Raw genomic sequence first — 45,452 nt, forward strand, 5'->3', positions numbered from 1 at the left:
TCGGCCTGCTACCGCTGTTTGCGACCTGCGACCGTTGGGACATCGGCGGGGTGTCCACCGCTTCGCACGCTGACACCGGGGAGGCGACGGTGTTCGTGCACGATGGGCATCCGGGGGGAGCCGGCTTTGCCGATCGCGGCCATGCCGCGATTGTCCCTTGGCTAGCAGCTACGCGGGAGGCGATCGTTTCCTGCGAGTGCCCGGCGGGGTGCCCGTCCTGCGTTCAGTCGCCAAAGTGCGGGAATGGCAACGAACCGCTGGACAAGGCGGGAGCGGTCGCCGTGCTCGATGCGGTACTCGCCGTCGTGGGGTCGAGTCGCGTCGAACGGGCGGACCGATCCCTTTAGCGCTCCGCGGTAACCAGCCGCGCAGCGTTGTCGACGACGTCGGAGCGCAGAGCCAGGGACAGAGCGTCCTGAACGATCTCCGAGCTCGGCAGGTTCCAGCCGCAGAGCTGCGGCTTGACCCGCCAGTGCGCGACGCCGTGCTGGAAAGGCGAGGGCGGGAGCGGGATGTAGCTGTCCTTGCCGTGCAGGACGATCCCCTCCTGCTGGGCCAGCTCCTCGCGGAGCGGGGCGCCGGTGTCNNATGGGGACGATGACACCGGCGGCGCGCAGCTCGATGGCGGCGCGGCGACCGAGCTCCGCGTCCACCTCGATCGCGTCGAGAACGGTGCCGGTGGCGACGAGCAGCGAGTAGGGGCGGCCGCTCCACCAGGTGGCGACCTGGTCGGGCTGGGTGCCGACGCGGTCGGCCCAGTCCTGGTGCACGGGAACGGGACCGTCGGTCTGGATGCCGTCCCGGCCCGCCCAGCCGGCGGCGGTCGGGTAGGTGCCCGGCAGGACCGGCCAGCCGCGCCAGGCGAGACCGATGGCCTCAGCGCGCAGCTCGATCCGGAATGCTCCGCGCCAGCTGTCCGACCAATCCATTTTCTGCCTCCAACAGTGCTTCTCGCTTCCAGTAAAACCAAACGGCACAACAGCCACCTTGCGTAACCCCCCGTCGACAACCGGTAGCTACGGCACGGCGAATGAGACGTGGATCGCAGGCGGAACGAACTCCCGGGACCATTCGACTGCGACGGCCGACACCCTCTCTCCGGGGGTAATGCCGATCACAGTCGATCTCTCTGCCGCTCGCCGTCGCTCACCGACCGCTCATCGCAGTCGCCACTCGTCGTTCACTCAGCCGGACCGGCCCTGGCCCGTGCGACGACCGGTACGACGAACGGCAGGGGACCGTTCGGCACCGCTCGAACCTCGACGAGGGCGTCCCATCCGTCGAGTCGACAGGAGGTCACCACGACCGCCATCCGCGCAGCGACCCGCGCCGCGGCGCCGCACGAGGCGGTGGTCCCGGCGAGCGTCTGCCCGGCCGCCGCGAGAGCCGCGAGGTCGGCCGCCGCCTCGGCCCGGTGCCGCTGGACCTGGGCCGAGCCGAGCCCGATCAGCAACACCAACACGGAGAGCAGCCCAGCGATCGCCGTTGCCGCCACGACGGTCACAGAACCGCGATCCGCACTGTCTGCGCTGCTCAGGGGCCTGGAGCTGAGTCGCCGACACCGGGTTCGAGCAAGGCGAACGCGCTCCCGCGCAGCCGCAGTCCGGGAAGCAGGTGCCCGAGTGCGGCCACCGTCACCTCGACGGAGACGCTGTCGCCCTCCCGCCGAACGGTCAGCGCGGCACCGCTCGGAGCGATCTTGCTGAACGCTTCCGCCGAGCCGCCGAGATCGCCACGGGCGAGCAGCCGGGCGACCTCGCGGGCCGCGTCGACGCACCGGATCTGGTCGGCGGCCGCCCGCAGTCCGGTCAGCGCGAGGCCGAGCACGAGCACCAGCGCGGCGACCGCGACGGCGGCCTCCACGGTCGCCGCGCCGCGGTCGCCCGGCACTAGAAAGCGACGTCGAGCGCACGCCGGACCAACCCCTCCAGTGCCGCCGTCACCGGCTCCCCGGTGACCACCGCGTAGAGGATGCCCGCCAATGCGGCGGCGGCAATGGTGACGATCGCGTATTCCGAGCTGGCCATCCCGGCGTCGGAGTCGACGAGTCCGACAAGACGGGACCTCGATGACGAAAAGCTTTTCCCTTGCACGTTCAACCGACCTCTTCCGGGGCTTCGACGAGTTCTCCATGTATTTCCTGTCCACTTCGGACATTTCGCATATCGGCGTTACCAGGTGGTCAGCAGCCCGTTCGCCAGTCCCACCACCACCGGCGCGACGCCCAAGCAGAGGAAGGCGGGCAGGAAGCACGCACCCAACGGCGCGGAGATCAGGACCGCCGCCCGCTGCGCGAGCGATTCGGCCCGTTCGGCGGCCGTGGCACGTAGCGCAACGGCCAGCTCGTGGACGAGCTGGGCGAGCGCGGCGCCCGACCGGGCCGTCCCCCGCGCTGCCCTGGCTAATCGCTTGGTCTCGGGAATCTCCGACGCCGATCGCCACGCGGCGGTGGGATCTGCGCCCAGTGCGAGCAGGTCCGCGGCCTCCACCAACGCGGCCCGCGCTCGCCCGGAAAGCCGTTCTGCGGCAACGCGCACGGATGAGGGCACCGGCATCCCCGACTTCAGGCAGGCGGCGAGCATGTCCCACGCCGCGGCCAGCACCAACGGATCGGCTTCGGGCGGCTTCGCCGGCCTGCCGAGCCACCAGCGCGCGCCGTACCAAGCCGCGACCGCCACAACAGGACTCAACAGTGCGGAGCTCGGTGCGAACGCGATGACGCAGCCACCGACGCTGAGGCCGACGACAACGGCCAACCACCGCTGACGAAGAGCAGCGTCGTGTTCCACGCGTGGCTGTCCCCTCAGGGCACGAAGCCTCGCACGGGCGCTAGGAGAACTGGGCGCGACGACCAACGCCGTCGCCAACGCGAGTGCCGCAAGAGCTTGTGCCGTCATGCGGTCACCACCCGCGAAACCAACCGCGCGCTCCACGCCACGCCCGCGCACATCAACGCGGAACCAACCACCAGCAGCACTTGGCCGAACCCGGTCCGCACGAGCACGGCGAGCGGCGCCGCCCCCATGGCCTCGCCGAGAAGCAGGCCCACCACCGGCAAGCACGCCAGCACCCCAGCCGTGGCGCGCGGGCCAGCCATGCGCGCCTCGACCTGGTGCGCGAAGCGGACCCGTTGGCTCAAGTCCCGGTGCACCGCCTCCAGCAACTCCGCCAGGGGCACGCCGTGGTTCTCCGCAGTGCTCCAGGCCTCGCCGAACTGCTTCAGGACCGGACCGCGCAGGGGGTCCTCCAGCGCGAAGTGGTCGACGGCCGCGCGCACATCACCACCGAGCCGAGCAGTGGAAGCTATGGCCTGCAAGGCTTTCTGGGCCTCAGGGTCCGCATCCGCGGCAACGTTGGCCACCGCGCTCGCGGGATGTGCGCCCGAACGCAGCTCTCCGACGATGAGTTCGAGCGCTTCCGCCAGACCGCACGCAGCGCTCCGCTGGCGGCGCTCGAACCGGTGTCGCCGCAGTTGCCGGACACCGGTCCACGCCAAGGCGGCGAACGCGATCCCCCCACCCACTCCGGCGAGCAGAACCCCGAACGCGCCAACGACCGGGACGAGAAGCGTGGCGTTCGGCCGGAACCTCGACCATCGGGAACGCGGTGGCGCCCCGAACAGCGCGGCGAGTCTGGGTCGCGCAGAAGGGTTGGGCCACAACGAGATCCCTAGCGCGAGGAGGAGAGCGGCAGCGACCACGGCGGGTTCACCTCCCTCGCCCTCAGCAGGTCGGCGAGCAGGGACTGGCCGGAGGACCACCCGCTGCCGCACTGCCAGGCGGGCACGAACCTGGCCCGCTCGTCGATGCGGGTGAGGGTGCCGATAGCCGCCAAACGACGCCGTCCGTCGGGTTCGCGCTTCATGTGCAGCACCACCTGGATCGCCGCGCTGAGCTGGCTGTGCAGGGCGTCTCGGGACAGTCCGCCGAGAGCGGCGAGTGCTTCCATGCGCGCCGGGACATCCGCCGGAGAGTTCGCGTGCACGGTGCCCGCACCGCCGTCATGGCCGGTGTTCAGCGCCGCGAGCAGCTCGCACACCTCCGCGCCGCGCACCTCTCCCACCACCAGGCGGTCGGGGCGCATGCGCAGGGCCTGCCGGACGAGCTGGCGCAGTGCGATCTCACCTGCGCCCTCGACATTGGGCGGGCGGGCCACGAGCCGCACCACGTGCGGGTGTCCCGGCCGCAGCTCCGCGGCTTCCTCGACGCTGACGATCCGCTCGTCGGCAGGAACGCAGCCGAGCATCGCGGCCAGCAGGGTCGTCTTGCCGGAACCGGTGTTGCCGACCACGAGGAAGGCCAACCGTGCCGCGACCAACGCCTTGAGCACCGCCGTCATCTCGCGGTCGAAGGTCTTGAGGCGGCGCAGGGCGTCCAGGTCGTGCGTTGCCGGGCGCAGCACGCGAAGCGACACACAGGTGCCGTCGGCGGCGATCGGTGCGAGCACGGCGTGCAACCGGACGTTGCCCCCGGCACCGCACTCGGGGAGCCAACCGTCCACATAGGGCTGCGCGTCGTCGAGCCTCCGCCCGGCCGCGAGCGCGAGCCGTTGTGCCAGTCGCCGCACGGATTCCTCGTCCGGCAGGTCGACCCGGGCCTCGCGCAGCCCTCGCCCCTGGTCCACCCAGACCTTGCCCGGTCCGGCCACCAGGACGTCCGTGGTCGCGGGGTCGCGCAGCAGTGGTTCGAGCGGCCCCGCACCAACGAATTCCTGATGCAGCAAGCGAATCGTGTGCAGCAGCGTGGCGTCGCCGATGACTCCCCCGGCCTCGGCGCGGACCGCGTCAGCGACCGCCCCCGCTGTCACCGGCCCGGTGGTGGCCGCGATCCGGTGCCGGACGCGGTCGGCCAGGTCCTCGCTCATCGCGATCCGCCCCCGCGCAACACGTCGAGCACCTGCCCCGCTGCCTCGGCGAGCGGCCCCTTGGCCTGCGCCGGGGCATGGCCGTTGTCGAGCTCGCGGTCGATGCCCGGCTCCGGGCGCATCGTCGTGAGCAGGGGCAGGGCGAGGGAGCGCCCCACGTCTTCGGCCTGCAGCCCGCCCGGAGCCGGGCCCCGGACCACGACCTGCAGCGCCGTCCCTCGGCTCAGCGCCCGCTCCGCGACACGGGAGGCCGCCGCGCAGGCGCGGACCTCGGCGGGTACGACGAGCACCGCCAGGTCGGCCAGGTCGAGCGCGGTGAGCGCGGCGTCGGGCAGGTGCCGGGGCAGGTCGCACACCACGACCCCGCCGCCACGGCGGCCCGCCGACACCACCGCCTCCACCGCTGCCGGTTCCGGACCGGTGCCGTCCCGATCGCAGGACAGCACGGTGAGGCCACCTCCCCGCACATCGGCGGTGGGCAACGCGGATCGCAGCGAGGACGGCGACATCCGGCCGCGCGTCGGGGTCAGCCCGGGCCAGCGCAGACCCTCCGTGTGCTCGGCGCCGAGCATCAGGTCCAGGCCGCCGCCGAACGGATCGCAGTCCACCAGCAGCACCTGCTCGCCCCTGCGGAGCGCGACCACCGAGACCGCGCAGGCCAGCACCGACGCCCCCGCGCCGCCTCTGCCGCCGATCACCGCGAGCACGCGGCCCGCATCCGATGCCGAGCCTTCCGCGACGTCGGCGAGCGTCGCGGTCAGCCACTCCTCGGCCTCCGGGAGGGAGAGGACCTTGTGCACTCCCAGTTCGACCGCCTGCCGCCACATCACCGGGTCGGGTTCGGTCGTCGTCAGCACCACGATGTCGGCCCGGCGCGGCAGATCCGCGGCGGCGCAGCTCCGCAGGCCGGAGTCGTCGAGCAGCACCAGCGGGGCGGTCGCCCAGTGCCGCCGCGCCGCGGCGGGATCGGGCACCCGGTGCACGTCGCAGCCCGCGGCCGCGGCCAGCCGCAGTGCCTCGTCGAGGAGTTCGGTGTCCTCCATCAACACCAGAGGTCGTGCCGTTTCCACTGTCTCCCCCTGCCGTTCGCGTCCCGCCGGTGCGGGTTCCGGTGGTCGTTCCACCGTCGCTCGGGGCCGGGTCGGGTGCCATGGGGTCTCGGCGATCTGTGGACAACGGGCGCGTTGTGGACAACTCGGCCGCACCTGGTGGTCTTCGCGGCGGAAATGTCGGTGCCGCAGGGAAGAATTGAAAGTGGGGGGCTCCCCCACGCGCGCGCGATTGACCGCGCCGAGGCGTGGAGGAGGCCGTGGATCGGGCGGTGGTGGAGCTGAGCGGATGTGCGGCGGTGGCCTGAACCGGCCAGCGGTTCGGCATCGGCGCTCGCGGTGTGAACCCCGGGTGAAACCGTTCTGCGGCACCGAGCTTCGGCTTCGGCGGTGCACGCGGCGACGCGAGCCGGTCACGCACAACGTTGGCGTAGAACGTTTCAAGGACGTGAGAAGCGTTCTGAAGACCGGTCGAAAACGGGTCCGGACATGGGACGACCCCCGCCAGGGGGGAGGGACGGGGGTCGTCATAGGTTCAGTCCCGGGGGGTCGGACTGAACCCGTCCGGCACAGCCGGACGTGACTACTGTATCCCCCCGCAACCAGAAGTTGCCTCTCGTCCGTTCGAGCGACAGGTGACGATTCGGCACCGGTGCCGCAACGAGACCTATGCTGAGCCCGTGATCGTTCCTGGTGAGAGCGTGCGAAAGACGGAAAAGACCCGGGTCGCGGCGTTCTTCGACCTCGACAAGACCGTCATCGCCAAATCGAGCACGCTGGCCTTCAGCAGGCCCTTCTTCCAGGAGGGGTTGATCAACCGGCGCGCGGTGCTGAAGAGCGCCTACGCCCAGTTCATGTTCATGCTCGCCGGGGCGGACGCGGACCAGACCGAGCGCATGCGCGAGCACCTGACCTCGCTCTGCACCGGTTGGGACGTCGAACAGGTGCGCGCGATCGTGGACGAGACGCTGCACGACATCGTCAACCCACTGGTCTACTCCGAGGCCGCCGAGCTCATCGCCGACCACAAGACCGAGGGCCACGATGTGATCGTCGTCTCTGCCTCCGGCGCGGAGATCGTCCAGCCGATCGCGGAGATGGTCGGCGCCACCCGCAGCGTCGGCACCCGGATGGTCTCGGCCGAGGGCCGCTACACCGGCGAGGTCGACTTCTACTGCTACGGCGAGAACAAGGTCGTCGCGGCGCGGGAGCTGGCCGAGGCGGGCGGCTACGACCTGGCCGACTGCTACGCCTACTCCGACTCCATCACCGACCTGCCGCTGCTGGAGGCGGTCGGCCACCCCACGGCGGTGAACCCGGACCGGTCGCTGCGCAAGGTCGCCTCGCAGCGGGGGTGGCCGGTGCTCACCTTCTCCGACCCGGTCTCGCTCCGCTCGCGCATCCCGAGCCCTTCCGGCACGGCGGTCGCGGCGGCAGCGGTGGGACTCGGTGTCATGGCGGCGGCGGGAGTCGCTTTCTACGGCCTCCGCCGACACCAGCGACGGGCCAAAGGGCAAGAGGAACAGGGCGACTGAACCTGTTAGGGCTAGCGGGTTCCAGCCGAAGGCGCAGCCCTACTGACGGGTTGCCCCGGGGCGTGTCGACCTTGCTGAAACGGTGCACCCGTCCGTGCCCTTGCTGTGACGCCAATCACGGACTACAAAGGGAAGTGCGGACCGGCAGAGGCCAGGGGCGATACGAAGAGAAGTACCGCTCACCCCCTGTCGCTCCGTGCGAGGAGATTGGGAACCCACGCGCAGCACGCCGCGGGAGGCATGTCGTCGAAGGACTGCGTATCAGGACGCTGGACGCCGAGTCCTCACCAGGTACGACACGAGATGCACGCTTGGTACCCCGATCCTCCTCGCTGATGGGGCGGCGCCCTCGACGAAAGTCGACGGGCGCCGTCCCCTTTTTCCGTGCCACCCTTCGGCCCCTGCCACACAGGGTGGGCACCCCGATACCGTTCGTGAAAGCCTGCAGCCACTGCGCCAGATGAACCAGTGCTGGGATCGGATTGTTCGGCAAGCGGGTGACCAGGGCACATGAGTTCGTTGCAGCCCCGTCACGCGCGTTGACCCCCACCATTCCCGTGGGTAACTTGCCGTGCTTACCGGGTATCCAGTTGAGAATTGCCCGCCAGCGACGTCGGGAGGCTCCGTTGCGTCACGTCAAGTCCATCCCCCGCAGGCAGGTCGCGGTGCTGCTGTCAGCAGCCATCGCCGCCGCCGCGGTGGGCGCCCCTGCGGCCACGGCCCAGGACGCTCCCGCGCAGAACGCGGAGGCGGCGACCATGAACGCGGCGGCGAGCACGCTCCGCGGCATGACGCTGGAGCAAAAGGTCGGCCAGCTCTTCGTGGCCAACGTCTACGGCAAGACGGCCGACACCCCGCACCCGAAGAACCGCGAGGAGTTCGGCGTCGACACGGCCGCCGAGGTCGTCAAGCGCTACCACCTCGGCGGCGTCATCTACTTCGCGTGGACCGACAGCTTCCACAACGCCCGCCAGGTCGCCGAGCTCTCCAACGGCCTGCAGCGCGCGGCGGTGAGCTCCGGGAACCTGCCGCTGCTGGTCAGCACCGACCAGGAGCAGGGCGTGGTGACGCGGTTCGGTCCGCCCGCCACCCAGTTCCCCGGCAGCATGGCGCTCGGCGCGTCGCGGTCCACCGAGGACGCCAGGAAGGCCGCCGAGATCACCGGCCAGGAGCTGCGCGCGGTCGGCATCAACCAGGACTTCGCGCCGGACGCGGACGTGAACGTGAACCCGGCGAACCCGGTGATCGGCGTGCGGTCGTTCTCCTCCGACCCCAAGCTCGTCTCCGACATGGTCGCCGCGCAGGTCAGGGGCTACCAGGGCGGCCTGCCGACGCAGGGCGTCTCCGCCAACGTCAAGCACTTCCCCGGCCACGGCGACACCGACGTGGACAGCCACTACGGCCTCCCGGTCATCAACCACACCCCCGAGCAGTGGGCGCAGTTGGACGCGCCGCCGTTCCGCGCGGCCATCGCCAAGGGCGTGGACTCGATCATGACCGCGCACATCGTGGTACCGAAGCTGGACGACTCCGGCGAGCCGTCGACGTTGTCCCCCAAGGTGATCACCGGGATGCTGCGCGGCGAGCTCGGCTTCCGCGGCGTGGTCTACACCGACTCGCTGCGGATGGAGGGCGCGCGCAAGAAGCACCCGGACGCCCGGCTGCCGGTGCTGGCGCTGAAGGCGGGCGTCGACGTCCTGCTGATGCCGCAGTACCTGGAGCTGGCGATCAACAGCGTGATCGACGCGGTGCGCACCGGTGAGCTGACCGAGCGGCGCATCGACGAGAGCGTGCTGCGCGTCCTGATGATGAAGCTCAAGCGCGGCATCCTCACCAAGCCGTTCGTCGACCCGGCCGCCGCGGAGAAGCTCGTCGGCAACAAGCGCAACCAGGCCGTGGCGCAGAAGGTCACCGACAACACCGTGACCGCGATCCGCAACGACGACAAGGTGCTGCCGATGCGCGCCAAGCCCGGCAAGGTCCTCGTGACCGGCTGGAGCGACGCCGCTGCCACGTGGGGCACCCCGAGCACGCAGACGCTCGCGAAGCAGTTCAACGCACGCGGTGTCGCGACGACCGCGTTGACCACGGGACTCAGGCCGACGCCGCAGGCGATCGAGTCGGCCGTGGCCGCCGCCGGGCAGAACGACGCCGTGGTCGTGCTGACCAACCGCGCGTCGAAGGAGCCCTTGCAGCGCCAGCTGCTGGAGAAGCTCGCGGCCACCGGCAAGCCGGTCATCGCCGTCGCGGTGCGCGATCCGTACGACGCCGCGCACGTGGACGCCGTGAAGACGTGGCTGAACACCTACTCCTTCAGCGCGGGCTCGATGGAGTCCGTCGCCAAGGTCGTGCTGGGCGAGCTGTCCCCCAAGGGCAAGCTCCCGGTGAGCGTGCCCAGCGCGAGCGACCCGACCGTTGTCCGGTTCCCGTTCGGCCACGGCCTGACCTGGTAAGCGGAGGAATGTCCACAATGGATGGTCTGAACAGGCGGAGGTTCCTCGCCGCCGGTGCTCTTGCCGCGCCCGCGATCGGCCTCGGCGCCGGTACCGCGGCGGCCCAGCCGGAAGCGGAGGCCTTCGGGCGCCGCGTGCTCACCGGTGCCGACGTGCTCGCCGCGAGCGGCTGGAAGGCGTTGGCGGGCAAGAAGGTCGGCATCGTCACCAACCCGACCGGCATGCTCTCGGACATGCGGCACGTCGTCGACGCCATGGCCGACAGCAAGAAGGTCAACGTCGTCGGCATCTACGGCCCGGAGCACGGTTTCCGCGGCACCGCGCAGGCCGGTGGCTCCGAGGGCGAGTTCGACGACCCGCGCACCGGGCTGCGGGTGTACGACGCCTACGGCATCAACGCGACGAAGCTCGCCGAGCTGTACAAGAAGGCCGGCGTGGACACCGTGGTGTTCGACATCGGCGACGCGGGTGTGCGGTTCTACACCTACATCTGGATGCTCTACACGGCCATGCACGCCGCGGTGCTCGCAGGCAACCTGCCGGTCATCGTGCTCGACAGGCCCAATCCCATCGGTGGGCAGGCGTTCGGGCCGCAGTTGGACCCGAAGCACGCCTCGGGTGTCGGTCGCAAGCCGATCGCACTGCGGCACGGCATGACCATGGGCGAGCTGGCGCGGCTGTACAACGACACGTTCCTGCCGCAGGAGACCGGCTCCAAGCTCGCCAAGCTCGACGTGATCGAGGTGCGCGGCTGGCGCAGGGACACGCAGTTCGCCGACACGGGACTGCTGTGGGTCCCGCCGAGCCCCAACGTGCCGACGCCGGACACCGTGCTCGCCTACCCCGGCACCTGCCTGTTCGAGGGCACGCTGTGGTCGGAGGGCCGGGGCACCACGCGGCCGTTCGAGATCATCGGTGCGCCCAAGGTGGACTGGAAGTGGGCCGAGGCGCTCAACGGCTACCGCATGCCGGGCGTGCTCTTCCGCGAGACGTACTTCCAGCCGACCTTCAACAAGCACGTCGGCGTGAACTGCGGCGGCGTGCAGCTGATGATCACCGATCGGCACCGCTTCGAGCCGATCCGGGCCGGGGTGGCGATGCTGGTGGAGGCCAAGCGCCTCTACCCGACGCTGTTCGCGTGGCGCACCGACAACTTCATCGCGAAGCTGTGGGGCACCGACCGGCTCAAGGACATGGTGGAGCGCGGCGCGGGCGTCGACGAGATCGTCGGCTCCTACCGGGCCGAGGAAGCCGAGTTCCGCAAGCACCGCGCCAAGTACCTGATCTACCGGTGATGAGGTGACATGCGTTCCCCTGCACTGACTTGTGCGGCACTGCTGACGGGTCTCGCCGTGCTCGGCGGGACCGCGTCGGCGGCGCCGGAGACATCGGCCTTCGGCGGAGCCGGGCGGTTCGACCGCCCGCACTCCGACTTCGCGCCGCAGTGGACGAAACTGCGCGACGGCAGCCCGGAGCAGGTCGGCCTCGACCGCGCTCCGATCGACGCCGCGTGGAACCAACTGCGGTCGTGGACGGAGAAGCAGGGCACGACGAACCCGCTCTACGCGGGCGCGGTCGGCGTGCTGGTGCACGACGGCGTCGTCGTCAGCAAGGGCTCCCTGGGCCACGCGCTGCGCTACGCCGACGACAAGGGCACCGAGCTGCCGAAGGACGAGTGGGTGCCGATGGGCGCCGACACGATCTTCGACATGGCCTCGATCTCCAAGCTGTTCACCACGGTCGCGGTGATGCAGCAGGTGGAACGCGGCAAGATCGACCTCGACCGCACGGTCGCCAGCTACCTGCCCGCCTACGCCGCCAACGGCAAGGAGGGCATCAAGGTCCGGCAGCTGCTCACCCACACCACGGGCATGCAGCCGTTCATCCCGCTGTGGCGGGACTGGCCGGACAAGGCCTCGCGGATCAGGGCGACGCTGGAGTCCAAGCTCCAGCAGCCGCCGAACACCGCCTACATCTACTCGGACCTCAACCTGATCACCCTCGCGGTGCTGGCCGAGCAGGTGGCGGGCGCGCCGCTGGACACCTTGGTGCGCAAGGGCGTCACCGATCCGCTCGGCATGGTCGACACCGGCTACAACCCGCCGAAGGAGAAGCTGCACCGCGTGGCGGCCACGGAGTTCGCCGTGACTCCCCCGCGCGGCATGGTCCGCGGTGAGGTGCACGACGAGAACGCGTGGTCGCTCGGCGGCGTCGCCGGGCACGCGGGCGTCTTCTCCACCGCCAAGGACATGGCCGTGTTCGGGCAGATGGTGCTCAACGGCGGCAGCTACGGCGGCAAGCGCGTCCTGAAGTCGAACACGCTGCGCGAGATGATGGTCAACTACATCCCGCAGTTCGCGCCGAACCAGCGCGGGCTGGGCTTCGAGATGAACCAGCACTGGTACATGGACGGGCTCTCAGGGCAGCGCACGGTGGGGCACACCGGGTTCACCGGCACCTCACTGGTGATCGACCCGACCTCGCGCTCGGTCGCGGTGCTCCTGACCAACCGCGTGCACCCGACGCGCAACTGGGGCTCGAACAACCCGGCGCGGCGGGCGTTCGCCAGGGGGCTCGCGCAGGCGATGTCCGTGCGGCCTGCGCAGGGCCAGGACGCCTGGTACTCCGGGGCTCCTGACGCGCGCAACGCCACGCTGACCACGCCCGCGCTGTCCGGGGCGAAGGTCGCCACGTTCGACGCGTTCGTGGACACCGAGCCGAAGCTGGACCAGCTGACCGTCGAGGCCAGCTCGGACGGCGGCGCCACGTGGAAGGCCGTGCCGCTGCGGGTCAGCGGTCGCGGCGCTCCGGACGGGGCGCAGGAGTCGCTCAGCGGCAGCGGGCACCGCTCGTGGTGGAGCGTCCGGGCGGAGCTGCCGGAGGCGAAGGACCTCGCGCTGCGGTGGCGCTACAGCACGGACGCACAGGCGTCCGGGCGCGGCGTGCACCTCGACGGCATCCGCGTCTGGGGCTCCGGCGGGCTCGTGCTCGACGGCGAGCGGCAGCCGCAGCGCCTGACCGCCGACGGGTGGCAGCCCAGGCGCTAGATCACCCATGTGACCACGAAGCCCCACCTCCACCAGCGCGGGAGGTGGGGCTTCGCCGTGTTTGTCCGGTGTTCGGTGACGCCTTCGTCACATCCGTCCGGAGGTCGCTCCGGACGCGGTGTAACGATTCGGCCTCGCGCACAGCGCGGACAGATGAACGTTCTACGGATTCTCGGAGTGCTGAACCGATCGGGAACAAACGTTGTCAGCAGCGAATCCGGCCATGAGAGGGCTCTCATCCGCCGCCGCGCGCACCGCCCCTACCAGCCGGTTACCTGGCCGCCAGGAAGTTGAACGTGCTACAACCTGTCGTCCGAATGAACGACATCGGAAAGCACTTTGCGTATCCAGATCGGGGCAAGTTCTTCATCAACAGCCCCGCTCAGCTGAGTTATGGTGACGAAGCAGCCTCCAAGACAAGCACGTCGCCTGGGGTTGATCCGCAACCTACTTGTTAGTAAGTTTCCGACATGGCCTCAGAGAACGGCGTAGCTATGGACACCGGCGAAGCAAGCCCCCTCGTTCGGATCCGTTCACTGTTCCCGGGTCTCGCCCGTGCGGAGCAGCGGGTCGCCCAGGTCGTGCTCGCGGACCCGGCCACGGTGGCGCACCGGAGCATCACCGAGGTGGCGGAGCAGGCAGGTACCAGTGAAACGACGGTCACCCGCTTCTGCAAGGCAATCGGCGTAGGCGGTTACCCAGATCTCCGCATCGCGCTCGCCGCCGACACCGCCAGGACCGCCGCGCGCGCCGAACGCGACGTGGGCAGCGACATCGGCCCCGGCGACGACCTGCGCGCCGTGGTGAACAAGGTCGCCTTCTCCGACGCCCGCGCGGTCGAGGAGACGGCCGACCAGATCGACGTCACCGAGCTGGAGCGCGTCGTCGAGGCGATGGCCATCGCTCGCCGGGTCGACGTCTACGGCGTCGGCGCGAGCGCCTTCGTCGCCATGGACCTCCAGCAGAAGCTGCACCGCATCGGCCGCACCTCCTTCGCGTGGAGCGACACGCACATCGCGCTGACCTCAGCCGCCGTGCTCACCGAGGGCGACGTCGCGGTCGGCATCACCCACAGCGGCGCCACCGCGGACACCGTCGAGGCGCTGCGGGTCGCGCGCAGCCGCGGCGCGATCACCGTGGCGCTGACCAACTTCCCGCGCTCGCCGGTCACCGAGGTCGCCGACTACGTGCTGACCACCGCCGCGCGCGAGACCACGTTCCGCTCCGGCGCCACCGCGAGCCGGATCGCCCAGTTGACCGTGATCGACTGCCTGTTCGTCGGTATCGCCCAGCGGCACCACGACTCGGCGACCGCGGCCCTGGAGGCCACCTACGAAGCGGTGAGCGGTCACCGCCTCGGACCGCGGCCGGACGGCCGCCGCCGCAACCGGGAGTCAGGAAAATGACCGTGCCAAGCCCTCGCCCGGCCGTCCAGGTCAACGCGCCGACCGAGCGCCGCAACCCGCGCACGATGGACATCGACCTGCTGCCGACGCAGGAGATCCTGCGCCTGATCAACAACGAGGACCGCACGGTCCCCGACGCCGTGGCGGCCACGCTGCCGCAGCTCGCGCGCGCCGTTGACTTCGCCGTCGCCGCGCTGCGCGGCGGGGGCAAGGTGCACTACGTCGGCGCGGGCACCTCCGGTCGCCTCGCCACGCTGGACGCCGCCGAGCTGTCGCCGACGTTCAACGCGCCGGACGACTGGTTCCTCGCGCACCACGCGGGCGGGACCGCCGCGCTGATCAAGGCCGTCGAGAACGCCGAGGACGACGACGAGGCGGGCGCGCGGGTCATCCGCGAGCACGCCGTCGCGGGCGACTTCGTGCTGGGTCTGGCCGCTTCCGGGCGCACGCCGTTCGTGCTCGGCGCGCTGGCCGAGGCGAAGCGCATCGGCGCGCACACCGGCTTCGTCTCCTCCAACCCGGCGACCGCGTCGCTGGCGGAGGTGGACGTGGTGGTGGCGCTGGAAACCGGTCCCGAAGCGATCGCGGGCTCCACCAGGATGAAGGCGGGCACCGCGCAGAAGCTGGTGCTGACGTCCTTCTCCAGCGCCGTGATGATCAAGCTCGGCCGCACGTACTCCAACCTGATGGTCAGCATGCGCGCGACCAACGCGAAGCTGCGCGGGCGCAACGTGACGATCCTGCGCGAGGCCACCGGGCTCGGCGAGCAGGAGTGCTCCGACGCCCTGCAGGCCGCCGACGGTGACGTGAAGGTCGCGCTGGTCTGCCTTCTGTCCGGTGTGGACAGCGCGCAGGCTGCGCTGGCGCTCGGCGAGACCGACGGGCACGTGCGCGACGCCCTGGTGACGCTGGGCGCGGCGACCCGCTAGGACCCTCTGTTGTGGAGCTGCCCCCGGACTCTCTCCCGGGGGCAGCTCACTTTTCCGTTGTCGTGTCAGGCTTCGAGCGCGGCGTCGGCGATGCTCTTGCCCTCGCGGGCACCGGCTTCCATTGAGGCGCAACAGAAGCGCACCCACTCACCGACGCCGTCCGGCTCTCCGGAAGCGAACGCCGCCGCGGCCCTTCGGTACTCATCCGGCTTGCGCATCCACCCCACCTCCGGCACCGCGAGCCCCTTCGGGTCGAGGCCGGTGGCGATGGCGGTCAGCCGGGCAGCCGCGCGCGCGACGACCCCGTCCGCCGTGCCGAAGGCGTCCAGCGCGAGCAGCTCCCCGTGCACCACGGAGACCAGCACCGGGCCGGGGACCTCGGTGGCACCGGCGACGAGCTGCGCGAGGAGGTCGAGCCGCGTGGAGGTCCCGGGATCGCCCTTGGGGCGGCCGAGCGCGTCGGACTGGGCGATCGGCACCAGGTCCGCCGCGGCGAGCACGTGCAACCGGGCGAGGGCCTGCATCGGCGCGCGCTGCCAGGTGGTGAGCAGTAAGCCGACGGACTCGGCGACGCGCAGGGAACCGGCGAGCACGGGATCGCTCACCTCTCCCCCGGCGGGGATCTCCGCGCTGCCGCCGTCGAGGACCGCCGAAGCCCGCGCGGCACGCACCGACGCCTCGGCGGCGGTGGTCGGCCAGCCCTTGCGGTTGGCCGGGTGCCGGTGCAGCTCGTCGATCGCCTCCCTGGCGGACTTCACGGCCTCGGACACCCGAGGCAGATCGAGTAGCGGACGCAGTGGGTCAGCGACCAAGGCACTCACAAGACGGGGACGTTACCGGCGGCAGTGGCCTAGCGCGATCGTCGCGATGTGGACGTTCCCCCATCGGTGACTTGATACCTACCTTCGGGTTGTGACTGTTGACAGCAGGTGGTGGGAGCAGTCGGTCCTGATCGGCCGCCACGTCCGGCTCGAACCGCTGACCCAGGAGCACGCCGAAGGGCTGCACGCGGCGGGCAAGGACCCCGAGGTCTGGCGCTGGCTGAGCTGGCGCCAGCCGATCGAGCTCGACGACACGCGGCGGATCATCGACGTCGGCATCGCCGACCGGGAACGCGGATTCCGGCTGCCGTGGGCGCAGATCGACCAGCGCACCGGCGAGGTGGCCGGGACGACCTCCTACTACGAGATCACCCCCGAGCACCGGGGCATCGCGATCGGCTACACCTGGATCGGCGCGCCGTGGCAGCGCACCGCGCTCAACACCGAGGCCAAGCTGCTGTTGCTGGCAAGGGCGTTCGAGGTGCTGGGCGCCAACCGGGTCACCTGGCACACCGACATCAACAACCTCCGCTCGCAGCGGGCCATCGCGCGGCTCGGCGCGGTGCGCGAGGGCGTCCACCGGGCCCATCGAATCCGCCCGGACGGCTCCTTGCGGGACACCGTGACCTTCTCGATGATCTTGGAGGAGTGGCCGGAGGCGAGGGAGCGGTTGACCGCGCGCCTCACGAGCTGACAACGAAGTGGTCTGGACCACATGGGCTCGGCTGTTTTCGTGAGCTGGATCGCACTACGGTCGAACGTGAACGTGAATGCGAAACGCCCACTCCTCCTGGAGGTCCGCCCCCATGACCCCACCGAGCGGCAACGCCCTGGACAACCTGCTCTCCGAGAGCCGCACGTTCCCGCCCAGCGCGGAGTTCGCCGAGCGGGCCAACGCCGGGACGGAGCTGGCTGAGCGGGCCGCCGCCGACCGGGAGGGCTTCTGGGCGGAGCAGGCCAGACGGCTGAGCTGGAGCTCGGAGTGGGACCAGGTGCTGGACTGGTCGGACGCGCCGTTCGCGAAGTGGTTCGTCGGCGGCACGCTCAACGTGGCCCACAACTGCGTCGACCGGCACGTGGAGGACGGGCACGGGGACCAGGTCGCGATCCACTGGGAGGGCGAGCCCGGTGACTCCCGCACCATCACCTACGCCGACCTCAAGGACGAGGTGAGCAAGGCCGCCAACGCGCTGGCCTCGCTCGGCCTGGTCGCAGGCGACCGCGTGGCGATCTACATGCCGATGGTGCCCGAGGCGATCTACTCGATGCTCGCGTGCGCGCGGCTCGGCCTGACCCACAGCGTGGTCTTCGCCGGGTTCTCCTCGGAGGCGCTGCGCTCGCGCATCGACGACGCCGAGGCCAAGCTGGTGATCACCACCGACGGGCAGTTCCGCCGGGGCAAGCCCGCGCCGCTGAAGACCGCGGTCGACGAGGCCGTCGCGCAGACGCCGAGCATCCAGAACGTGTTGGTGGTCAAGCGGACCGACACCGACGTGGAGTGGACCGAGGGCCGCGACCTCTGGTGGCACGACCTGGTCGACGGGCAGTCCACCGAGCACGCGCCGGAGTCCTTCGACGCCGAGCACCCGCTGTTCATCCTCTACACCTCGGGGACGACGGGGAAGCCGAAGGGCATCCTGCACACCTCGGGCGGCTACCTGACCCAGGCGGCCTACACCCACCACTACGTCTTCGACCACAAGGCGGGCGAGGACGTCTACTGGTGCACCGCCGACATCGGCTGGGTCACCGGGCACTCCTACATCGTCTACGGGCCGCTGGCCAACCGCGCGACCCAGGTCGTCTACGAGGGCACCCCGAACACGCCGAACGAGGCGCGCCACTGGGAGATCGTGCAGAAGTACAAGGTCTCCATCTACTACACGGCGCCGACGCTGATCCGCACGTTCATGAAGTGGGGCGCGGACATCCCGGCCAAGCACGACCTGTCCTCGCTGCGGGTGCTCGGCAGCGTCGGCGAGCCGATCAACCCCGAGGCGTGGATGTGGTACCGCGAGCACGTCGGCGGCAACCGCTGCCCCATCGTGGACACGTGGTGGCAGACCGAGACCGGCGCCATCATGATCGCGCCGCTGCCCGGGGTCACCGAGTGCAAGCCGGGCTCGGCGATGGGCCCGCTGCCCGGCATCGGCGCGAAGGTCGTCGACGAGCTGGGCGAGGCCGTCGGCAAGGGCGGTGGCGGCTACCTCGTGCTCGACCAGCCGTGGCCGGCGATGCTGCGCGGCATCTGGGGCGACGAGCAGCGCTTCCGCGACACCTACTGGGCACGCTTCGAGGAGCAGGGCTTCTACTTCGCCGGTGACGGCGCGAAGTACGACAACGACGGCGCGGTCTGGCTGCTCGGCCGGGTGGACGACGTGATGAACGTGTCCGGGCACCGCATCTCCACCACCGAGGTCGAGTCGGCGCTGGTCTCGCACGCCAAGGTCGCCGAGGCGGCCGTGGTCGGCGCGACCGATCCGACCACCGGCCAGGGCATCGTGGCGTTCGTGATCCTGCGCGGCGGCGTCGAGCAGGGCGAGGGCATCGTGAAGGAGCTGCGCGACCACGTCGCCAAGGAGATCGGCCCGATCGCCAAGCCCAGGCAGATCATGGTCGTCCCCGAGCTGCCCAAGACCCGCTCCGGCAAGATCATGCGGCGACTGCTGCGCGATGTCGCGGAGAACCGCCAGGTCGGTGACGTCACCACGCTGGCCGACTCGACCGTGATGGACCTGATCAGCTCCGGTTTGAACAAGAGCTCCGAGGACTAGCACCGTGTAGTCCTTTGTGGACAGACGGGGCCCTCCGGTGTTCTGGAGGGCCCCGTTTCCTTGTCAGCGGCGGGGAAGGTGCGCGCGGAAGTGCTCCTGCACCTCGTCGGCGACACCGCCCGCGCCGAGCTCACCGTCCACTGTGATCACTCGAAATCCGCACAGTCGCGCGGATCGCGCCGCGTCCCCGGCGAGCAGGCGGTCCCGCGCAACGCGGTTCTCCTGTGCCAGAACGGGATCGCTCACCTCGACGGCGAGGTGACCGATCGCGAGACTGCGCGCCCTGTCCAGCTCGCGCAGCTGGCGCTGGCGGAACTCCTCGGACGGCACCAGGAACACCGCCTGGTCCGGCGCGGTCACCCGGGTCGCGACCAGCTCCGGCCGCAGGCCCCACCCCTCGGCGATCAGCGGCCGCGTCGTGGACAGCGCGCGCAGGTCGTCCAGCACCATCTCGAAGCGCTCGGCGAAACCGCGCAGGCAGTCCGCCGCCATCCGCTGCGGTGACCGGTGCACCCACTGCTCGTCGGGACTGTCGTTGACGGCCGCGTTCCGGTGCGGGTAGCGGATCGCGTTGGCCATCGCCCGGTCGAAGTGACCCCGGGCGTCGTGGAAGTCGTAGTGGTAGGCGGTCAGTCCGAAGCGTTCGGCGAGTATCCGGGAGACGGTGGTCTTTCCAGCCCACTGTCCCCCACCAATCCACAGCACGGTCCCCATGGCTCGAAAGTGTGCGAGAGAGAAAGCCCAAGAACAAGCCTTGTTCTTTTCGGAGCTGAATGGTTTATTTATTGTGTGGCCGCTTGAAGAACGAGCGCACATCTCCCCAAATCGCCCCAATACCCACTGCTAGCAGCAAGAACGCCAGCAGGACGTCGGACAGGGCGTGGTCCATGAACACGGCGAACTGACTGACCACCAGCGTTGCAAGCACTCCGGCCGCCCCCACCAAGAGGGAATCCTTCAGGCAACCGTTTCCTTTTTTCGAATTCTGGTAGCCGCCGAGCGCTGACGTCGGTAGAATCACCAGAAGCGAGGTTCCCTTCGCCGGGGCCGCCGGGAGCGAGAATCCCAGTTGCATGATCGGTACCAGCACGGTTCCCCCACCGATCCCGGTCAGCCCCGACAGCAGCCCCACCGCGATCCCGACCGGCAGCAGCAGTGCCAGGGTCCCCGGCCCGTGGCTGACCGCACCGCCGACCTCGCCGGGTGCGAGCCACAGCCGCACGGCCGTGCCCACGGCGATCACCGCGTAGAGCCAGCGCAGAGCCGCGAGCGGAGCCCGGCTGAGCAGGGCCGAGCCGAGCCAGGCTCCGATCAGCGAACCGATGCCGAGCGGGAGCGCCACCACGAGGTCCACCTGGCGGTGCAGCGCGTACCCGATCGCCCCGGCGACGGCGAGCGGGCCGACCGCGGTCAACGACGTCGCGACCGCCTCCCGCTGGTCACGACCGCACCAGGCGACCAGCGCGGGAACGATCACCACGCCCCCGCCGACGCCGAAGAGCCCGGACAGCGTGCCCGCCGCGGCTCCGATGGTGGCCAGTCGGCGGCGTTCGGAGCTGGGTGTCACAGTTCGACCCTAGGTGTCCGGCGCGCCGTTAAGATTGCGCACAGGTGTGCCGGGAAGTCTGGTCGGCGAGCGATGCGCCGTCCCCAGACCGAGGAGCACGATCTTGTCGCGAGCCCGCCGAGCCGCCGCCGTCCTGCCCGACCTGGCCAGGTACCTCCGCACCGAGACCGTCGGCGGCATGGTCCTGCTCGGTGCCACCGCCGTCGCGCTGATCTGGGCGAACTCCCCGCTCGCGGAGTCCTACCAGTGGCTGCGGGATCTCCGGCTCGGTCCGGCCGCGCTGCACCTCGACCTCACCGTGGGCGAATGGGCGAAGGACGGCCTGCTGGCGCTGTTCTTCTTCGTCGCGGGCCTGGAGCTCAAGCGCGAGCTCGTCGTCGGAGAGCTGTCCAACCGCAAGGCCGCCACGCTGCCGGTGATCGCCGCGCTCGGCGGGATGGTGGTGCCCGCGGGCATCGCGCTCGCGGTGAGCTGGGGCGCCCCCGGCTCCGGCCAGGCGTGGGCGATCCCGGTCGCGACCGACATCGCCTTCGCGCTCGGCGTGCTGGCGATCACCGGCTCCGGCCTGCCCAGCAGCGCGCGGATCTTCCTGCTCAGCCTGGCCGTCGTCGACGACCTCGGCGCCATCCTGGTGATCGCGGTGCTGTTCACCAGCGGCTTCGACCTGCTGGCCATCGGCGCCGCGGTCGTGCTGCTCGCGCTGTACTGGTTCCTCCAGCGGCGCCGCGTGACCTCGTCGTGGATCTACGTGCCGCTCGCGGTCGCGGTGTGGGTCGCGGTGCACTCCTCCGGCGTGCACGCCACCATCGCCGGGGTCGCGCTCGGCCTGCTGACCCGGGTGAAGAAGGACCGGTACGAGCCCGAATCGCCCGCCGTCCGCCTGGAGCACCGCCTCCAGCCGTGGTCCGCCGGGCTGGCCGTTCCGGTGTTCGCGCTGTTCGCCGCCGGGGTCCCGGTCGGCGCCTCCGCGTTGTCCGCGCTGACCACCGACCGGATCGCGCTCGCGGTGATCGTCGGGCTGGTGGTCGGCAAACTGGTCGGGATCTTCGGCTTCTCGCTGCTGTCCGTGCGCTTCGGCCTGGCAAGCAAACCCGACGACCTGGCGTGGCGGGACATGGCCGCCGTCTCGATGCTCGGCGGCGTCGGTTTCACCGTGAGCCTGCTGATCGCCGAACTCGCGCTGCCGAAGGAGATCGCCGAGCTGGCGAAGGCTGCCGTGCTGGTCGCGTCGGCCGCCGCGGCCCTGCTCGCCGCGGTGATGCTGATCAAGAGGAGCCGGGCGCGCAGCTCGTGACATGCCGGGGCGAGGAGCCGACACGCCGGTGTCCGTGGCGCATGGCACGATGACCGCGTGACCAGCGCCCAGCACAAAGGCAACGGCAGCGGAGCCGAGCTGCCGCCCGTCGCGTCCATCCCGCTGACCGACGACAGCGCCAGCACCGCGGCCGAGCAGTCCATCGGCGGGCTCGTCCGCGAGGCGACCACGCACCTCTCCACCCTGATCAGGGCCGAGCTGGAACTCGCCAAGCTCGAGCTCAAGGGTGAGGTGCGCAAGGGCCTCAAGGGCAGCGTGTACTTCGTCCTCGCGCTCGCCGTGCTGGGTTTCAGCATGTTCTTCCTGTTCTTCTTCCTCGGCGAGCTGCTGTCGGTGTGGCTGTACCGCTGGGCGGCCTTCGGCATCGTGTTCCTGCTGATGCTGGGCGCGGCCGGGCTGTTCGGCTTCCTGGGCTACCGCAAGGTGCGCAAGATCCGCGCGCCGGAGCGGACCATCCGCACGATGCGCGAGAACGCCTCGATCGGCAGGCGCTCCCACGAGGACGAGCCCGCTCAGTACTGAGCCCGACCGTCCAGGTGACCACGAACCCTCCGTCCAAGTGACCACGAAGTCAGCGGCCAGATGACCGTTGATCTTGAATTTGGGGCACAATCGCCTGGTGAGCACGTTGCCGAGCCTTGTGCCCCGTCACGCCGAATCCCTGGTGACCGAAGCGCTGCTGGACACCAGGGTGGTGCTCGTCAACGGAGCGCGCCAGGTCGGCAAGAGCACGCTGACCAGGCTTGCCGCCGGGCAGCGGCCCACGAGCGTGGTGCGGCTGCTGGACGACCCCGCGACCTCGCGCGCCGCGAAGGACGACCCCACCGGGTTCGTCGAGCACGACGCGCTCATGGTCATCGATGAGATCCAGCTCGCGCCGGAACTGCTCCAGCCGATCAAGGTCGTCGTCGACCTCGACCCGACACCGGGCCGCTACCTGCTGACCGGGTCCTCGCGCATCCTGGCGCTGCGCACCCTGCCGGACGCTTTGCCGGGCCGGATGGAGATCATCGAACTCTGGCCCTTCTCCCAGGGCGAGCTGTCCGGCCAGCCGGACCGGTTCGTGGACGCGGCTTTCCGGCACGGTCACCAGTTGGAGCGCTCGTCGGACCTGCGCCGACGCGACTACCTCGATCGCCTCGTCGCCGGGGGCTACCCCGAAGCCACCCGCAGGGCCCCCAGGCGCCGAGCCGCCTTCTTCGACGCGTACCTGTCGACACTGATCGAACGGGACGTCCTGGAGCTGGCGAGCATCGAGCGCCTCGGTGAACTGCTCAAGCTCCTCGCGCTCCTGGCAGGTCGTGCCGGGAGCCTTCTGGTGCCCGGCACGCTCGCCAACCAGTCCGGAATCCCCAGAACGACGCTCGTGCGCTACCTGGAGCTGTTGTCCTCGGTGTTCCTGATCAAGAGCATTCCCGCGTGGTCCTCAGGGCAGACGCACCGCGCGGTGGGCACACCCAAGCTGGCGTTCGTGGACACCGGCGTCGCCTGCCACCTCATCGGCCAGGACGCCGCGCGGCTCGGTGAGCCCGGGGGCGCGGTCGGGCCGATGATGGAGAACTTCGTCGTCATGGAGCTCGCTCGGCAGCTGACCTGGTCGGAGGAGCGCGGCAGGCTCTACCACTACCGGACCAAGGACAAGGTCGAGGTCGACGCGGTCATCGAGACCCCGGACGGCAGGGTCATCGGCGTCGAGGTGAAGTCCGGCGCCACCGTGCGCACAGAGGACCTCACCGGGCTGCGCAACCTCGCGAATCAGCTCGGCGACCGGTTCGTCGCCGGATACGTGCTCTACACGGGCCAGCAGACCCTGTCGTTCGGCGAGAAGATCCGCGCGATGCCGCTGGACGCGCTGTGGTGCCTCGCGCCCTGATCGACCTCAGGTCGTGCAGGTTCCGGTCGAGACGCGGCTGAACAGCCTCGGGGCCGAGGCCAGCTCGTCGGCGACCTCCTTGGCGGTCAGCACGAAACCGGTCTCGTGGTCGTCGACGGCGGCGCCGAAGACCACGCCGAGGACGCGTCCGCTGGGATCGATGAGCGGGCCGCCGGAGTTCCCGCTGCGGACCTTCGCCCGGATCGTGTAAACGTCGCGGACCACGGTCTTGGCCTCGTAGATGTCGGGGCCGCGCAGGTTGATGCGGTCGCGGACCCTGGCGGCGGACGGGGTGTACGGGCCGTCGAGCGGGTAGCCGACGACGACGCCGTCCTCGCCGGGCTTGGCGTCGGCGGCGGCCCACGGCAGCACGGGAGCCTTGAGGTCGGGCACGTTCAGGATCGCGATGTCGGTCTGCGGGTCGTAGAGCACGACGGTGGCGTCGAAGTCACCGCGACCGACCTCGATGGTGACCTTGTCGGTACCCGCGACCACGTGCGCGTTGGTCATCACGCGCTGCGGGGCGATGACGAAACCCGTGCCCTCCAACGCCCGCGAGCACGAAGAGGCCCGGCCGCGCACCTTGAGCACGCTGGCGCGCACGCGCTGGACGACGGGATCGGTCTGCAGCGCGAGGTCCGGCGGCCCGACCTCGGCGCGCGGGGTGGAGGAGAACGGGTCGAGCGCGGCGGGGAAGCCGGAGGAGTCGAGCAGCTGGCGCAGTGAACCGGGCAGGCTCTGCGCGGCGGGCGGCATGACGTCGTCGACGACGCCGAGCACGGTGGAGCGCTTGACGGCGGAGGACAGCGCGGGCAGACCGGCTGCGGAGGTCAGGGGCACCGCGAGCAGCCACGCGACGACGAACACCACCGCGCTCATGGTGACCGCGCCGAGGGTGTTGTCCACGACGGTGAGCTTGGTGGCGTTGAGCTTTTCCTTGATCGGCCTGCCGACCCAGACGCCGAGCATCTCGCCGAGGGCGATCATCAGCACCACCAGCGCGACGCCGATGGCCACGCGGGTGCTCACATCGGCGAAGTTGGCCACCAGCAGCGGCGCCAGCCACAGACCGAGCATCGCGCCGGCGAGCACGCCCGCGACCGAGCACAGCGACACCACCATGCCCTGCCGGGCGCCGGAAACGGCGGCGAGCACGGCGAGCAGGACAATCAGCAGGTCGACCCAGTTCACGTCTGCTCCTTCGCGCTCGCGGGCAGCTCGGGCTCCGAGACCGCCAGCCAGGCCTCGTCGAGGTCGCGGACGTCCTTGCGGTTCCACGGCCGTTCCCAGCCGCCGAGTTCGAGGACGCCCGACAGCAGCAGGGCGGTGAAGCCCCACACCAGCATCCCCGGAACCAGGAAACCGGGTCCTCGGTAGCCCCGGTAGGCGACCGTGCAGCGGTTGGCGGGGTCGGCGAGGTGGGCCAGCGGGACCCGCGCGACGGCAGCGGTCTCGTTGGCGTCGACCGCGATGACGGGGCTCGGTTCCACCCAGTGCGCGAGCACCGGGCTGACCAGGAAACCGGTCGGCGTCAGGTACAGCTCGGGCAGCAGCGCCACCGGGCGCACGCCCCTCGGCAGCACGCCGGTCTCCTCGGTCGCCTCGCGGAGCGCGGCCGCGACCGGACCGTCGTCCTCGGGGTCGATCGTGCCGCCGGGGAACGCGACCTGGCCCGCGTGCGAGTTCAGCGTGTCGGCGCGGCGCAGCAGCAGCACGTCGGGCCCGTCCTCGCCCTCGCCGAGCAGGATCAGCACGGCGGCGGGCCGCCCCGATCCGTCGGCGGGCGGCTTCACCCGCTGGAAGCGCTTCTTCTCCATGGTGGCCACGGAGTGCAGCAGTGGCCGCATCCACTCCGGCACGTCGTTCTCGCCGACCAGCGGTCCCGGGTTCACCCGAGCCGCCTCAGGTACTCGTCGACCGTCGCGCGGACCTGCTCGGCGGACTTGAAGACCACCGGCGGGTTCACGCGCTCCACGCGCCCAGAAGGGCTCACCATGTAGGACATCGGCATCACGGGCGGTTTCAGGGCTCCAGAGGCGCGCTCGTCCACGTCGACAACGGAGGGAATGCGCGCGTTGAGACCCGCCAGCATCTCCAGGCCGTCCGCCTCGCCGCTCTTGATCTGCACGCCGAGCACTCCGGCAGCGCCGGGCGAGGAGGCGTAGGCGGCCAGCGCGGGCAACTCCTCGCGGCACGGCCCGCACCACGTGGCCCAGATGTTGATCAGAGTCGCCTTCCCGGCGAGCGCGGTGCTGAGGTCGATGCGCGAGCCGTCCGCCATGCAGGTCAGCGACAGCCCGGCCAGCCCGCTCACCGGCGCGGACCCCTCCTTTGCGACGGGGCACGCGGGCAGCGCTGCTTTGGAGCGCGCGGCGACCAGGTCGACGGAGGGCGGCCCGGAGGTGGCCGAGGACCGCGCGTCCTCACCGCGCGGCCAGATCGCCACGATCCCGGCGACGCCGAGCACCACGACCACGAGCAACCAGCGCAGAGCCTGTCCGCGATCGGTCATCGACCGGCCTCGCCCTCGGCGACCAGCGATAACAGGTGCTCGGTCTCGGGACCGCGCACCAGCTTGGCCGCCTCGGCGGGGGTCGTGGGGCCCGCGCCGAAGGACGGGCAGTCCTTGGCCAGCACGCACACGCCGCACGCGGGCTTGCGGGCGTGGCAGACGCGGCGGCCGTGGAAGATCACCCGGTGCGAGAGCACGATCCAGTCCTTGCGCGGGATCAGCTCGCCGATCGCGTGCTCGACCTTGACCGGGTCCTCCAGCTCCGTCCAGCCCCACCGCCGCACCAGGCGGCCGAAGTGGGTGTCCACGGTGATGCCGGGGACGCCGAAGGCCTCGCCGAGGATCACGTTCGCGGTCTTGCGGCCCACGCCGGGCAGCAGGACCAGGTCCTTGAGCTTGCCGGGCACCTCGCCGCCGTGGCGTTGCACCAGCGCGGCGCCGAGCCCGGTGATCGAGGTGGCCTTGTTGCGGTAGAAGCCGGTCGGCCGGATCAGCTCCTCCAACTCGGCGCGGTCGGCCCCCGCGTAGTCGGCGGCCGTGCGGTAGCGGGCGAACAGCGCCGGGGTGACCTCGTTGACCCGCTTGTCGGTGCACTGGGCGGAGAGGATCACCGCGACCGCGAGGTCGAGCGGGGTGGTGAAGTCCAGCTCGCAGTGCGCGTCCGGGAAGGCCGCCTCCAGCCCACGCAGCATGCGCCGCGCCCGTCGCACGAGGCCGAGCCTGGTTTCCCCCACTGCTGCGGACGTCTGGCGGGTCTTCGCTGGCACTCCACCAGCGTACGGGTGGGACCGACAGCCGAACCGACCCCGGATGCGCGCGACGAGGCGGAGTGAGGGAAGATCGGGCGCACTATGACTGCATGGCTCGTAGTAGTGGTTCCACTCATCGTGATGCTCTTCGCGCTCTTCATGGAACGCGTTGAGGCTCGTCTGCGGCACGTCGCGGTGCAGGAGGACGAGGTCGAGGAGTTCCTGGAGAAGGCGCGCCCGGACGAGGTCCGCGCTCTCTACGGCCACGGCATCGGCCGCGCCCTCGAGCTGTTCCGCCGCAGGCGCCGCGTCGGCGGGACCGCGCGTCCCCCGCGCAAGCCGCGCCGCACGCGCAGCCGCGCCTGATCGGGCGACGCGCCCGCGACCGAGGTCTTCACACTCGGCGGCGAGCTGTCGCACACGCCCTGATCAGGCCTGCTCAGGAGGACTTTTAACAGACCGGTCGGTCGACTGATCGGTTTCAACCGGCGAGCCGAACAGATCCTTGCCCAAGACGGCCTAGACTGCTCGCCAGTGATCGGCGGCACGTGGCCGAAGACCGCATTCCTGCGGTACTGGCCGCTCACGTGAACCGTCGCGTCTCAACATGGAGGGACGAGGTGGACGAGACCCTGGCCCGGGCGGGCATCTTCCAGGGCGTTGAACCGGCAGCCGCCGAGGCGCTCGTTTCCACGCTGGAGCAGGTGGACTTCCCGCGTGGACACGTGATCTTCGCGGAGGGTGAGCCGGGCGACCGGCTGTACATCATCCAGTCGGGCAAGGTGAAGGTCGGCCGGAAGTCACCGGACGGCCGGGAGAACCTGCTGTCCATCATGGGTCCTTCGGACATGTTCGGTGAGCTGTCCATCTTCGACCCCGGCCCCAGGACCTCCACCGCGACCACGGTGACCGAGGTGCGGGCGCTCACGATGGACCGGCCCAGCCTGCGCGAGTGGATCGGCAAGCGGCCGGAGATCGCCGAGCAGCTGCTGCGGGTGCTCGCGCGACGGCTGCGCCGCACGAACAACATGCTCGCCGACCTGATCTTCACCGACGTCCCGGGCCGGGTGGCGCGCGCGCTGCTGCAGTTCGCCCAGCGCTTCGGGTCGCAGGAGGCGGGTCTGCTGCGGGTCACCCACGACCTGACCCAGGAGGAGATCGCCCAGTACGTCGGCGCCTCCCGGGAGACCGTGAACAAGGCGCTCGCCGACTTCGCGCACCGCGGCTGGCTGCGGCTGGAGGGCAAGAGCGTGCTGATCCTGGACCCGGAGCGGCTGGCCCGCCGGGCGCGCTAGGTCACACAGCGACAAAGACAAGGAGGCCGGGCGCCGCCCCCGACGCGGCGCACCGGCCTCCTTGCGTGTGCGCGACCCGTCCCCCGACCGGCCACGCTTTCCCGACCTCCGACGCCCGGCCCCGACCCGTTAGCGCCGAAGGAGGTCTTGAGCTTCCTCAAGGCGAAGCAACTGTGAGCAATTGTGGTCCATGGGTGTAACGCGGCCGATACCAGCCCGGCGTTGGTGCCCACAATGGCCCCGAAGTGCTCGTTTACTCAATTGCTTTCACCCTCAAGGACGTCGCCGGGGGCCGTTTCGTTGTGCGATTTCACCCGTGCGTCCCAGCGTTGTTATCAAATCGTGACACGGTGAGCAAGGCCACCGCAGATTAGTGGTACCCCCGTACCAGTTCTCCGGCATACTGGTACGCGTGTCCCAGAATGCCTCCCTCGCCGACTACCGCACGGCGCTCACCGCCCCCGGTGCGCGCGGTCCCGTCCTGACCTCCCTGCTCGCCCGGCTGCCGGTCGCCATGGTCGGCATCGCGCTGCTCTTCTACGTGCAGCGGGTCAGCGGTTCCTTCGCGGCCGCGAGCCTGGTCTCCGCGGGCGCGCTCGTCGGCGTCGCGGTGGGCTCGGTCCTGCAGGGCAGGCTCGTCGACCTGCTCGGCCCCACCCGCGTGCTGCTGACCGCGTCGGCGCTGTTCAGCGTGATGGTGACGGCGGAGATCCTGGCGATCGAGTCGGGCGCCCCCGCCTGGTTGATGGCCGTGCTCGCGCTGGCGCTGGGCACCAGCCAGCCGATGGTCGGCTCCTCGTCGAGGTCGCTGTGGACCAGGCTGCTGCCGCCCGGATCGGCCCGGCAGGCGGCCTACTCCTACGAGGCCATCAGCATGGAGGTCTTCTTCATCCTCGGCCCGGGCCTCGCCGGCCTGTTCACCGCGCTGCCGTGGGCCGGGACCGGCGTGCTGCTCGGCGCGGTCTGCGAGGTCGTCGGGGCCACCGGCTTCGCGCTGACCCGCACCGTGCGGGCGTGGCGTCCGCAGCGCGAGGAGCGGGCCAGCGTCGGCATGCTCGGCGCGATCAGCTCCCCCGGCATGCGCACGGTGGCCATCGCCGCGCTCGGCTTCGGCGTGACCATCGGCTTCGTCGAGGTCGCCGTCCCGGCCGCCGCGACGCACGCGGGCCACGAGGCGCTCGGCGGTGTGCTGCTCAGCGTCTGGTCGGTCAGCTCGGTGCTCTTCGGCGTGCTCTACGGCTCGCGCCCCTGGCCCAAGCCGATGTACCTGCGACTGCCGGTGCTGCTGGGTGGCTTCTCCGTGCTGGTGACGCTGCTCGCGATCCCGACGACGCTGGTCGGCCTGGCCGTCGCGCTGTTCGTGGTCGGCACGCTGATCACCCCGCAGGCGATGACGCACTCGGCCGCGATCGAGGAGGTCGCGCTGCCGGGCACCGCCACGGAGGCGTTCGGCTGGGTGATCACCGCGGTGACCGTGGGCCTCGCCTTCGGCCAGCTGCTCAGCGGCCAGCTCATCGAGCTGTTCGGCCCGCCCGCCGCCTTCCTCGCGTCGGCGTTCTTCGGCCTGGTGATCACGGGCGTGGTGTGGCTGCGCAGGCACAGCGTGCGCGACAGCAGGCAATGGATGGAGAACGCGGCCAGCTGCACGCGCGACGAGGTCGAGCTCGCGGCTCGCTAGGCCCTAGCGGCGGCCCAGGAAGATCGGGTTGGTCAGGGCGACCACGGTGTCGGGAGTCGTCGGGGTTCGCAGGGGTCTGCGGACCTCGGCGCGGACCCAGTCGGCGTCGACGGCGGCCCAGCGGACCTGAGCCCTGCCGGTGGCGGGAATCCACTCGCTGTGCGCGATCCGGGTCGGCGTGATCAGCCTGACCTCGCAGCCCGGAGCGCCCGCGATGTCCAGTTCGATCCGCGCTTCGGCCGCGCGCAGGCGATCACCAATGCCCGCGACCTGCCTGCCCGCGACGGCCCGCATGGTCAGCTCGACGCGGGAGGACTCGGCGAGCCACGACCGCCCGGCCGCGATCCCGGCGAGCACCGAGCGCGTGTCGAGATCGTCGGCCAGCACCACCGTCTGCGGCAGCCCGACCGGCTGAGGCTCGCGGTGCGCGTCGCTCGACCCGATCGCCGGCACCCACTTCCCCTCGCGCAGCAGGCCGTCCCAGAGGCGCACTGAGAGCTCGTCGTCGAAGGACCAGTCGCCGTTCCACACCTCGACGGCGTCGACGTGGTCGTAGCCGAACTCCCACGAGCAGCCGGGGCACGCCGCGTACGGGTGCGCGGCGACGACGAGGCCGCCGACCGCGTGGACGCGGCGGGCGAAGCGCTCGAACGCGGCCTGCTCCGATCCCCGGTAGCGCCAGTCGATCCAGTAGCCGGGAGGCAGGCCGAGCGCGGGCCAGTGCCCGGACCGCGTGGTGACCTCCTCGCCGTTGACGATGAGCAGGTCGGGCTGGGCGTGGTCGCCCCAGCGCAGGCTCGCGGAGGTGGTGTTGTGCTCGGTGGAGACGAAGAAGTCCAGGCCAGCGGCCTTGGCGGCGGTGATCAGCTCCTCTGGCGTGCGCTTGCCGTCGGAGTGCACGGTGTGCAGGTGGCAGTCGCCCCGGTACCAGGCCCGGCCACGACCGGTCGCCCTGCGCGGAGCCGGGTTCGGCCGGATCGGCTCACCGGGCGGGCCGAACCGCAGCGTCACGTCGACCTCGTAGTTCATCCCCTGCGGCGAGACGGTGTACGGGCCGAGCAGCACGTGCCAGGTGCCCGCGATGACGGGGCCGGGCAGGTAGCCGGGGGTCGCCCCGGACGCGCTGATCGTGAACCGGTCACGAGCCCCGCCTGACCAGCCGCGGAAACCCCTGTGGTTGCCCAGCTCGTGCCCCTCCGGCCCGAACATGCCGATGTCCAGCGCATTGCCGGGCACGCCGGGCGGCCTGTCGTAGCGGTAGACCACCTCGATCTCGTGCACTCCGCGCGGCACCTCGACGGGCAGGTAGGCCCAGTCCGGCGCGCTCGGCTCGAAGCGCCCCTTGATCGTCTTGGTGCGCTCGGAATCGAGCTGTTCGGCGAACGCGACGGCGGGCAGGAGGGTGCTCACCGCCCCGGCGAGCAGCACCGATCGCCTCGACACCCGCTTCGCGCACTCGCACATTGCTCAAACGCTATGGGGCACAACAAGATCCGGACACCGCGAACGGAGTGAAGTCACTCGTCCAACACGGGGTTGACCCACGCCAGGGTGTTCTCGCCCGTGTGGCTGAGCACCGAGATGCTGAACTGCTGCCCCTTGCCGACGACCGCCTCGATGGTCTCGGTCTTGCCCGCGAGCACCGTCTTCTCGACCTTGCGGTTCTTGGCGTCGGTGACCACGAACGTGCCGGTCGAGTCCGGGGGCGCGCCGTCGACGAGGCCGATGACCGCGCGGAAGGTCCCCTTGTCGGCGGGGGCGATGTAGCTCTCGCGCCGGTAGGTGGAGCGGTTCGCCGGGGCGCCGAGCACCGTTTCGTACCGGACCCCGGCGACGGTCTGCGGCGAGTAGGTGAACACCCGGGCGCCCTGCGCGGGCAGTTCGCGCAGCGACAACCCCTTGCCCGCCGGAGCGCCCGCAGGCGGCTTGGTCGTGCTCCCCGCGGGGGCAGGCACGGTCACCGTCTCGGTCTGGATGACCGTGCTGACCACGGTTTTCGGAGTCGCGGGCCCTGCGGACAACAGCCCGCTGAGCAGTCCGCCCCCGGTGGTGATGAGTGCACCACCGATAGCGGCGACCGTCGCCCATATCGCCACGACGACCGATGGATCACGCTTGCCAGCCACGTCGGCTCCTCTCGCTCAGCCCGGGGAGTCGCCTGAGGCCCGCGCGCGGTTACCGTGCGTCGCCGCTTCGTTACGTTGTCGGGGGTCTGTCGTAGCGTCCGCCAGCATGAGCCTGGATCTCACCGGTCTTGATGTCACCGCGGACACCGCCGTCCTCGCCGCCGCCGTGGCCGACGCCGCGCGGTTGCTGCCGGTCAAGGGCATCGACCCGCTGCTCACCGGCCTGTTGCTGAGCGGGCAGGACGACGAGCTGGTGCTCTCCGGAACCGACCGCACGAACACCGTGCGGCTGCGGCGCACGGCCTTCGTGCACACCGACGGTGAGGTGCTGGTCCCGGCGAAACCGCTGGCCGACACCTTGGGCGCGCTGGAAGAACCCGAGGTGCGGCTCGTGGTGGAGGGCAGCAGGCTGGCGATCCGCACGCCCGGTGGCCGCTTCGCGCTGCCCCTGATGGACGGCGAGCTGCACCCCGGCGTCGGCGCGTTGCCCGCCGCGGTCGGCCAGGTGAACGCGGCGGAGCTGATCACGCTCGTCGGCAAGGTGGCGTCAGCGGCGTCGAGGGACGACGCGCTGCCACTGTTCACCGGCGTGCACGTGCAGGGGCGCGGCGACCGGCTGGCGCTGGTGGCCACGGACCGCTACCGGATGGCGATCGGCGACCTGCCCTGGCAGCCGGAGGGCGAGCTGGACGTCCTGGTGCCCGCGCCGCTGCTGATCGAGGTGGCGAAGCAGGCGCGGACCGCCGAGGTGATCACGATCCACACCGACGGCAGCCGCTTCGGGCTGAGCTGGCCCGGCGCGCAGCTCGGCACGGTGCTGCTGGCCTCGGCGTTCCCGGACGAGTCCCGGCACACCGACGCGCCGGTGGACGCCGTGGTCGAGGTCGACGGCGAGGCGCTGGCGGGCGCGGTGCGGCGGGTGGCGCCGTACTCGGGGCCGCGCGCGGTGATCGCGGTCGAGCTGGGCGACTTGGGGCTGCGGATCAGGGCGGCCGACCCGCAGAACGGTGAGGCCGAGGAGACGGTCAAGGCGACCGTGGACGGCGATCGGTTCACCAACGGCTACCAGGCGCGATACCTCGCGGACGCGTTGCGCGTGTTCGGCTCGGCCAGGCTCCGGCTGAGCGTTCGGCACGGCATGCGTTCAACGGTCATCGCGCTCGCCGACGTCGCGGAGGGGGAGGCGAATCTGCGCTACGTCGTGATGCCGATCCGCATGCCCTCCGACTGAGCGCTGCGCCTAACGCGCTCGCAGGTAGTCGAGCTGGGCGTGGACGGACATCTCGGCCGCCCACCACAGCGACTTGTCGACCTCGGCGTAGACCAGCTCGACGACCTGACGGGCCGTCGCGTCGGCGCCGAGGGTGTCGAGCGCGCCGCGAACCTGCTCCAAGCGCTGGACGCGGTGCGCGAGGTACTGCTCCGCGACCGGCACGACGTCGGCGACCTCCGGGCCGTGGCCGGGGAACGCCGGGGTGCCCTTGGGCAGCGAGGCCAGCCAGCGCAGCGAGTCGAGGTACGGCGCGAGGCTGCCGTCCGGGTGCGCCACGACGGTGGTGCCGCGCCCGAGGATCGAATCGCCGGTGAACACCGCGTCCTGCACGAGCAGGCACAGCGAGTCCGCCGTGTGGCCCGGCGTCGCGACGACCTTGATGTCGAGCCCGGCCGCACGCACGACCTCGCCGTCCGCCAGCGCTTCGGCGCGCACGCAGAGCTTCGGGTCGATCGCCCGGATCGGTGCGCCGACCAGCTCCGCCAAGCGCGCCGCGCCGTCGCTGTGGTCGCCGTGGAAGTGGGTGAGCACGATCAGCTCGACCGGCCCGTTCGCCGCGATGCGCTCCAGGTGCGCGTCGTCTGCGGGGCCGGGGTCGACCACGACGCAGGACTCCGCGCCCGGAGCGCGCAGCAGCCAGGTGTTGGTGCCCTCCAGGGTCATGCCCGAGGGGTTCTCGGCCAGCAGCACCGCCGCGTACGGGGTGACCGCACGCAGCTCGCCGTACGCGGGATGGCTGATCATCGCCTCAGCGTAGGCGGATCGGGGTCACGCGCGGATGTGACGAACGTCAGCGTTCGATCCGGTCGCCCGGCTCGGCGTCCACGTGGGCCGGAGCGGCGTCGTAGCGCGGGTCGCCCGGTAGCACCGCGCGGATCACCGAGCCCTCCCGCACCACCCTCGGGATGATCTTGTCGATCGTCCGGTCCTCGGCGAGCGCGGAGGCCATGTCGGCGTGTTCGGCCAGCTCGGCGAGGGTCATCCAGGTCGGGGGGAGCAGCCCTCGGCGCCCCTCGCGCCACGCGGCCAGCGCCTCGGCGGGCGTGCACCACTCCACGTCCTCGGCCTCGGTGGTGACGCCGTCCGCCCGCTGGCCCTCCGGCAGCGCCGCGATGAAGAAGCGGGTGTCGTAGCGGCGCGGCTCGTCGATCGGAGTCACCCAGTTCGCCCACGGGCGCAACAGGTCCGCGCGCAGCACCAGGCCCTCCTCGGCGAGGAACTGGGCGAGCGAGACCTGGCGTCCGACCAGCGCCGCGCGGTACTCGGCGTACCGGCTCGTGTCGCCGACAACGCTGTGCTCGTCGGGCCCGGCGAGCAGGACGCCCGCCTCCTCGAAGGTCTCCCGCACGGCGGCGCACACCAGTGCGCGCGCCTTCTCCGGCGTGCACCCGAACTGGCGCGCCCACCAGGCGGGCTCGGGCCCGGCCCACGCCACCGACGTGTCCGCGTCCCGCCCGTCGAGGCCGCCCCCTGGGAAGGCGGTCATGCCACCCGCGAACGCCATCCCCAGCACGCGGCGGAGCAGGAAGACCTCGATGCCGGCCGGGGCGTCCCTGAGCAGCACCACGGTCGCGGAGTCCTTGGCCGGGGCGGGCACCTCGGGCGGGTTGTCCGCGACGTAGCCCTTCGGCAGGGTCAGTTCCTCTGGGAGCTCGGGCATCCCAGCAGCCTAGGGTGTCCCCCATGCCCGACCAGCACGAAGCCGAGCAGATCTCCGTCGCGCGCCCCGCACGACCGGCCGCGTTCGGCTGCCTGGCCAACATCGTCTCGGTGGTGCTCGGCGCGCTCGTCGGCACGGTGATGACCGTGGTCGCCGCGCTGCTGCTGTTCCTGCCGACGACGAGCACCGGCACGGTGCACGACGCCCCGGCCGAGGTGGCGTCCGCGGGCGGCTACTCGGGCCACGCCGCCGCGATCAAGCGAACTTCTCGCGTTCTCGGCGGCGACTCCGACGCGGTGTGGCTCGGGCGCAACAGTGGCGGGGACGTCACTCGCGGTCACGTCGTCGAGGTGTCGGCGGGCTGGGGCCCGGCCGCCGAGATGCGGGTGGAATGGCTGGCAGACGCGGCTGTTCTGCGCTTCTCGCGCGGTGTCGAGATCCGCGTTCCGGTCAGCGTGTTTAAGGACACGCGGTGACCGGGCAGGATTAGCTGGGTGGAACAACACCTCCGGACCGGTCTGGTCGGCGCCGGACCCTGGGCTCGCGCGATTCACGCGCCCTTGCTCGCCGACCACCCCGGAATCCGGTTCACGTCCGTGCACACCCGCCGCCTCGAAGCGGGACGGGAGCTCGCGAGTCCGTACTGCGCTGAGGCGTACGAGGACTTCGACCAATTTCTGTCCACTGTGGACGCTGTGGCGTTCGCGGTTCCCCCTGAGGTGCAAGGCGAACTCGCGCTGCGCGCCGTCACCGCGGGCAAGCACGTGATCCTGGAGAAGCCGATCGCGGGTTCGCTGGAGCAGGCCGAGCGCCTCGCCGACGCCGTCGAGGGCGCCGGGGTGGTCTCGCTCGTCGTGCTCACGCGGCGCTTCGCGGCCGAGACCCAGGAATGGCTCGCGGGCATCGCGCGCGCCGGGCAGTGGACCGGCGGCGGCGCGAAGTGGTTCTCCGGCGCGCTGCTCGGCGGCGACTACTCGCAGTCCGCGTGGCGGCACAGCGGCGGCGCGCTCGCCGACATCGGCCCGCACATGTTCGACCTGCTCGACGCCGCGCTCGGCGAGATCACCGACGTGCTCGCGGCGAAGCACGAGCCCGCGACCGACCTGTGGCACGTGATGTTCGGCCACACGGGTGGCGCGGTCAGCACGGCGAGCATGTCGATGCGCATGCCGGTGCGGCCGACCCTGTGGCAGATCTCGGTCTACGGCGAGCACGGCTACCGCGAGCTGGCCAACAACAACACCACCGGCGCCGACTGCTACACGGCGCTGCTCGACGACTTCCTCGCGATGATCCACAGCGGCACGCCGTCGCACCCGTGCGACGTCCGCAGGGGACTGCACCTGCAACGGCTGCTGCACGAGGTTCGTCACCGGGCCGGGTGAGCGGAGTAACACCGGGGGCGGTCCCGGGCGATCTACCCCACGAAGAGGCACCTGGACCGTCCACAGAGGAGCTTCGTGACTCCGCCTCACATCGAGTTCTACACGCTCGCGTTCAGCATGGACGACGAGACGTTGCAGGACTCCTTCGACGATCCCGCCGCGGCGTCGGCCTGGCTGCGCAGGGCGCTCGCCGAACCGCTGCCCGCCGAGGTCGGTGAGGCGCGCCAGCACCACACGCGCATCGGCACCGCGGCCAGGATGCTGCGCAGGCTCGACATCGCCGAGCAGCACCTGACGGCGGCGCTGGAGCTGGCGGAGCGGCACGGCAGGGACGAGGACGCGGTGTTCGCGCGCATCCGGCTCGCGCACGTGTTCCAGTGGCAGGGCCGCTTCGACGAGGCGCTGGTGGAGTTCGACCGCTGCATCGAGGACAGCGGTCGCATCGGAAGTCTCAACGCCCGCAAGTACTTCGCCTTCCAGCACGCCGGGAAGTGCCACTACGACACGGGAAACTGGGAGATCGCGCGCTCGCACTTCGCGATGGCGCTGCGGCTGCGGCTGGCCTCCGACGCCGATCCCGAGCTGATCGCCTCCTCCAGCCAGGCGCTCAACGCCGCCGACGCGTGCTTCACCGGGCAGCTCGCCGCGCAGGAGCTGGACCGGCTGATCCCGGCCGTGCGCAACAGGATCAGCGACCTCCCGTGCCACACCGAACTGCTGGTGGACATCCGCCGCCCGCTCCTGGACGGCGTGGTGCCGATGTCGTTGGTGCGCGCGGTGCACCGCTACGAGACCAAGCTCGACTTCGCGCTGGAGATGCTCGTCGGCGACGGCTGGCTGCTGCGGCGCGGTGACGGCGTCGCGCTGACCGAGCGCTCCCGCGAGCTTCTTTCCGATGTGTCCCAACGGCTTGACGCCGCCGCGACCGAACTGTGGGGTGAGCCCACCGAGCAGCTGGCGATGGTGGAGCACGTGGTCGACCGTGCCTCCGGCACCTCGGCCGGACTGGTTTTCGACGCGCTCGCTGCGCGCCACCCGGCGGGTCCAGCGGCTGGCAGGCTGCTCGACCGGCTCGGCGCGCTGCGGTACCACCGGGCGGACTCCCACGCGGCCGCCTGGCAGGCGGAGGGCCTGACCGCCGAGGGCGTGCGCGCGTTGCGCGGCAGTGATCCGGTGCGCAGGCGGATCGAGGCCGCGACCGGCCGTGTGGCAGCACGGCCGTACCGCAGGATCGAGCCGGAGCAGCGGGTGCGGTTGATCGCCGCGCTGCACGCGCTCCCGTCCTGAGTACGAAGGCGGCGCCGGAGCGATCCGGCGCCGCCTTCGTCGTGTCCTGGCTCCGCGCCCGGCGCGAATGCCTCGTTCAGTGCGTTGAGTTCCCTGAATGACTCATTCAGGACGCTGAAGTACCTCAATGAGTCATTCAGCGCACAACTGTTCGGTCAGGCGATCTCGACGATCAGGTCGACCTCGACCGGGGCGCCCAGCGGCAGCTCGGCGACGCCGACGGCGGCACGGGCGTGCGCGCCGGCCTCGCCGAAGATCTCACCGAAGAGCTCGGAAGCGCCGTTGATCACCGCGGGCTGGCCGGTGAAGCCCTCCGCGGAGGCCACGTAGCCGGTGACCTTGATGATCTTCACGATGGAGTCGACGCCGACGAGCGCGTCGACCGCGGCCAGCGCGTTGAGCGCGCACAGCCGGGCGTGCTCCTTGGCCTCCTCCGGGCCGACCTCGGCGCCGACCTTGCCGGTCGCGGCGAGCGCGCCGTCGACGAACGGCAGCTGGCCGGAGGTGAACACGTGCGATCCGGTGCGCACCGCGGGCACGTACGCCGCGACGGGGGCCGCCACCACCGGCAGTTTCAGGCCGAGCTCGGCCAGGCGCTGCTTCCAGTCAGCCACTTCTCTACTCGCCCTTCGGTCGCTTCAGGTAGGCGACGTGCTGCTCGCCGCTCGGGTTCGGCAGGACCGTCACCAGCTCCCAGCCGTCCACGCCCCACTGATCCAGGATCTGCTTGGTGGCGTGGATCAGCAGTGGGACGGTCGCGTACTCCCACTTCGTCATGGCAGGCAGCCTAACCGCCCGCCGCACCCCCGCCCGCCACCACCACAAGGGGCAATGGCGACCCGAACGCCACCCAACCGGGATCTTGGAGCGCTACGGTTGGCGGGTGGAGACCTGGCGGATGATCGCCACCGGTGTGTTCGCGCTCGGTGGGCTGGTGCTGGTACTGGTGGCGATGGCGCAGGTCCGCGACCGCAAGCACAGCACCCGCGCGCAGGTGACGCAGACCGGCCTGATCGCGCTCGCGGTCCTGTCGGTGGTCACCGCGCTCGTCGCCACGGTGCTGCCCGAAACGATCGCGTGGGCCCTGGTCGCATTCGTGGTGCTGATCGTGTTGACGCTCACCATGGTCGGCTGAGCACGGGCAGTCCGCGTCCGGCCCGCATACGCTGATCGTGTGACGAGCCCCAACCGGTGGACCGACCAGCTGAGCCGCGCGCGCCTGCACGTGGTCACCGGCAAGGGGGGCACCGGCAAGACCACGGTGGCCGCCGCGCTCGCGCTGGCACTGGCCTCCGGCGGGCGCCGGGTGCTGCTGGTCGAGGTCGAGGGCAGGCAGGGGATCGCGCAGGTCTTCGACACCGCGCCGCTGCCCTACTCCGAGGAGCGCATCGCCGCGGCCCCCGGCGGCGGCGAGGTCCGCGCGCTGGCGGTGGACGCCGAGGCGGCGCTGCTGGAGTACCTGTCGATGTTCTACAACCTGGGTTTCGCCGGGCGGACGCTGCGCAAGATGGGCGCCATCGAGTTCGCCACCACGCTCGCGCCGGGCCTGCGCGATGTCCTGCTGACCGGAAAGGTCAAGGAGTGCGTGCGGCGCACCGACTCCGGCGGCAGGCACGTCTACGACGCCGTTGTGCTCGACGCCCCGCCGACGGGTCGCGTGGTGAAGTTCCTCGACGTCACCAAGGCCATGGCGGACCTGGCGAAGGTCGGCCCGATCCGCTCGCAGAGCGACGGCGTGGTGCGGCTGCTGCACTCCGGCGACACGGCGGTGCACCTGGTCACGCTGCTGGAGGAGATGCCGGTCCGCGAGACCCTGGACGCGGTCACCGAGCTGGACGCGGCGGACCTGCGACCGGGCGCGGTGATCACCAACCGGGTGCGCCCGCCCCGGCTGTCCGCGAGGTCGATGAGCGCGGCGGCCGGCGGGCGGGTCGACGCCGGCCGGGTGCGCGCCGGCCTGGCCGAGGCCGGGCTCGATCTGGACACCGATGTGGTGGAGGGGCTGGTGGAGGAGACGGTGGAACACGCGATCCGGGTCCAGGCCGAACAGCGCGCCCGCGCCGACCTCGACGCGGTCGACCTGCCGTCGCTGGAGCTGCCGGAGCTGACCGACGGCGTGGACACCGGGGCCCTCTACGAGCTGGCCGAACTGCTCGGCGAACAGGGCGTGCGGTGAGCGCGCGCACCCGTCCACCGCTGCTGGACGTCGACAAGCTGATCGACGACCCGGACACGCGCATCCTGGTGTGCTGTGGCTCCGGCGGCGTCGGCAAGACCACCACGGCGGCGGCGCTGGCCCTGCGCGCGGCGAGCCGGGGCAGGCGGGTGGTCGTGCTGACCATCGACCCGGCCCGCAGGCTGGCGCAGTCGCTCGGGCTCAGCGAGCTGAGCAACCACCCGCGCGCGGTCGACCTCGGCGCGGACAGCGGCGGCGAGCTGCACGCGATGATGCTGGACATGCGCCGCACCTTCGACGACATGGTGCTCGCGCACGCCGGACGCCAACGCGCGCAACAGATCCTGAGCAATCCCTTCTACCAGACCATTTCCTCGTCGTTCTCCGGAACGCAGGAGTACATGGCGATGGAGAAGCTGGGCCAGCTGGTGCACGACGACCAGTGGGACCTCGTCGTGGTGGACACCCCGCCGAGCCGCTCCGCGCTGGACTTCCTCGACGCGCCGCAGCGGCTGTCCACGGTGCTCGACGGGAAGATCATCCGCATGCTCTCCGCTCCGGCGCGCGCGGGCGGACTGGGACTGAAACGGTTGGTGGGCGCGGGTTTCGGCCTCTTCACCAAGGCCGTCTCGACGATCATCGGCGGCCAGCTGCTCGCCGACGCCTCCGCGTTCGTGCAGGCCTTCGACAGCATGTTCGGCGGCTTCCGCCAGCGCGCGCAGGCCACCTACGAGCTGCTGCGCTCGCCGGGCACGGCCTTCCTGGTGATCGCCGCGCCGGAGCCGGACGCGCTGCGCGAGGCGTCCTACTTCGTCGACCGGCTCGGCGGGGACGAGATGCCGCTGGCCGGGCTCGTGGTCAACCGCACGCACCCGGTGCTCGCCGAACTCCCCGCGGCACGAGCGCTCGCCGCGGCCGAAGACCTCGAACGCGCGGGTTCGGCACCGCTGGCGAGCGCGGTGCTGCGCTTGCACGCGGACCGAGTGGCCGTGGCGGACCGGGAGAAGCGGACGCTCTCCCGGTTCACCAGGGCGCACCCGGCCGTCGCGCTGGTCGGCGTGCCCGCGCTGCCCTCCGACGTGCACGACCTCGACGGACTCCGCGAGATCGGCCACCGGCTGGCCGGCGAGTGAGCCGTACTAGCTGACCTGGCGTTCGCGCCTGGCCTCATCGAGCAGTTCCACCCACGAGTCGACGTCGGGGCGACGGCGCAGCAGCGCGCGCCTCTCCCGCTCCGTCATCCCGCCCCAGACACCGAACTCGATGCGGTTGTCGAGCGCTTCAGCGAGGCATTCCGTGCGCACCGGGCAGCCCATGCAGACCGTCTTGGCCTTGCGCTGCTCAGCGCCTCGAACGAACAGTTGGTCCGGGTCCTCGTCGCGGCACGACGCGTCAACCCGCCAGTCCCCCTGGCTGAACATCATGTTCCCCCAGCTCCTCAGTACCGTCGTCGCGACCTGACCCGGCACCCCCCGGTGCCGAGCTGCGAGAACCGACGCGTCACAGAGGCATAACACGTTGACCGGTTTCGCAGTCGTGAGACGTTGACGGACTGTAGAGCTTCGCGGTTCCAGCTTCCAAGTGGCGTTTGCCCACCCGTTATCTGCGGTCACCGGAACGTGTTCGCGGTCACTGCTCCATCCGGGCCACGCGTACATTGGGCTGCGTGCCTGTTCGCCGTGCGGTCTTCAAGCTCGTCGGCCTGTGCCTGCTGGCGGGCGTTCTGCTCGCCGGGGTGCTCTTCCCCGCGGTCGGCGCCATCGGCGTGGTGTCCAACCGCGCGAGCGACACCGTCGACAGCACATCGGCCGACCTGGTCCAGAAGGACCCGCCGCTGCTGACCACGGTCCTGGACACCAACGGCAACCCGCTCGCGCACCTGTTCGACCAGTACCGGGTCCTGGTGGCGCCCGACAAGATCGCCACCACGATGAAGGCCGCGATCGTGGCCATCGAGGACCAGCGCTTCTACGAGCACCAGGGCGTCGACTGGCGGGCCGCGCTGCGGGCGCTGATCACCAACACGATCCAGGGCAAGGTCGCGCAGGGCGGCTCGACGCTGACCCAGCAGTACGTGAAGAACTACCTCATGCACGTGGTCGCGACCTCCAAGTCCGAGCAGGCCAAGGCCCAGGAGCAGTCCCCGGCGCGCAAGCTCCGCGAGCTGCGGATCGCGCTCCAGCTGGAGAACAAGATCAGCAAGGACGAGATCCTCGCCCGCTACCTGAACACCGTGCCCTTCGGCAACGGCTCCTACGGCGTCGCGGCGGCGGCCAAGACCTACTTCGACACCACCGCCGACAAGCTGACCGTGGCGCAGGCGGCACTGCTGGCGGGCATCGTCAACGAGCCCAGCGGGCTCAACCCGGAGCGGCACCCGGAGCGCGCGCTCGCCCGCCGCAACGTCGTGATCGACGAGATGGCGAAGCAGAACCGCATCCCCAAGGAGGTCGCGGAGGCGGAGAAGAAGACCCCGCTCGGCACGCGCCCGGACATCGGCGCCCCGCCCAACGGCTGCATCGGCACGGGCGACGCGGGCTACTTCTGCGACTACGTGATCAAGTACCTGGAGGGGGCGGGCTTCTCCAAGGAGAACCTGCGCAGGGGCGGCTACACGATCAAGACCACGCTCGACCGCGACGCGCTGACCAAGGCCAAGGCCGCGGTGGACGCCGAGGTCCCGCCGGACACCGACCACGTCGCCAACGCGATGGCGATCGTCAAGCCCGGCAAGGACAAGCACCGCGTCGTCGCGATCACCGCGAACCGCACCTACGGCCTCAACCGGGACGAGCACCAGACCACGCTCGGACTGCCCTACGCGATGCAGAACCTGGGCGCCGGCTCGATCTACAAGCTCTTCACCGCGGCCGCCGCGCTGGAGAAGGGCATGGGGATCAACAACTCGATCTCCGTGCCGGGCACCTACGTCTCCGACGTGTTCAAGGGCGGCGCGGCGAGCTGCCCGGGGGCCGCGGGCGCGAAGAAGTACTGCGTGCAGAACGCGGGCAAGTACCCGGAGCGGATGACGCTGCAGGACGCGCTCGCGCAGTCGCCGAACACCGGCTTCGTCGCGCTGCTGGAGCGCACGACGGTGTCCTCGGCGGTGGACATGGCCGTGCGGCTGGGCCTGCGCTCGCTGGGCACGGTTCCCGCCGGTGAGGACCCCAAGAAGCGGCCGATCGGCAAGTTCTTCGCCGAGCAGAACCTCGGCTCGTTCACCCTCGGCCCGACGCCGACCAGCACGCTGGAGCTGGCGAACGTGGGCGCGACGCTGGCCAGCGAGGGCATGTGGTGCCCGCCGAGCCCGATCGAGCAGGTGCTCGACCGCAACGGCCGCCCGGTCGCGCTGCGCGAGGACGCCTGCGAGCAGGTCGTCCCCGCCGGGCTGGCCAACGCGCTGACCGTGGGCATGAGCAAGGACTCGACCTCGGGGACCGCGCGGGAAGCCGCGCGGGCGTTCGGGTGGAACCGCCCGATGGCGGGCAAGACCGGGACCACCCAGGAGCACAAGTCCTCGGGCTTCCTGGGCTACACCCCGCAGCTCGCCGGGGCGGTGTTCACCTTCGACGACACGCCGTCGCCGAAGACGCTGTGCGATCCGGCGGGCAACGCGCCGCCCCGACCGTGCAACTCCGGAACCTTCATCTACGGCGGCAAATCACCCGCGCGCAGCTGGTTCGCCGCGATGAACGGGATCGGGTCGGCGCCGGGGATCATGACAAACATGGACACGGCGGGGCTGCCCGACGTCGAGGACCGCTACGCCGAGGGCGGCAACGAGGCCAAGGTGCCGAACGTGGTCGGGCTGAGCGAGGGCTTCGCCCGCACCAAGCTGAAGAACGCGGGCTACGAGGTCAGCGCCTCCAGCACGGACAGCCTCAAGCCGAAGGGCACCGTGCTCAGCCAGAGCCCGCGCGGCGCGGCGCTGCCCGGCGAGACGATCTCCCTCGTGGTGAGCAACGGCGTCGCGCCGACCACCGCGCCCGAACCTCCGCCCAGCGGCCCACCGTCGCCGGGTCCTGGCCCCGGTCCCGGCGGCGAGACCGGCGGTCCCGCTCCGCCGGGCTAGCCGGTTCCCCGGCGGCTACTGGCTGAGCATGGCCTTGACGAGGGTGGCGACGCGGCCGCCTTCGGCGCGTCCGGCGACCTTGGCGTTGGCGGCCTTCATGACCTGGCCCATCTGCTTCGGGCTGGGCTTGCCGCCGACCTGCTCGGTCACCTCGGCCAGTGCGTCGCGCACGACGGCGGTCAGCTCCTCGTCGGAGAGCTGCTTGGGCAGGTACGCGGAGAGCACCTCGCCCTCGGCGCGCTCCTTCGCCGCCAGCTCGTCCCGGTCGGCAGCGGCGAACGCCTCCGCCGACTCCTTGCGCTTCTTCGCCTCGCGCGCCAGGACCTTGAGCACCTCGTCGTCGGACAGCTCGCGGGCCTCCTTGCCAGCGACCTCCTCCGCGCCGACCGCGGTCAGCGCCATCCGGAGCGTGTCGAGGACGACCTTGTCCTTCGCCTTGAGCGCGGTGATCATGTCGGCCTTCAACCGTGCCTTGAGCTCTGCCATGGCGGCGAGGTTACCCGCGGTGAAGGGGCTCACCCGTTCCGGCGACGAGGGACAGGGTCCGTAGGCTCGGGGAGGTGAACACGTTCGGTCGGATTCTCCTCGGGACGACGGCGCTCGGCGCCGCGACGGTCGGCTACGCCGCGGGCATCGAACGCCTGCGCTTCACCCTGCGGCACGCCACGCTGCCGGTGCTGCCGGAGAACGCGCACCCGCTGCGCATCCTGCACATCTCCGACCTGCACATGACGCCGAACCAGACCAAGAAGCAGCGCTGGGTCGCCGAGCTGGCCGGGCTCGAACCCGACCTCGTGATCAACACCGGGGACAACCTCGCGCACGCCAAGGCCGTCCCGACCGTGATGCGGGCGCTCGGGCCGCTGCTGGACTTCCCCGGCATGTTCGTCTTCGGCAGCAACGACTACTTCGCGCCGAAGCCGAAGAACCCCTTCCGCTACCTGATCCCCGCGCACAAGGCCAAGCGCGTGCACGGCACCGGCCTGCCGTGGCGCGACCTGCGCGCCGCCATGACCGAGCGCGGCTGGCAGGACCTGACCCACCTGCGCCACACCACGACCGTCGCCGGTGTCACCGTGACCGCCTCCGGCGTCGACGACCCGCACCTCAAGCGCGACCGCTACGAGAAGATCGCGGGCAAGCCCGGACCGCAGACCCAGCTCAGCATCGGCGTCACGCACTCCCCCGAGCCCCGCATCCTCGACGCGTTCGCGCAGGACGACTACGACCTGGTGCTCGCCGGGCACACCCACGGCGGCCAGCTCTGCGTCCCGTTCTACGGCGCGCTGGTCACCAACTGCGGCCTCGACCGCAAGCGGGTCAAGGGCCCGTCGCAGTGGGGCGAGCACACCTGGCTGCACGTCTCCGCCGGGCTCGGCACGTCGCCGTACGCCCCCGTACGGTTCGCCTGTCTGCCGGAGGCCAGCCTGTTGACGCTGGTCCCGCGCTCGGAAGAGGCTTCGCTGAAGGGATCGCGGGCCCAGGCCCCCACCCGATTCGGAGCTGGCGCGGACATGCGATAGGCTTCCTCTCGTTCCACTCGGGGTGTGGCGCAGCTTGGTAGCGCGCTTCGTTCGGGACGAAGAGGTCGCAGGTTCAAATCCTGT

The 45,452-nt window shown here is 70.9% G+C and carries 46 protein-coding genes and 1 pseudogene; 24 read left to right on the forward strand and 23 right to left on the reverse strand.

The genetic code is table 11. The features are described from left to right. Positions 1–347: Zn-binding domain-containing protein (locus tag CCN37_RS21245; RefSeq protein WP_143261722.1), on the forward strand; the 347-nt coding region annotated here is incomplete at its 5' end. On the opposite strand, the pseudogene CCN37_RS21250 reads toward CCN37_RS21245, so the two are convergent. The 8 genes and pseudogenes from CCN37_RS21250 to ssd all read right to left on the reverse strand — a co-directional run bounded on the left by CCN37_RS21250 (position 344) and on the right by ssd (position 5,933). Continuing rightward, positions 344–929: pseudogene (locus CCN37_RS21250) on the reverse strand (bifunctional DNA primase/polymerase). The gene CCN37_RS21245 and the pseudogene CCN37_RS21250 sit on opposite strands and share 4 nt — an antisense overlap. 251 nt (positions 930–1,180) lie before the next feature. Further along, complete coding sequence (locus CCN37_RS21255) at positions 1,181–1,504, reverse strand: Rv3654c family TadE-like protein (protein ID WP_246843210.1); 324 nt, start codon at positions 1,502–1,504, stop codon at positions 1,181–1,183. Between the two features lie 29 nt (positions 1,505–1,533). Next, the gene (locus CCN37_RS21260; RefSeq protein WP_086823837.1) at positions 1,534–1,890 is read right to left on the reverse strand and encodes a TadE family type IV pilus minor pilin; all 357 of its coding nucleotides are present in this window, start codon (positions 1,888–1,890) and stop codon (positions 1,534–1,536) included. Beyond that, positions 1,890–2,093, reverse strand: coding sequence for a DUF4244 domain-containing protein (locus CCN37_RS21265; RefSeq protein ID WP_256388068.1), 204 nt, complete (start codon positions 2,091–2,093; stop codon positions 1,890–1,892). Before CCN37_RS21265 ends, CCN37_RS21260 begins: the two co-directional genes overlap by 1 nt. A gap of 78 nt (positions 2,094–2,171) precedes the next feature. After that, positions 2,172–2,789, reverse strand: a complete 618-nt coding sequence (locus CCN37_RS40930) for a type II secretion system F family protein (RefSeq protein ID WP_246843211.1) — start codon at positions 2,787–2,789, stop codon at positions 2,172–2,174. A gap of 104 nt (positions 2,790–2,893) precedes the next feature. After that, complete coding sequence (locus tag CCN37_RS21275; RefSeq protein ID WP_246843212.1) at positions 2,894–3,523, reverse strand: type II secretion system F family protein; 630 nt, start codon at positions 3,521–3,523, stop codon at positions 2,894–2,896. A 146-nt stretch (positions 3,524–3,669) separates the two neighbouring features. Further along, positions 3,670–4,863 carry a TadA family conjugal transfer-associated ATPase gene (locus CCN37_RS21280; protein WP_086823838.1) on the reverse strand — a complete coding sequence of 398 codons (1,194 nt, stop codon included), beginning with the start codon at positions 4,861–4,863 and terminating at the stop codon, positions 3,670–3,672. Beyond that, the gene (ssd, locus tag CCN37_RS21285) at positions 4,860–5,933 is read right to left on the reverse strand and encodes a septum site-determining protein Ssd (RefSeq protein ID WP_210408138.1); all 1,074 of its coding nucleotides are present in this window, start codon (positions 5,931–5,933) and stop codon (positions 4,860–4,862) included. The genes CCN37_RS21280 and ssd overlap by 4 nt, the downstream gene beginning before the upstream one ends. A gap of 680 nt (positions 5,934–6,613) precedes the next feature. Between ssd and CCN37_RS21290 the strand changes: the two genes are divergently transcribed. The 6 genes from CCN37_RS21290 to CCN37_RS21315 all read left to right on the forward strand — a co-directional run bounded on the left by CCN37_RS21290 (position 6,614) and on the right by CCN37_RS21315 (position 15,282). Continuing rightward, entirely contained in the window at positions 6,614–7,447 is an 834-nt protein-coding gene (locus CCN37_RS21290) for an HAD family phosphatase (RefSeq protein ID WP_246843213.1), read from the forward strand. A 626-nt stretch (positions 7,448–8,073) separates the two neighbouring features. Continuing rightward, positions 8,074–9,900, forward strand: coding sequence for a glycoside hydrolase family 3 protein (locus CCN37_RS21295; protein WP_371504689.1), 1,827 nt, complete (start codon positions 8,074–8,076; stop codon positions 9,898–9,900). Positions 9,901–9,917: 17 nt separating this feature from the next. Then, complete coding sequence (locus CCN37_RS21300; protein ID WP_086823846.1) at positions 9,918–11,195, forward strand: exo-beta-N-acetylmuramidase NamZ domain-containing protein; 1,278 nt, start codon at positions 9,918–9,920, stop codon at positions 11,193–11,195. Positions 11,196–11,204: 9 nt separating this feature from the next. Continuing rightward, the gene (locus CCN37_RS21305) at positions 11,205–12,947 is read left to right on the forward strand and encodes a serine hydrolase domain-containing protein (protein ID WP_086823847.1); all 1,743 of its coding nucleotides are present in this window, start codon (positions 11,205–11,207) and stop codon (positions 12,945–12,947) included. Between the two features lie 470 nt (positions 12,948–13,417). Continuing rightward, complete coding sequence (locus tag CCN37_RS21310; protein ID WP_246843214.1) at positions 13,418–14,353, forward strand: MurR/RpiR family transcriptional regulator; 936 nt, start codon at positions 13,418–13,420, stop codon at positions 14,351–14,353. Beyond that, a complete protein-coding gene (locus CCN37_RS21315) occupies positions 14,350–15,282 on the forward strand; it encodes an N-acetylmuramic acid 6-phosphate etherase (RefSeq protein WP_086823851.1) in 933 nt (310 codons plus the stop codon). Before CCN37_RS21310 ends, CCN37_RS21315 begins: the two co-directional genes overlap by 4 nt. A 65-nt stretch (positions 15,283–15,347) precedes the next feature. Here the strand turns inward: CCN37_RS21315 and CCN37_RS21320 are convergent, their stop codons facing one another. Further along, a complete protein-coding gene (locus tag CCN37_RS21320) occupies positions 15,348–16,052 on the reverse strand; it encodes an oxidoreductase (RefSeq protein WP_246843215.1) in 705 nt (234 codons plus the stop codon). 142 nt (positions 16,053–16,194) lie between these two features. Between CCN37_RS21320 and CCN37_RS21325 the strand changes: the two genes are divergently transcribed. Both CCN37_RS21325 and acs read left to right on the forward strand, forming a co-directional pair. Continuing rightward, a complete protein-coding gene (locus CCN37_RS21325) occupies positions 16,195–16,797 on the forward strand; it encodes a GNAT family N-acetyltransferase (protein WP_086823854.1) in 603 nt (200 codons plus the stop codon). A 112-nt stretch (positions 16,798–16,909) separates the two neighbouring features. Further along, positions 16,910–18,877 carry an acetate--CoA ligase gene (gene acs / locus CCN37_RS21330; protein WP_086823856.1) on the forward strand — a complete coding sequence of 656 codons (1,968 nt, stop codon included), beginning with the start codon at positions 16,910–16,912 and terminating at the stop codon, positions 18,875–18,877. Between the two features lie 63 nt (positions 18,878–18,940). On the opposite strand, the gene CCN37_RS21335 is transcribed toward acs, so the two are convergent. Further along, the gene (locus CCN37_RS21335) at positions 18,941–19,591 is read right to left on the reverse strand and encodes a hypothetical protein (RefSeq protein WP_086823858.1); all 651 of its coding nucleotides are present in this window, start codon (positions 19,589–19,591) and stop codon (positions 18,941–18,943) included. A gap of 64 nt (positions 19,592–19,655) precedes the next feature. Further along, positions 19,656–20,444 carry a sulfite exporter TauE/SafE family protein gene (locus tag CCN37_RS21340; protein ID WP_086823860.1) on the reverse strand — a complete coding sequence of 263 codons (789 nt, stop codon included), beginning with the start codon at positions 20,442–20,444 and terminating at the stop codon, positions 19,656–19,658. Between the two features lie 103 nt (positions 20,445–20,547). Between CCN37_RS21340 and nhaA the strand changes: the two genes are divergently transcribed. From nhaA to CCN37_RS21355, 3 genes are all read left to right on the forward strand, one after another. Further along, on the forward strand, positions 20,548–21,738 hold the full coding sequence (gene nhaA, locus CCN37_RS21345; protein WP_256388067.1) for a Na+/H+ antiporter NhaA: 1,191 nt from the start codon (positions 20,548–20,550) through the stop codon (positions 21,736–21,738). Positions 21,739–21,795: 57 nt separating this feature from the next. After that, complete coding sequence (locus tag CCN37_RS21350) at positions 21,796–22,281, forward strand: phage holin family protein (RefSeq protein WP_086823862.1); 486 nt, start codon at positions 21,796–21,798, stop codon at positions 22,279–22,281. 97 nt (positions 22,282–22,378) lie between these two features. Next, entirely contained in the window at positions 22,379–23,632 is a 1,254-nt protein-coding gene (locus CCN37_RS21355) for an ATP-binding protein (protein ID WP_210408140.1), read from the forward strand. A gap of 6 nt (positions 23,633–23,638) precedes the next feature. Here CCN37_RS21355 and CCN37_RS21360 read toward each other — a convergent pair whose 3' ends face one another. Genes CCN37_RS21360 through nth form a run of 4 tightly spaced genes read right to left on the reverse strand, consistent with a single transcriptional unit; the run spans position 23,639 to position 26,836 of the window. Further along, on the reverse strand, positions 23,639–24,823 hold the full coding sequence (locus CCN37_RS21360; RefSeq protein WP_086823864.1) for a MarP family serine protease: 1,185 nt from the start codon (positions 24,821–24,823) through the stop codon (positions 23,639–23,641). Beyond that, complete coding sequence (locus CCN37_RS21365; RefSeq protein ID WP_086823930.1) at positions 24,820–25,479, reverse strand: CoA pyrophosphatase; 660 nt, start codon at positions 25,477–25,479, stop codon at positions 24,820–24,822. The genes CCN37_RS21360 and CCN37_RS21365 overlap by 4 nt, the downstream gene beginning before the upstream one ends. 41 nt (positions 25,480–25,520) lie before the next feature. Then, positions 25,521–26,144, reverse strand: coding sequence for a TlpA disulfide reductase family protein (locus tag CCN37_RS21370; protein ID WP_086823866.1), 624 nt, complete (start codon positions 26,142–26,144; stop codon positions 25,521–25,523). Beyond that, positions 26,141–26,836 carry an endonuclease III gene (nth, locus tag CCN37_RS21375; protein ID WP_086823932.1) on the reverse strand — a complete coding sequence of 232 codons (696 nt, stop codon included), beginning with the start codon at positions 26,834–26,836 and terminating at the stop codon, positions 26,141–26,143. The genes CCN37_RS21370 and nth overlap by 4 nt, the downstream gene beginning before the upstream one ends. A gap of 159 nt (positions 26,837–26,995) precedes the next feature. Between nth and CCN37_RS21380 the strand changes: the two genes are divergently transcribed. The 3 genes from CCN37_RS21380 (at position 26,996) to CCN37_RS21390 (ending at position 29,866) form a co-directional block, all read left to right on the forward strand. After that, positions 26,996–27,259: a hypothetical protein gene (locus CCN37_RS21380; RefSeq protein ID WP_030428182.1), complete on the forward strand. Its 264-nt coding sequence runs from the start codon at positions 26,996–26,998 to the stop codon at positions 27,257–27,259. A 254-nt stretch (positions 27,260–27,513) separates the two neighbouring features. Next, a complete protein-coding gene (locus tag CCN37_RS21385; RefSeq protein WP_086823868.1) occupies positions 27,514–28,188 on the forward strand; it encodes a Crp/Fnr family transcriptional regulator in 675 nt (224 codons plus the stop codon). 412 nt (positions 28,189–28,600) lie between these two features. Beyond that, positions 28,601–29,866: an MFS transporter gene (locus tag CCN37_RS21390; RefSeq protein ID WP_086823870.1), complete on the forward strand. Its 1,266-nt coding sequence runs from the start codon at positions 28,601–28,603 to the stop codon at positions 29,864–29,866. Positions 29,867–29,869: 3 nt separating this feature from the next. On the opposite strand, the gene CCN37_RS21395 is transcribed toward CCN37_RS21390, so the two are convergent. Together CCN37_RS21395 and CCN37_RS21400 are read right to left on the reverse strand one after the other, a co-directional pair. Next, positions 29,870–31,330: a CehA/McbA family metallohydrolase gene (locus tag CCN37_RS21395; protein WP_086823872.1), complete on the reverse strand. Its 1,461-nt coding sequence runs from the start codon at positions 31,328–31,330 to the stop codon at positions 29,870–29,872. Between the two features lie 53 nt (positions 31,331–31,383). Further along, a complete protein-coding gene (locus tag CCN37_RS21400) occupies positions 31,384–31,992 on the reverse strand; it encodes a hypothetical protein (RefSeq protein ID WP_086823874.1) in 609 nt (202 codons plus the stop codon). Positions 31,993–32,098: 106 nt separating this feature from the next. Between CCN37_RS21400 and dnaN the strand changes: the two genes are divergently transcribed. After that, a complete protein-coding gene (gene dnaN / locus CCN37_RS21405; protein WP_086823876.1) occupies positions 32,099–33,223 on the forward strand; it encodes a DNA polymerase III subunit beta in 1,125 nt (374 codons plus the stop codon). Positions 33,224–33,232: 9 nt separating this feature from the next. On the opposite strand, the gene CCN37_RS21410 is transcribed toward dnaN, so the two are convergent. Then, positions 33,233–34,009 carry an MBL fold metallo-hydrolase gene (locus CCN37_RS21410; RefSeq protein ID WP_210408141.1) on the reverse strand — a complete coding sequence of 259 codons (777 nt, stop codon included), beginning with the start codon at positions 34,007–34,009 and terminating at the stop codon, positions 33,233–33,235. Between the two features lie 46 nt (positions 34,010–34,055). Then, a complete protein-coding gene (locus CCN37_RS21415; protein WP_086823878.1) occupies positions 34,056–34,925 on the reverse strand; it encodes an NUDIX domain-containing protein in 870 nt (289 codons plus the stop codon). 23 nt (positions 34,926–34,948) lie between these two features. Between CCN37_RS21415 and CCN37_RS21420 the strand changes: the two genes are divergently transcribed. The 3 genes from CCN37_RS21420 (at position 34,949) to CCN37_RS21430 (ending at position 37,597) form a co-directional block, all read left to right on the forward strand. Beyond that, positions 34,949–35,401: a hypothetical protein gene (locus CCN37_RS21420; RefSeq protein WP_086823879.1), complete on the forward strand. Its 453-nt coding sequence runs from the start codon at positions 34,949–34,951 to the stop codon at positions 35,399–35,401. A gap of 18 nt (positions 35,402–35,419) precedes the next feature. Then, positions 35,420–36,310: a Gfo/Idh/MocA family protein gene (locus CCN37_RS21425; RefSeq protein WP_086823881.1), complete on the forward strand. Its 891-nt coding sequence runs from the start codon at positions 35,420–35,422 to the stop codon at positions 36,308–36,310. A gap of 75 nt (positions 36,311–36,385) precedes the next feature. Beyond that, positions 36,386–37,597 carry a hypothetical protein gene (locus CCN37_RS21430; RefSeq protein WP_086823883.1) on the forward strand — a complete coding sequence of 404 codons (1,212 nt, stop codon included), beginning with the start codon at positions 36,386–36,388 and terminating at the stop codon, positions 37,595–37,597. Between the two features lie 155 nt (positions 37,598–37,752). Here the strand turns inward: CCN37_RS21430 and CCN37_RS21435 are convergent, their stop codons facing one another. After that, positions 37,753–38,211, reverse strand: a complete 459-nt coding sequence (locus CCN37_RS21435; RefSeq protein WP_086823886.1) for a RidA family protein — start codon at positions 38,209–38,211, stop codon at positions 37,753–37,755. Between the two features lie 4 nt (positions 38,212–38,215). Continuing rightward, entirely contained in the window at positions 38,216–38,374 is a 159-nt protein-coding gene (locus CCN37_RS21440; protein WP_086823907.1) for a hypothetical protein, read from the reverse strand. A gap of 106 nt (positions 38,375–38,480) precedes the next feature. Here CCN37_RS21440 and CCN37_RS21445 point away from each other — a divergent pair, with 106 nt between their 5' ends. From CCN37_RS21445 to CCN37_RS21455, 3 genes are read left to right on the forward strand one after another with little or no spacing between them, the layout of a single operon-like run. Further along, positions 38,481–38,732, forward strand: coding sequence for a hypothetical protein (locus CCN37_RS21445; RefSeq protein ID WP_086823908.1), 252 nt, complete (start codon positions 38,481–38,483; stop codon positions 38,730–38,732). Between the two features lie 39 nt (positions 38,733–38,771). Continuing rightward, positions 38,772–39,773, forward strand: coding sequence for an ArsA-related P-loop ATPase (locus CCN37_RS21450; protein WP_086823910.1), 1,002 nt, complete (start codon positions 38,772–38,774; stop codon positions 39,771–39,773). After that, a complete protein-coding gene (locus CCN37_RS21455; RefSeq protein WP_086823912.1) occupies positions 39,770–40,906 on the forward strand; it encodes an ArsA-related P-loop ATPase in 1,137 nt (378 codons plus the stop codon). The genes CCN37_RS21450 and CCN37_RS21455 overlap by 4 nt, the downstream gene beginning before the upstream one ends. Before the next feature lie 6 nt (positions 40,907–40,912). On the opposite strand, the gene CCN37_RS21460 is transcribed toward CCN37_RS21455, so the two are convergent. Continuing rightward, positions 40,913–41,197 carry a WhiB family transcriptional regulator gene (locus tag CCN37_RS21460; RefSeq protein ID WP_210408142.1) on the reverse strand — a complete coding sequence of 95 codons (285 nt, stop codon included), beginning with the start codon at positions 41,195–41,197 and terminating at the stop codon, positions 40,913–40,915. A 242-nt stretch (positions 41,198–41,439) separates the two neighbouring features. Here CCN37_RS21460 and CCN37_RS21465 point away from each other — a divergent pair, with 242 nt between their 5' ends. Then, positions 41,440–43,845 carry a transglycosylase domain-containing protein gene (locus CCN37_RS21465; protein ID WP_086823914.1) on the forward strand — a complete coding sequence of 802 codons (2,406 nt, stop codon included), beginning with the start codon at positions 41,440–41,442 and terminating at the stop codon, positions 43,843–43,845. A gap of 15 nt (positions 43,846–43,860) precedes the next feature. Here the strand turns inward: CCN37_RS21465 and CCN37_RS21470 are convergent, their stop codons facing one another. Further along, positions 43,861–44,331: a GatB/YqeY domain-containing protein gene (locus CCN37_RS21470; RefSeq protein WP_086823938.1), complete on the reverse strand. Its 471-nt coding sequence runs from the start codon at positions 44,329–44,331 to the stop codon at positions 43,861–43,863. Positions 44,332–44,405: 74 nt separating this feature from the next. Here CCN37_RS21470 and CCN37_RS21475 point away from each other — a divergent pair, with 74 nt between their 5' ends. Continuing rightward, complete coding sequence (locus CCN37_RS21475) at positions 44,406–45,368, forward strand: metallophosphoesterase (RefSeq protein WP_086823916.1); 963 nt, start codon at positions 44,406–44,408, stop codon at positions 45,366–45,368. The last annotated feature ends 84 nt before the right edge of the window (positions 45,369–45,452 follow it).

The organism is Allokutzneria sp. NRRL B-24872 (assembly GCF_002155965.1).
Taxonomy (GTDB): Bacteria; Actinomycetota; Actinomycetes; order Mycobacteriales; family Pseudonocardiaceae; genus Allokutzneria.

Bases quoted from the DNA above. Each gene is read 5' to 3' on its own strand.
- CCN37_RS21280 (WP_086823838.1), bottom strand. From the start codon at position 4,863: ATGAGCGAGGACCTGGCCGACCGCGTCCGGCACCGGATCGCGGCCACC.
- CCN37_RS21300 (WP_086823846.1), top strand. From the start codon at position 9,918: ATGGATGGTCTGAACAGGCGGAGGTTCCTCGCCGCCGGTGCTCTTGCC.
- CCN37_RS21305 (WP_086823847.1), top strand. From the start codon at position 11,205: ATGCGTTCCCCTGCACTGACTTGTGCGGCACTGCTGACGGGTCTCGCC.
- CCN37_RS21310 (WP_246843214.1), top strand. From the start codon at position 13,418: ATGGCCTCAGAGAACGGCGTAGCTATGGACACCGGCGAAGCAAGCCCC.
- CCN37_RS21315 (WP_086823851.1), top strand. From the start codon at position 14,350: ATGACCGTGCCAAGCCCTCGCCCGGCCGTCCAGGTCAACGCGCCGACC.
- acs (WP_086823856.1), top strand. From the start codon at position 16,910: ATGACCCCACCGAGCGGCAACGCCCTGGACAACCTGCTCTCCGAGAGC.
- CCN37_RS21335 (WP_086823858.1), bottom strand. From the start codon at position 19,591: ATGGGGACCGTGCTGTGGATTGGTGGGGGACAGTGGGCTGGAAAGACC.
- CCN37_RS21365 (WP_086823930.1), bottom strand. From the start codon at position 25,479: ATGCGGCCACTGCTGCACTCCGTGGCCACCATGGAGAAGAAGCGCTTC.
- CCN37_RS21370 (WP_086823866.1), bottom strand. From the start codon at position 26,144: ATGACCGATCGCGGACAGGCTCTGCGCTGGTTGCTCGTGGTCGTGGTG.
- nth (WP_086823932.1), bottom strand. From the start codon at position 26,836: ATGCTGCGTGGGCTGGAGGCGGCCTTCCCGGACGCGCACTGCGAGCTG.
- CCN37_RS21380 (WP_030428182.1), top strand. From the start codon at position 26,996: ATGACTGCATGGCTCGTAGTAGTGGTTCCACTCATCGTGATGCTCTTC.
- CCN37_RS21395 (WP_086823872.1), bottom strand. From the start codon at position 31,330: ATGTGCGAGTGCGCGAAGCGGGTGTCGAGGCGATCGGTGCTGCTCGCC.
- dnaN (WP_086823876.1), top strand. From the start codon at position 32,099: ATGAGCCTGGATCTCACCGGTCTTGATGTCACCGCGGACACCGCCGTC.
- CCN37_RS21410 (WP_210408141.1), bottom strand. From the start codon at position 34,009: ATGATCAGCCATCCCGCGTACGGCGAGCTGCGTGCGGTCACCCCGTAC.
- CCN37_RS21415 (WP_086823878.1), bottom strand. From the start codon at position 34,925: ATGCCCGAGCTCCCAGAGGAACTGACCCTGCCGAAGGGCTACGTCGCG.
- CCN37_RS21420 (WP_086823879.1), top strand. From the start codon at position 34,949: ATGCCCGACCAGCACGAAGCCGAGCAGATCTCCGTCGCGCGCCCCGCA.
- CCN37_RS21440 (WP_086823907.1), bottom strand. From the start codon at position 38,374: ATGACGAAGTGGGAGTACGCGACCGTCCCACTGCTGATCCACGCCACC.
- CCN37_RS21460 (WP_210408142.1), bottom strand. From the start codon at position 41,197: ATGATGTTCAGCCAGGGGGACTGGCGGGTTGACGCGTCGTGCCGCGAC.
- CCN37_RS21470 (WP_086823938.1), bottom strand. From the start codon at position 44,331: ATGGCAGAGCTCAAGGCACGGTTGAAGGCCGACATGATCACCGCGCTC.